Source organism: Niastella populi, assembly GCF_002078015.1.
Lineage (GTDB): Bacteria > Bacteroidota > Bacteroidia > Chitinophagales > Chitinophagaceae > Niastella > Niastella populi.
In genome coordinates this window covers 1-57671 of sequence record NZ_LWBP01000191.1, presented here as the reverse complement: position 1 = coordinate 57671, position 57671 = coordinate 1, and the positions used below count along the sequence as shown (strand labels likewise).

Sequence of the window (57671 nt, the reverse complement as noted above, 5' to 3'; positions counted from 1 at the left end):
CTATCGGTTAAATGGCCCTGGTACCAGAATGGCAGATCGTATTGATGCGGCGCTGCGCTTTTGGCTTTGAACACATCTATCAGCAATGGCATGGCAGCGCCCTGAGGTTTGAACAGAATGGCCGTACGTACCAGTTGCACACCCTCGAAAGCATGATCCTCTTCGGCGCATACTACCTGGTATTGCGATGTTGCATTGAAGTAAACCAGCCGGGGGGCTGATCTGTCACCGGCCTTTTCATTGGCCCTGTACTGCGATTGTTTATCTACCGCTATCGTATTGTGCGCAATGGTTTGTTTACCCCAGGTAGTATTCTCCCTGGTATAGTTACCGCCGTTTTTTGTTTCGATATTTAAAAAACGAACTGCGCCATAATCGCTGAACACTTCGGTATTGTTATCATAGTACAGAATATTCAACCGGTCGAAATGGCCATGGCCCATTCCCTGCGACGCCGCTTTCATCACCACGCATGCCTGGTCGTCATTACTGCCCCATCTTAAAATTCCCAGCCCACCTTCGTTTCCATCGGCGCCATCGCTGATCCACACCGGTTGATAAGCGAACGGTTTTGTTTTTCCCTCGGCAATCGCTTTGGCCACTTTTACCCCGGCATCGCTGACAATCACCCTTTTCTGCTGTTGTGCAATATCGAGCAGGTCATCGGCCGACTGCATATCGCTGTACGCTATATCAACGGCATAAACCAATTCTTCACTTTCATAGGTTTTGTCCTTCATGGCATCGTTTACCGGGAAGAATACTTTATTGGTATAGGTGCATTGCAGGGCGGTGTTCACCGCTTTTTTCAACAAACCGCTGCGATAGTTATAAATGCCCAGTTCGGGCTGATATTGATGTATTGTTTTGGCAAAAAGTATAAAGGGCAGAATTGCATAACGCTGGTAATAGGGTCCTTCGGTATAATACCCATCGGGTGAGAACAACCGGTTCAACTGCGCCAGGAAACCGCTTTTATCATCTTTTTTGCTGCCATGCAAAGCCATATCCACCCATTCCTTTCTGCCACAAACATAACCGGTCATTCCCACTGCGGCAACCGACCATGTGCCATGGTTATGGATCCTGTTGAAAATGTCGCCATTTACCTCCGACAGCTCTTTTACTATGGGTTCAAACAAATTGTCTTCTATTTTTTTTCTTTCATCTGCGTTCAGATAGTCGTAAATACAATCGTATCCCTGTATCACATATACCTGCCATACGCAATCGTTCAGGTTTTGCCAGAACATTTTACCACCCGGCGCGTCCTTGCGCCTGGGATGACGCGGCCAGGTATTATATACAGCTGCATATTGCATCAACAATTCTTTTACATACCGGGCATATCGATCGTCGTTGGTTATTTGCCAGGCTACACCACAGGCCAGTATGTTCTGATAGTTCTTTTTATGTTGTTCATGCGTAACGCCGCCGCCCGCATCATGCGGCATGGGCACATCGATCGTTGCTTTAATTGCTTTGTCTGCATCCTTTTTCAGCTCTTTCCATGACTGCTGCAGCAAAGGATACCTGGCAACCCCATTGCGAACGTTCTCTATGTTCTGCCGGGTAAGCAATATGGAGGGATGCTGTTGCGCCTTTGCGCTTTGCAGCAATCCGGCGATCAACAACCATACTAAACACAATCTCTCTGTTCGTGGCATTCGTTATAATTAGTTTACACCCAATCGTTTTCCATCGGCCGATTTCAGGGTGCCCGCAGCCAGCCTGAAATCGTACAGTGACGGATCGTTAAATACAGGGTTATTGTAATAAATATGTTTACCGGTAACATTATTGAAGAATGAACTTACGCGGCCGCTTTTATAAAAATTGCAATAGTCTACCCTCAGTTTGTCCCAGCTCATTTCCTCAAACCAGATGCAACGGCCGCCGGCGCCGCTTTTGTTGAATACACAATTGGTAACGCTGGCGGTTTGCACACCCGGCAGTTTTACCACACAGCCCTGCATGCGGTTATCCACCTCATTGAAAGTGCAATGGTCTATAACCACGTTGGGGCCGGTGGTACTTTCATCGTTGCCGCCGCGATATACATTGATGGCTGTGCTCAACATATTGGTAAATACACAATTCCTTACCAACAGGTGCGCTACGTTGTAAATACCTTTGTCATCTTTCTCTGCCGAGAAATCGATACCCGTTCCGGAATTATGATGAAACAAACTGTTGGTAATGATCACCGAATCGGCATAAGTGCTTTTGGTTCCACGGATACAACCGGAACTACTTTCATTGAAATTGAAGAATACACAATCATGTACCTGTAAGCGGTAATGACCGTTCATGGGTTTGGTGGTAGTGCTGATGGCGGTTTGCACATCGCCATAACTTTTATACGCGCTGTTGAACTGAACATGTTCCAGCGTTATACCGCCGCCATTTTCGATAATGACAAAAGCCGGCAAACTTTTCGCACCGGTGTTTACCAATTGCGGTTTGAATTCACCATCCCTTCCTTTGATTGTTATAAGGGTACGGATCACCAATGGTTCGTCGAGCTCATACAGGCCGGTATCGGCTAGCTGAATGATATCGCCGGGTCTTGCTTTGGCTACAATACCTGGCAGCTCTTTGCTTTGTGCTGCCGGTACCGTGTATGTTACAGGAGCGGTTAGTGCCGGCCCTGCCGGTTCATACCATCTGGCGCCGGCTTCGTCAGCATCCATCCAGGATACCTGCTTCAAGCCTACCCCGTTTGTATGAACGGGCAACGTATAACACCTTCCCTTATAGGTAACATTTCTTACACCGCTTTTACCGGCAGGAGAAAATCCTTTAGCCAGTGCAGCAGTTCCCTGAACAATAGCCGAGTTGCTTTGGAACAAAATACCGCCATCATTATTGGCGTCTTCATACAAAAGATTACTTTTAGAGGAGATCAAATTGTTGCGAAAGACAACATTCGCCGGAGCCGCGGTTCGCTCGGGATCTTTACCAGCCCCGAAAACTATGCTTTTACAACCTACAAATGTATTGTGATCTATTTCCACATCTTTTACCTGCACATAGCGGTTAGGTAATGAATTCGGAACGCCATTCAATACGCTGAATGCAGCATGAAAGCGCTCGCCTGCCAGTTCTATAAACAGGTTATTGCTAACTTTATGACCGGGATTGATGATGCGCACGCCGCCTGTATGCGGCATTTGATTACCTATAAATACGTTGCCGGTTACAGTATTGCGTTCTCCATGCCGCAGCACCAACCCTCCTTCGCATTCATAAAAAGTATTGTTGTTGATCTGGTTGTCGCAACTTTTTACAGAAATGATCTCCACTTCTCCACTGCAGCGTTCAAAATAATTGTGGTGAATGCTGGTGTGTGAGGAGGTCAAAGCATAGCGGGACACGCCAACCCGAATGGTTTCGCCCCCATTGGAACCCAATGGCAGTCTTCCGTTAAAATAATTGCTGTCTATTTCGTGATAGTTCTGCTGGCTGCGTTCATCATTCAGTTCAACAATGATGGTTGTACCGCCGGTTAATTTACCACCAATGGTACAATGGTCGATGCGGTTATGCCGCCCCCATAATACGATCCAGCTCTCGTTATCAAAACGGCCGGGTTTGTTATAATCATTGATCACACAGTTGGTAAGGCGACAATTATTGGCAGGTTTTTCATTGTTCTTTCTGAACTCTACTACAGCGCCATTTTCTGCAAAACCATCAACAAACTGAATACCTGACACCACCACATGGTTACCGCCAAACCTGATGAACGAGTTGCCGGTAAATTGTACCGTCCCCGGCGCTTCGGCTGCAATTACGACCGGCATTTCTTTGGTACCGCTTGTTTCTATAACCAGGGCTACATTATTCCACCTTCCTTTGTTGAGCAAAATGGTATCGCCCGGCTGCGCTTTTAACAACGCCTCATGCAGTTGTTGTTTATTGCTTACCAGCATTGTAGCGCCACGCGCTTTCCCAACAAGCAGTATGAAAACAAATAACCAGCAATATTTTTTAAAAACAGCTGCAAGCCGCAAGCCGCAGGCTGTACGCAAATACAAAATGCGGTTACAGTTTTTGCTGGTTTTCATTTCAACATTTAGTGATGGACATTCGTTATTCAATATTTCACTTTTTCGGCTGAAAATAATAATTGAGTTTTGGCCAGATGGAACTTACTATGGCAACATTTCATTATCCTGTATGTCTTAACGAAATTTTTCAACAGACGTTCCATTTCTCTATTCCCGATTTTCAAATACTTCATTTCTTCCTGCTTACCACCCTTTCTTCTCCCTGCTTATCCTCAAAATATCATCGAGGTGCGCAGCCATTGCCGCACCGGCCGCATCGGCATCCTGATCGGCAATGGCCTGCAATATTTCATGGTGCTCTGCCATCGCCTGTACACCGCGGTTATCGCCGCAGATCTTTTGATCGATGATGTTTTTGATGATATCGGGCAACAACATCAGTAGCATGCTTTCAAACACCGAGTTCTTTGTGGCATTGGCAATCCGCAGGTGAATGAACATGTCTTCCTGCACCGCATCCTGTTTGCCGTTCACTTTATTATCGTAATCGGCTACAGCAGCCTGCAACAAGGCCAGGTCATCATCGGTGCGCCGCATGGCTGCCAGCCTTGCCGCGTTGATCTCCATATAATAGCGGGCTTCTATCAGGGCCGCAAAATCATCCTTATTGAAGTTGATGATATCGGTCAATACACCTTCGATCATTTTTATATTGTAACCCGATACATATGTTCCGCTTTGCGGCGAAGTTTTCAGCAAGCCAAAGAACTCCAGTTTGCGAATGGCTTCACGCACATAGCTGCGGCCAACGCCCAATCTTTCTGCCAGCACCCGTTCGGCCGGCAGTCGGTCGCCCGGTTTCAATTGCCCTGTGGTGATCAACTGTTTTAGCTGTTGGATGATCTTGTTGGTCGGACTTTCCACCTCGATGCTCTTAATGCTTTGAATTATGTCTGATGTATCCATAATGCTTTTATTTTACAGGTGTAAGGTTAATGATTTTTTTTATTGTTCTTTCATAATGTCGATAGTGAGCGTAGAAGTTCCCTGTGAGGGAACCGCTACCACGTTCACCGCATTAACTTTGATCAATATATTTTTTGTTGCACCGGTACCGCCGGCAGGCGTTACTTTGGCCCAGATCAGCGATGATGTTGTAAAAGTAGTTGAGTTGGGTGCATTTGCCGTTGGTGCGGCCACACCGGTGAAAAAGGCATCGTTCAATTCCGTGATGCTATTGTCATTGAACTTTGTTTTAATATTACTTTCGGCCGATCCTGTTCCCAATACCCTGAATTGGGTTTTCTTCAAAGTAGTTGAGGTGGGTGTTGGCGGCGCCCATGAGGTACCACTACATTTAAAGGTCGACAACGTACCTGATGAAATATTCGCCGGGTTATTGAAAGCGATCAGGGGCGTGCTGTTACAGAAGATGGCAAAATCAACCCGCGTATTATAGCTGGCATCGTTGATCACCTCACATGGACCAACAACCGGCGCTGAAAGTTCCCCGGTAAAAAAACAACTGGTTGAGTTGGTGCCGGTAAGCCCCTGCGCCATCATGGTAAGATTTTTCCAGTGGTAGTATGGAAGAATGGTAACCGGCACCGAAGCTGCATTCTCACTGTTGCCTGCATCTTTTGCCACTACCTTACAGGCGGTAACCGATGCGTTGTAGCCAAACGAGGTATAATTAAAGGTATAATTATACTCATTGGCTGTTGAGCCCGTAAGCACGGGCGTAACCGTTCCCTGCATCGTTTCCACATTGCCTGCAATAGCATATACCGTAACTGCATTAAGGGGAGTATAGGATTTCAGCGTACCGCTGATCTCCGGTGTTCCATCGGGCAAAGCGGCCATAAGGGCATCGGTACTGAAAGTGATCACCGGTTTAAACGGAATGTTTACAAACTGCACCAGCGTCTCTGTTTTCAACCCGTATATATCTACTGCTGTAACCTTTAACTGCCCAGCGCCATCGCCATAGGTATAATTATAGTTGATGGCAACTTCTTTGGCGCCATTCCCGGCAATACTGTCCAATACCTCGAAATTACCGCTCCGGTTATCGGAAATATAGATCTTCGACAACCCGGTTTCTGAAGTAGCTTTTGCAGTGATAGCGGTGTTACCGTTTATCGCAGGTGTCATTTTATCGGGCAAACCGGTGACCACCGGCGCGTTGGGATCGAAATAGCTGATCTTTATGATCTTTTCAAAGGATGCATTATTATCCTGTACGCACAACAGTTTCAGGCCCTGTACCGCCGACAGGTCAATGCCCGCCCAGGAAACTGCTTTTATTTCGAACCGGTAGTCGCGGCTATTTTCCGCCGGCGGAAAATCTACCTGGATAAGCGTATCCTGTTTGCCCTCGCGTTGTAAGTAATAATAGATCACTTCCATATCAATGGTCGCATTTATGTTACCGCTAACGGCGGCTTGCGGCTGAAAACTTTTTAAAGCCACATTGTATACATACTCATCACTGTTCAATGTGCCTTCCGGCTGTACAAAGTCTTTCTTTTGACAGGCAACCATTACCAGCGTTATCAACGCCGCCATGGCCGGCAGATTAAAAATGGATGATTTGAATATTTTTATCATATCGCAGTCATTTGTTATCGGAGACATATTGTGTCTTCCATTATCACATTATCGAATTATCACATTATCACATTAATATCCTTTATTTTGTTCAATCGCAATTTCATTATTGGTGTCCAGCTCACGTTGTGGTATCGGCAAAAGCGGTCGTATATTGATGTTCGCCTGTAACTCAGTTAACAACAAGGCAGGTTTGAACCGTTTGTAATGCGTATCGTATTCCGAAGAATAATATGCCTGCATAGCTGTTACGAACTGCCCGGTGCGTATCAGATCGAACAGGCGGTGGTTCTCGAATGCCAGCTCGAGCCTTCTTTCATCGAGTAATCTGGTAAGGAAGTTTGCATCGGTGATAGCTTCGTCGCCCGATGCGGGGTACTGATAAAAAGCAGCGGAGAAAGTACCTGTGCCCGGGTATATTCCGGCCCCTGCTCTCGCCCTGATACGATTGATGATCTCAACAGATGCCGCATCGAAACCCAATGCTTCAGCTTTCATCAGCAGTACATCGGCAAACCTGAGAACCGGGAAATCGTTCTCGGCATCGTTCTTTATCATCACCGGCGAAAGGAATTTCTTTACATAGTTCAGGTTATTATACCGCGCTATAGTGGCGTCTTTCCGTTTATCGGCAAAACTGCTGGCAGGCATGATATATTTGGCCACCATATTGTCGGTAGGATAATTCAAACCCGACCCGTTGCCATTGACAAGGGCGCTGCCGCTGTTCAATGCGGCAAAGGAATTGGCCATATAATTACCCAAACCCAGTCCACCGGCTTTATACCGCACGGCAAAAACAATTTCCCTGTTCATTTCATTACCGATCGAAAACACATCAGCATAATCGGACAGCAGGTCGTGACCGCTGTTGCTGATCACATCTTCCAGCAATGGCAATGCGTCGGTTCTGCGGTTGATGGTAAGGTATACTTTCGCCAGCAGCGATTTGGCGGCCCAGATGGTTGCCCGGCCGAGGTCTTCCTGCGCCATAGCGCTAAAGGTTTTCCTGGCCATTAATTCCTGTGCTGTTTCCAGGTCGGCAGTGATCAATTTATAACATTCTTCTACCGAAGAGCGGCCGATCGATTTCAATGCAACAGGATCTTCCTTTTCGGTGAGAATAAATACACCGCCATATAACCGCACCAGGTTGAAATAATGATACGCCCTGATGAACAATGCCTCCCCGGCCAACTGTTTCCGTTGTGCATCGCTCATTTGCGCAACAGGTTCACCCAACGCGATCTTTCCGTTGGTATATTCCACGCCCAAACTTCTCAACACGTAATTGGCGCTACGAATATTTTTATAGGTATAATACCAGTAGTCATACACCTTGTCGTGCGATGAGTTCTGTAAATAAGTGTTCAGATCATTCAATTCAATATTTGGCACCGACGTACTGCCCGGTGAACCCTGTTTTGAAATATCAGACCGCAATTCGGTCATCATCCATTCTGTTTCCAGCGGCTTTTGCAACCCATTATAACAACCGGTAAGGGCTACTTTCACCTCTTCATAGGTGCGGTAGTAATTCTCAACCGTCACATTCGACCCGGGCTTCAGGTCAATGATCCGGTTACAGGCCGTGAGGCCGGCAACAAGCAATATGATGGAAGTTTGTTTAAGCAGTTTCATGACGAATATTTTTCTATGGCAGGCGTTAAAAATTAATATCGATCCCCATCGTAACAGTTCTTCCGATCGGAAAACCACCGCGCTGATAACCGTCGATCAGCGGCGAAGCGTAGGCGCCTGAAGTTGTTCTTGCTTCAGGATTGATTCCGCGGTAGTTCTTCGACATAATGTAAAACAGGTTCTCACCCGCAGCATACATTCTGATGCCGTTCAGCTTCATGCGTTTTACCTGTTTGGCCGGTAATGAATACCCCAGCACACAACTGCGCAGGGCGGCATAGGACCCATTCTCTATTACATGATCGGTCAGCATCCAGTCGCTGCCGTTGGAAGCATACGGCGTTTTGCCATCGCCGGGAAAAGCTGCACTCACCCACCGGCCACCGGTATTGTAATTTTTATTGTACCATTTCGATTCGTTGTAATAGGCATCGCCATTCAATACGCTGGCGCCCTGAACTCCCTGGATCACAAACGTGACATCGAACGATTTGTATTTAACGGTATTGGTAATACCCCAGGTAAAATCGGGAAATGGTTTGCCCAGCACGGTGCGGTCGGCTTCATCGATGATCTTGTCGCCGGTAACATCTACAAACTTCAACCCGCCGGCCACAAAGTATTTCGACATGGCGCTGGAATAACCCGCCGCTTTGGCATCGGCAATCGCCTGATCAGATGTCCAAACGCCATCGGTTTTATACCCAAAGAACTGCACCGATGGCCGGCCTACGATCGATGCATAGATCTCGTTTCTTTCACCGTAGTTATATTGAAATGGCTCGCCGCCCATTTGCAACAGCCTGTTGCGGTTACCCGAAACGTTCAGCATTGTTGACCATTGCCAGTTCTTTTTGCGCACATTCACTGACGACAATTCGAGCTCCAAACCCTGGTTGCGCACTTTACCAATATTGTTCCAGTATTGATTGCTGCCAGAGAACGACATCGCCGCCTGTTTATATAATAACCTGTCGGTAACGCCATTGTAATATTCAAGGCTCATGGTAATCCGGTCGCCAAACAAACCCACATCGATACCCGCATCGTACTGGAAGGTACGTTCCCAGGTAAGAATATTGGGCAACACATCATTGTTGGCTGCCAGCCCGCTGCCGAGCGTTCCCGTACCGGCGCCAAAAGCGTAATTTGCGATATTCAGCAGTTCGAGGTAAGAGAACGGTTCTATTTTATTATTACCGGTTGCGCCGTAGCTGCTCCGTACCTTCAGGTTGCTCAACCAACGGATGTCTTCCATAAACGGCTCGCTGCTGATACGCCAGCCGGCCGATACCGCCGGGAACCAGCCGTATTTTTGTCCCTCGGGAAAATAACCGCTGCCATCTGTACGCAAACTGGCCGTGAACAAATACTTCCCTTCATAATCATAGGTAATTCTGCCCAGGTAGGAAAGCAAACCGATCGGCGTTTTTTTAGTATACGTACCCGAGAGGTCGATGGATGAAGCGAGGTTCAGGGTTTGAATGTCGTCGCCGGGCAGGTTCAGTCCTGTGATCTGGCTTTCATCGATGCTGGTCTTTTGCGCCGTAAAACCTAACAACCCGGAAATATTATGTTTGTTGCGGATGCTGGTGGTATAGTTAAGGGTGTTCTCCCATAACAGATCAATAAATTTCTTTGAATAATTAACGCCTCTGTTCACATCGCCGTCGGCCTTTGCATTGCGCTTCGAGAAGCTATTTGTTTCTACATAATTGAAATAAGCGCTGCCCTGTGTTTTCAGTGTTAACCCTTTGTACAGGTCAATGGTGATATCGGCGCCGGTCAATGCGCGATAGTTATCGGTAAAATTACTTTGGCGCTCTGCTACCGATTTCGGCGTGTTATTGCTGCTGCTGAAGGGGATCACTTTTCCATCGTTTACACTGGCATCGGCGCCGCTGTTATAATAAGTACCGTCGGGCATATATCCCTGGTAAACGAGATTGCTGAAATGCCCGGCCTGCGCCCAATCGCCGGGTTGCAGGTTTGCCCATTGCGGATTCTGTTTTACAAAAGCTGCCGTAGCGGCTGTATGATGTACCGGCAGGCCTGAATAAAAACGATAATAATCGGTGAAATTTACCGGTGGCGATTGCGCCCGCGAGTAAGAGGGGTTGAAGTTCACACTGAATTTCACTTTCTTACTTAGCGCTCCATCGAGTTTTGTTTTGAAGTTCATCCGGTTCAACCCGCTGTGGCCCATAATGCCTTCATCGCTCTGGTAATTGCCCGACACATAATACCGCAGGTCTTTGCCGCCCGAAACACCCATTTGTACATTGTAAATAGAAGCGCTTTGCAATGCCTCTTCCTGCCAGTTGGTACCATCGCCACTGCGCAATACGCTTTCGACCAGGTACCGCGCTTTCTCCTGCGGCGTAATGAGGTTTTGTTTATCTGTCGTTACCGTGGGGTCTTTTGCCCGCATGGCCGCTTCATTATACATCTTCTGCGTATACTCACTGGTGCTCATGATGGGATGCAGCTTGTACGGTCCTTTCTGACCATAATAAGCTTTAACCGCATACTTCGGTTTATTGGTTTTACCGCTTTTAGTGGTGATGATAATAACGCCATTGGCCCCGCGCGAACCATAAATGGCGGCCGAGGCGGCATCTTTCAGCACTTCCACCGACTCTACGTCAAATGCATTTACCATCGACAATCCATCGGGCACGGGATGACCATCTACCACCACCAGCGGATCGGCACTGGCGCTGATGGAACTTAATCCGCGTACACGTATACGCGGGTTCGATGCTACCTCCGAACTGGTATTCTGCACGGTAACACCGGCAATTTTTCCGATCAGCGTTTTATCGAGCCCTGAGGTTGGAATTTCATCGAGGTTCTCGTTCTTTACTTTTGAAACGGCGCCCGTAAGGTGCGACTTGCGTTGCTGGCCATAACCGATCACTACAATATCATCGAGTACGGCAGCCATTACTTCAAGCTGAATTGCCAGGCTGGTTTTACCATTCAGCTCTATGATCTGTGATTTATAACCAACCGCACTGATCATCAGTTTGGCTTTTGCGCTGTTGACCTTAATGCTGAAGTTGCCCTTTTCATCGGTACTCACACCCGTACCGCTTTTGGCGCCAACCACCGTCACCGATGCGGCCGCCAGGGGTATGCCCGATTTGGCATCTGTAATTTTGCCCCCGATGGTTTTCTGCGCCAGCGCTACCACGCTCAACAGCAGACACACGATCAGGATTCCCAAATTTTTTTTCATATAAGCAGTTTATCGTTAGCTGTTAAAATCAATTGGCAATGGGGAGGAGGCGGGTGGCAAACCCGGAATCAGGGTGAAAAAAGGGGACGGGTTCAGGGTAAAGGGGCCGGTGGTAAGGCCGGTTTGTGCCGTCAACCTTAAAAGCACCGGGCAAAAAGGCCGAAACCAGGGTAAAAGGCATTGATAAACAGCCTCTTATTGTTCTGTTTAGGGGAAGCATCATTGGCAGTGGTTTATGCAATCGTTTATAATTTGTAACCTTATCAACCAAATTGGTTAACCAATAATTGGTTAACCAAAACTAGGGATTATCTATTCTAATCCAAATTTATTTTAAGAGAAAGCGCCGGAGCAGCAGCGAACGGGCGGGCATCAATATGTTTAAACCACTGGCATTCAAAAAATTAATAAAACAGATTAGGTTGAGATTTAATTTTTACTCCAGAAGTATTTCGTTCAAACAGCCATTTTCAATAATTAACTGATCATTTTATTTATTAAACCCTGTTTTCGTTAAAGGGGATGGACATGTTATTTACAAAAACACTTTTTTTAGAAGAGATGGTCACTTTTATATATAAAAAGTGTTTGGCGTTAAACGAAATGAACTTTTTACAAAAACTTCCTGGCAGCAAACGAACAAACTTTCATTTAACATGCTGTACTTTGGGTTACACGGAATGAAGCCTCCGTTCAATCAGCGTTTTTTTCAATTTAACTTGTGATCTCATTCCGGCTAATGCTACCTGAGTTATGTATGAAACCTGTCTGCATCGCCTTTACGGTCGCCGCGGCGGTTTTCATCAGGTTTGCCTGGAGTATTATTTTGGAAGACAATGAACACCCACTCATGGAACAGGTGAATAGCGAAAAGCTGGCGTACTGATCGCCGTGCGCGCATTGTTTGAGTAATTAGCAATGCGTAATGTTTCCGGTACTTTTACGCCAACCTCCTTTGCCTACTTGGGGTGTACGCTTAGCCCGGAGCATTTTGCGTTCCGCGTTCAGCGTTTGGCGTTTGGCGTTCCGCATTCAGCGTTCCGCATTCTGCGCAAGCTATAACTTCACCACCCTTACAGCAGTACGTTTACCATTATTTATAAAGATCACCAGATAACTCCCGGTTGCCAGGCCATTAGTTGGAATAGTGGTTTGAACGCTGCCTTTGGCAACCGCTTGGGTCAACCACAGCCTTCCATCAATACCCGCTATCTGAATAGTCGCGGGTTGTTCGGCGGCAGCGTAAGTAAGCTTAATCTCACAGTTATTAGTGATCAGTTGCGGTGTTACAGAAAAGCCATTCCCATCACTGTTTATTGTAATGATGCTACTGTTTGTAAATTTTCCATCTTTGTCCACCATTTTAAGTCGATAAAATAATTTACCGGCTAATGGCTGGTTATCAGTTGCTGAATAATTTCCGGTTAATGTACCGGAAGCTTTCACCTGTTGTATAGTGGTAAAATGAACGCCATCGGTACTTCGTTCTACATCAAAATGGCTGGTATTTGCCTCTTCAGCGGTCTTCCATTTAAGTACAATGTTATTGTGCAGGCGATCACCTGTGAAATAGATGAGTTTTAGCGGAAGAACGACCATGCAGTCGTTTACCTGTAAGGCGCCGGATGAATGATCGGTACATCCGTTCACATTACTGGTTACAGAGACCTGATAATTTCCAAGATGGGTTGTTGTTACCGGATCCATTGTTAGCGTATTACCGGCGGTTGTACTTCCATCGGGGTGTTGCCAGTTATATGTATAATATGGATTGGCGGGCAACGTAAGGGTTGTACTGCTGCCAAGGCAGGCGGCGCCGGTAACGCTTACCGCCGGCAGCGCCAGTGTATCAATAGCAACACTGTTTGAAAAACTGTTTCCACAACCATCGGCAATCAAAAAATTATACAAACCGGCCGACAAACCGGAGAATACATTGCCTGTTTGCAAAGGTGAAGTTGTAGCGCCGGTATTGTACCGGTACCTGTAAGGAAATACGCCCGTAGTGCTATCGGGCAACAGGGCAACGAAACGATTGCTTCCACAAACGGCTACAGCCGGGGCCATGACAAATGCAGGTTGTGCGTAAGGCGGCACTACTATCTCATATTGAATGGTATCACAGGCATAGCCGCTCATACCCGTTAAAAACGACCAGGGCGCAATGCGTGCCCTGTATGCATACATGGCCGAATAGGTGCCTGCCGGTATATTCACAGCTGAATCTATGGCAGGATATGAGGACGTATAGAACAGCTGGCCGTTTATATTAATAGTGGCGTCGTATTGGGCTCCATTAGAACCGGCATTAAAGACGATCCTGTTATCATTAATACAACCTTTTATAAGGTTGGCAGTAAATGATGAATGACGTAACTGGGCAGGCGTTATCGTAAACGTAGCCGTATCCCTTTCACCGCAGGTGTCTACGGCATAGATAGTGTAAGTGCCTGCTCCAAAATAATTGATCCTTACGCCTGTTGAGCCGAAGGGCATATTTCGCATGGTATCGGGATAAATATAATTATGTACGGTTCCATCAGGGAACGTAATCGACGGCGGACCACTTGCAACGATGATATCCCCGAGAGTTAAATTGTTAATAAGTATATCTATACCGGCTGCTCCTTCCTTACATACATCGGCGGGGTTAATGGAAACGGAGTATATATTCAGCAGCGGCCTTTCTTCCCAGTTAAAGGTAATACTGTCTTTTCCGCAGCAGTCTTCACGCACCACTTTATAACCAATGCCGGGCGGGTGGCCTGAAAAAGAAGAATTATTGGTTTGTGAAGCCAGCAATATACCGGCCGGGCTGTACAACGAGTATTGAACGGTATTACAACGGTATACGAAAAACGAACCGGGCCCATTGTCAGATGCAGGATCAAACGCATAGCGGAGGTTTCTGTTGCAGGTGCCGGAAGTATACCTGTTAGGCCACATATCCAGTACATTCATATAACCATAACTTATTGCAGAAGCGCCACAGCTATTCACCGCATTGATGGGAATGTTGTCCAACGCCCCATGCTGGTGATGGTACCTGAAATGAAAGGTATCGCGGATAATATACCCGTCAATATATTGCGTATTGGTGATCACATGCGTTTTTGTAGTTCCATCGGGCAAGGTTAAGGTCATGGTATATGGCGCCCTGATGTGGCTGGGATTAACCGCATAAATTCTATAGGGCAAATAAAAAGAATCACAATCTATATAATGCAGGCTACCACGGTCAATCAAAAATGCCCCATCATTTCCATCGGGTAACGTAACCGTTCTTGTTTGAAAATTACCACACGAATCAGTTACCTCATATGTATACGAACCACCGGCTAAACCGGTGAACTGGTTGCTTGTTTGTGAAGGCCTGATTACAGGCGATGGACTTATAAGTGCATAGGTATATGGAGAACGGCCATTTGTAATATTCACAGTAATACTGCCATCACTGGCGCCGGGACACCTGGGCGGCGTTAGTATAGAAAATGGCTGCGGTACGGTATATGAACCGGCAATGGTGAAATTGGCAGTAAACGTTGTATTGCAATTATCAACCACCCGGGCGGTATAGTTACCCGGTGGTAGCGATTGAAACTGATTGGAAGACTGGCCGGGAAACTGAACAGGCCCGGATATAATACTGTAAACAAAAGGCGCGGTACCGCCGCTGAGCTGAACTTCGGCAGTGCCTGAGGCCTGGCACCTGCTTTCTGTAGTGGTTATACCAGTTATGGATAAGGGAGTAACTGAAGGACATTGGGCTAAAACAACATGGGAAATCAGCAGAGACAGCCCCATGTATATAACGGGTACAAAATAGCGCATACAATAGGGTTAGGTGTTACGTTGCCTTTAACGGGCACCCATATGGTTTATTGGTAACATACTTATAGAAATATAATAGTAATATGTACATCATAAAAAAATGACCGTACATGGTAAGATGCCGCACGTCATATCAAATAATTACAACTTATGTACAGTTAACAAGATAAGCCAGTGCACCGGCGCCGGCCAATTGCATTCATCCCGCTCAGTTTTTTTAGCAGCGGAATTAAACTCAAAACTTGTTATCCATATACAGATTACCGCTTTTGCCGGCCAGACCGGGTAAGTTGGGAGGTTTATAAAATAGTGTATTTTTATAATACCGTTTAAATATAATATCGGGATCATGATCTTAAAGCGAATGGTAAAATATAAACAACCGATCCTGTATGGCGCATGTATGGCCATCCTGTTATTTCTATTGAAATGGCTTCAATTCCGATTTGTAATCATCGATCATGCCCTCGAAATTTATGTAGGCGCCATTGCCATTATTTTTACCGGACTGGGGATCTGGCTGGCACTGAAACTGGCCCGCCCCAAAGTTAAGACGGTGGTGGTGGAAAAGGAAGTATATATAACACCCGTTGCTGCCGCAAACGGGAATGGCGTAATCGCCAGTGAAGAAGCGCTGGTTAATCCGGGTTTAAGTAAAAGAGAACTCGAAGTGCTGCAACTGATCGCCGAAGGATTAAGCAACCAGGAGATCGCCGCCCGCCTGTTTGTTTCGCTGAATACCATAAAAACACATTCGAGCCGCATTTTTGAAAAGCTCGACGTCAAACGCCGCACGCAAGCCATCGAAAAAGCTAAACGATTGAACCTCATTCCTTAAAACCAGTCACTCTTTAGTATAAAAATCGGGGTTTACGACAAAATCACCCGAAAGTATGAACGTGATTTCCGTTTTGCCCTCCATTTTTGTGGCGTAGCCGGCTGCCGGTACCAGGCCGGTTATATTACTCATCAAAAGCAAAACAATGAAAAAAAATGTTCTTGTATTCGGACTGTTGTATGGTTTAATCGTAACCGCATTTATGATCTACTCTTCAGTGAACTGTTATTACAACGCCAACTTTAAAAGCAATGAAGTAGTAGGCTATGCGGGCATGCTGATTGCTGCATCCTTTATTTATATAGGTATTAAAAATTATCGCGATAAGTTCAATAATGGCACCATCACCTTCGGCAAAGCGTTTAAGATAGGCTTATTGATCACGCTTGTAGCCTCCACTTTTTATGTGCTGGTATGGGTAATTGAATATTATGTTTTCCTGCCCGACTGGATGGATAAATACTGCACCCATTTGATCACCGAGGCAAAAGGCGCCGGCGATAACCAGGTAAAAATGGAAAAGACCAATGAACTGGTCGATACCTATAAAAAGATCTATAGCAACCCATTCTATGTAGTGCTGGCCACATATGTGGAAGTATTACCAATTGGCCTTATCGTTTCCCTGATTTGTGCGCTGATACTAAAACGGAAATCAAAAACCGGAAGACTGGCAACCGCTATGGCTTCCTGAAAAAATCAGATGGTATGAAAATCAGACTAACGAGTATTTACGTAGAAGACACCTTCAAGGCATTTAAGTTTTACACGGAAGTATTGGGTTTTGTGCAACGGTATTATTTACCGGAAGGTTACCTGGCTATTGTAGCCTCTCCTGAAGAGCCCAATGGAACCGGCCTGTTGCTGGAACCAAACGAAAACCCCATCGCTTCCAACTACCAGAAAGCACTGTACGAGGCAAACATCCCGGTGATCATTTTTAGCGTGGAGAATATGGAGGAAGAGTATGAAAGGCTGAAAGGAAAAGGCCTCGTGTTCAAAAAAGAACCTACGCAAACAGACTGGGGAATTGAAGCAACTTTTGATGACACCTGCGGCAACCTGATACAATTACTACAGTTAGCGTAAAGCCAGGAAAAAATAGTTGGGGCCGCTGCCTGCCGGCAGCGGCCCCAATATAATTGTATTCTACTATCCATGCCGCCGACCACAACGGGCAGGCCGCTGTTATTAACGGTACCCAACCCACGAACAAGCAAGCGGCGCTATTTCTTCCGGCTATACCTTGAGCTTTGTCAGCGGCAAGGCCGGGCACCAGACCACTTAAACCGGCGGATACCTTCGGCACCGAACGGGTGGCGATCTTTTCATCAACATTCACGGTGCCCGCAACGCCAGCCAGGTTCACTTTTTTCTGCCGGCCATACCCAACTACCACCCCATCGGCCATGTAAGAAACTTTAAGCTTCGGGAAAACACTTTATTCAGTACGGTCGTAAACCCGTACTTCTTTACTGCTCATTGCCCCCGCTGTTGTAACAAATGAAAACTTTAAGGCATTAGCTATAAGCGCATTGCATATGCTGTTTTGCAATTTGCGTTTTGCGTCAGGCGTTTTGCATGCAGCGTTTCGTAACTTTAAGTACAGTCAGGAGATTAATGGTTAAAAAGGATGCATATGTTGAAAGTTTTATCACTACAAATAGCCGACAGCATTGATATTAAAGAGTTTAAAACTGTATTCAAGGCCGAGTTGCTGCATGGGGATTCTGATGAATTGTTTTACCGGGTTAAATCGCACACACAAAAGTTTGCTTACATCTTCAAGTATGGCATTGTTAGCTTGTTAGGATACAATGAGGTGGAGACCATGGCATTTATCCAGGCTATTACACCGTATTGCAAAAACCCGCTCGATCAGCACATCAGCGATGAGTTTGATATTGGAATAAACGCAGGCCGCAATAGATTAGGCTATAATAAGATCGAAATTGAAGGGGCTACCACCGATAGCCTGCGACTCATTATGCTCAATGTTTCGCAATCGGTTGCATTGGATCATTACAGCCAGCAAACCAACCTGCTGCTGGAAGAAACCACGCACCATACCCTGCAACTGGAACGCAAAGGAAGGCTCGATCTTTCGGGCACCAATCTGAAAAAATATATCGGCCGTACGCTGAACCTCAAAAACCGCATCGAGGCTAATCTGTATATTTTCGATTCGCCTGAAGAAACCTGGGAAGATGAAGAATTGAACCGGCTCGATATCGGCCTGAAAAAAACTTTCGACCTTCAGGCCCGCTTCAGAACCATTCGTGAAGGCCTGGAGATCGTTAAAGAAAATCTCGACCTGTTTAAAGACCTGCTTCAATACCGGAACAGCATTGTGCTGGAATGGATCATTATCATCCTGATCCTTGTGGAGGTAGTGAACCTGTTTATTGAGAAGCTTATGAAGTAGAGTGTTTGTTTGAAATATGGCTGCGTTACAGGTTACAGGTTGTGCCGTGTACCATTTGCCGCTTACCGGGTATCCAAAAAAGGAATGTCACGCTATGAAAGCGTGACACTCTATATAATTACTTAAAGCTGTATTTCATTCGCTCATTAGCACATCAGCATATTGACCTATGCTGCCACTTTCTTATTCCTGACCTGCTTTTTTACAACTTTCCCGTTTACTTTCTTGCCGTTGGCGGCTTTGCCGTTAACCTTGCTGCCATTGGTAACTTTGCCATTTACCTTTTTCCCATTGGCAGCTTTGCCATTCACTTTTTTGCCATTGGCGACTGCTCCGTTTACTTTTTCGCCGTTCGCCAGCAGTTTCTTTTTCTCTCTTTCATCGATCCGCATATTATGACGGATCACCTGCCAGTATTCAGGGCCGTAGCCTACGAAGATCTCACCACCGGCCGGAATATCTTTGGTGGCTTCAATAAACACACGCACGCCTTCTTCTACATACTCGGCATTGTTGTTTAACTCTTTTACCCTGAATAAGCCTCTCGCATCGTTGGCATAGCGGGCCAGGGCCTTTTTATCGTTCAATGCATCGATAACAAAATTGCGCTTAACGTAATAAATATAAGGGCTTTCATCTTCGTCTTTCTGCACTTCTTTCCAGGTCCTTGTTTTGCCTTTATACTCTACAATGCGGGTTCCTTTAGGGATGAATTTTTTGGTAAATAATCCTTTTCCAGCGTTGGGTAAGGTAGAAGTTTTAACGTACAACTGTTTCTCCAGGAATGCCATTCAATAAATAAATAAGTAGTTTAAAAAGATACTTTTACAATATATCAAAACCAACAGGCCATTAACCGTACTCTTTATTAGTTTATTGTGCCAAGTACGATAATAATATTCCGTTCGCCAATAACCGAAATCTATGGTTAAACAGGCGTCGAAGATAAGAACTAAAGTTATATTTTTTACATGCCACTCTAGCCGAACAGGTATATTACCACCAATCCCATGCAAAAGTTCAGCCGCATGCACTAGATTTTTTTTCACGCCAACGATAAAAAACGGCCGCATTTTTTCCGGCAACGTTCCCGGAATGGATTTTCGCGGCTTACATGTAAATTCGAATCACCTTATTATCCGGCAGACCATAAACGATGGAAAGCCGGTCTTTACCCCATCAGTTACGGTACAAATTTACACTTACCGTTCCTTACACACTTCTCCTATCACCCGTTTTCCCGCACAAACAATCAGGGAATAAAATCCCATGCCGGGAAAACGCTCATTTGGCACAACGCTATAATATATTAATTGTAAACCACTTACATTTTGGCACCTGGATGGTTTTGTGTAGTATATGAAACAAAACAGTACCCTTGCAACCGTCGCTTTAATTATAACGAGCATCCTCCTGTCACTTTACTCGCCGGCTCAAAACCTCATCACCAACTCTAATTTCAGCAATGGCGCTACGGGCTGGAACGGTGGTTGTATAGTTGAAATTCATCCCGAACCGGTATATGGCGGCCCCAATGCGTCGAACTACGTTACTGAAATAGATGGAGAAACATGTCTCGATCAAAATGTATGCATCATGCCCGGCTTTACTTACCAGTTAACTTTCAGGGCAACAAGAAGGGCTGATGCCAACACACCCTCTACAGCCAGCATCTCAATAAAAGTAAGAGGCAACAATTCGAATACAAACTATTTAAACCAGGCGAAGGGCTTTAATAATACAACCTTTAACTGGACCACCCAGTCATATACATTCACCGTACCGGCCAACAGCAGCGATAAAACCATAAACATTCATATAAAGGATAACAACAACAGCGGCACTTTTGGGGTTCTGCTCGATGATATAGAACTGCATCCTCAAACCGATATGGCTATCAATGGTGCTTCAAGCGCAGTTTTAAACGCTACCTATAATTATTCTGTAAGCAACGGTCCTTCATCAGGCATCACCTACAACTGGAGCATGGGCGCCGATGCCAGCACAGCCACCTCAACTTCGGCAACTCCTTCTACAAAATGGACTTCCGCGGGAAACAAAATAATGTCGGTTGTTATCAGTAATTCAAGCTGCGTGGTTGCCACATTAACGAAGAACATTTCAGTTGCCGGTGCGTTACCGGTAACGTTTACCAGCTTCACCGGTGTAATAAAAGATAACAAAGCGGCGCTTAGCTGGTCTACCACTAATGAAGTGAACAATAGCTATTTTATAATAGAGCGTTCGATAAATGGCCGCAATTTCGATTCAGTTGGCCGTGTACAGGCTGGCAGCAACAGTGCAAACAATTATTCCTTCAGTGAGATCAATAACAACTCCTCCAGCTACTATCGGCTGAAACAGGTTGACCTTAACGGAACATTTATTTATTCAGCAGTTATTACGCTGAAAAACGCAGGCAGCAGCAGGGAAATGACCATATACCCGGCACAGGCTGTCACAACCATTCAGTATGTGATTGCGAATGAAGTGCAGGCCACCGCTACCGTACAGGTATTTAATATGGCCGGCCAGCCGGTTATCAGCCAGAAGGAAGTGTTATCAACCGGTTTGAATAACAGGTCGCTGAATGTATCGCACCTGGCAGCCGGCGCTTACATTCTAAAATTACAGATCGCTGGTACCGGGGTTACTGCGGTAAAAAAATTCCAGAAAATTTAATTAAAACGTCAGTTATTCAGTTTGAAAATAATAAAGTCCGGAAACAAAGTAGCGGCGGCCCTTGTTTCCGGACTTTCATTTCAACCCATAAACTCACTAACTGAATAACTGAATAACTGAACAACTTACTCTCTCCTCATCACACGCACTTCGCCATATAAAGGCCCTGCCATATTATTTGCGGCGGGCATAAAGGTCACCTTCACTTTGTCTTTTCCCCTGGTAATACCGGCAGGAATGGGATATGATATTTCATAGAATTTACTGGCCTTGTATTTATTCAGGTCTTCCGTGGCGATCTTTACATCGTTCACGAGGATGTCGAACGTTCTGCCGCGGTTATCCATGCCCCAGTAGGTACATAACAAACTATTGGCTTTTTCCGCATCCACCTTCATGTTGAACGAGAAATAACCACCCGGGTATGCTATCCTGAATTTTTTGGTATGCTCTTCCCCGGTATTCACTTTCTCCCCGGCAAAATCATGATCGCGCTCCGGCTGCATTTCACCCAGCCGTAACAGGTCAACCGTTTTTACTTCTATTTCGTGCCGTCTTTTGCGTTCCGCTTCATACACTTTTTGTTGTTCGGCCCAGCCCTGCGGCGTAAACAGGTCCCAGTACACGCTATAAAATTCTTTTTGCACCTGGTTGAAGGGGATCAGCGTCACCTCCTGCGGTTGCCCGGTATTTACAGAATGAAAAACCAGCGGCTGTTTGCTATCAGCCTTTAACCATTTGGCCGGTGCTGTTTCCGATGACACCAGTACCGGAATACCGGTAACCGGGTCGGGTTCCCTGTTGCCGAATACCCCGGCCAGCACCAGCGGACCGTAAAACACCGCCACGCGGTTGGGATTATCGGGCATCGGCTGCGTATATAATTGCAGATCTGGTTTAAATATTACCGCATCACCGGTTTTCCAGGTACGGGTAATGGTGAAATACCCATTGGCCCCGGGTTGTATATTCGTTTGCTCTTTTCCGTTCACAGTTACCAGCACTTTTTGTTTTGCCCAGTATGGGTTTCTGATACGTAAAGGAAACGAAACCGGTCTTGCCGCTTTAATTGCAAACCGTACCCAGTTACTTTCCGGCAATTGTGTTTGCTGTTCTATCACTACGCCTTTTTCTTTCCAGTTCAATTTCGAAGCAATGAACAGGTTTACATACAGGCTGCCATCCGCCCCCTGAAAATAAATGCTTTCGCCATACTTTACATGGTTCTCCATTCCCGAACCCACACAACAGGTAAACGTATTGAACGAGTCGCTGAATTCTTTTTGCGTTCCCATCCGTAGCGGTACAAAGTAGCACATCATGCCATTGCCATGGTTTTGGGAAGAAAGGATATGATTGTACAGGGCGCGCTCGTAATAATCCATCAGGTTGGCGGAAGGCTGCAAAGCGAACATATGCCGTGTCAGCTTTAGCATATTATAGGTATTGCAGGTTTCCATGGTGTTATCGGTGAGCGTTTCATTCAGTTTGCGGGCCGGACCCAGGTATTCATAATTGCTGTTGCCGCCCGGGGCGTAGGTATGATCTTCAACCACCGTTTTCCAGAAGAAATCGGCAATGGTTTTGTCTTTCCCGGCTGCGGTGAGCTGGTAACGGCGAATGCAGCCGATAACCTTGGGAATTTGGGTATTGGAATGTTTGCCGGGCAAAATATCTTTTTGCATGGCAAGCGAATCGAGGATGCGTGTATCGTGGAATTTATAAGAGAGATCGAGGTATTTCTTCTCGCCGGTCAGCGCAAAAGTGTTCACCAGCACATCGTTCATTCCGCCGTATTCGCAAAACAGCATGCGTTGCAAAGAGCTGTCGGGCAGGTTGCGAATGATGTGGGCCGTCCAGTCGGCCATACCTTTTTCTACCGCCAATGCCTGTTTGTTATCGCAGTACAGATAGGCATCGAGCAATCCCGCCATAATTTTGTGCACTGTGTACCAGGGCGACCAGGCGCCGTTGAGGTCGAACCCGCGGGAGCGGATGTTTCCTTTCTCCACTTCGGCCCAAACACTGTCTTCTTTGGGAATAGCGCCTACATACCCATTGCGTTTGGGTTGTACTTCGGCCAGTTCGGTGACTATATAATTTACTTTATCGAGAAATGTTTTATCCTTTGTAACGGCATAGTGCATGGCGCAGGCCGATAAATAGTGGCCAAGGCTATGGCCTGCAAGCCCCGAGTTTTCCCAACCGCCATAGCGGGCGCCTTTTGCCTTTACACCCGCGTGCTCGCGAAAATCGGCCAGCAGGCGATCGGGCTCAATCAACCGCAGGTACCGCACATCGGCTTCCATCGCTGTTTTAAACGGGCCATCGAGCAGCTGCACATCCTGCAGGTGAAAACTATACGCCTTCACCGGCACCACCGGCTTCACTTTCATTTTGGGCTGATGCTTTTCGGGCACATATGACTGTCCCAAAATGCTATCACTTAGCAATAAAAGCAGTGTCGATATAAATAGATACTTTCTCATTATTTAAAGGAAAGGTTTTGGTTATTCAGTTTTTAAGTTATTGAGTTATCGGGGTCATTGAGTTAATCTTCCAACTGAATAACTCAATAACTGAACAACTCGTCTCACCTGTAAAACTTCCATTCCGCTTTATAATCTTTTGCAATCCGCTGGTTCGTAATGATGGCCCTTACCATTGAAACAGGCATTGAATTTTCGTGCAGTACTGCATCATGGTATTGTGCATACGTCATTTTACCGCTATCTACCAGTTCTTTTTTCATTGTATAGAATTGCAGACCGCCGATCATGTACGCCAGTTGGTAAAGCGGACTGTACCCACCCACAAATGAACGGCGCACTTCTCCTTCGGCATTGGCGCGTTCATGGCCCACCCGGTCAACCAGAAAATCGATGCATTGTTGCGGCGTCCATTTTCCCAGGTGATAATTCAGTGAAAAAATGATCCGCGCACAACGGTGCATACGCCAGAACAACATCCCCACCCTGTCTTCAGGAGATTGGGGGAATTTCAGGTCCCACAATAACATTTCCCAGTACAGCGCCCAGCCTTCTATCCAGAAAGGCGTATCGAAATTGCGATATACTTTATACCGGTTGTTCATGAACCCCTGCAAATGGTGGCCTGCAATTAATTCATGATGTACGGTTGCGCGGGAGAAATGCGGGTTGTTTCCACGCATGCTCATCATTTTATCATCTTCTTCCATCGTATTGGTGGGATACGAGATGCTTAACACTTCGCCACCGGTGAAGAAAGGATTTACCAGCTGCCGCTCGGGCGTCATCATGATCATGCGCCAGGTTTCTTCGGCCATGGGCGGAATCGTGAGCAGGTTATTCTTTTTTAAAAATGCAACAGACTCGTCGTATAACTTCATGATAGCCCCCGGTTGTTTTCCCGGCGCCACATAGGTATTCTTTACTTTCTCGAGGGCTGCTTTCCAGTCTTTTCCCAATCCCATTTCCTGTGTTGCCTTCAGCATTTCCGCATCGCACCAGGCAAACTCTTTGTTGGCGATATCTATCAGTTCTTCGGGTGTATAGGGAATGAACTCCAGTTGCAGTTGGCGAATGATCTCTTCTTTCCCGATGGGGTAACCAATAATACCGCTGCCATCGTCTTTACCACCCGGCGCCGATTTTGCTTTTTGCTGCCAGAGTTGTGCATAGGCGGCAATGGCGGTATCGAGTTTCTTAAAAGGGTCGGGCAGCCACCAGGTATAGGCGGGATCATACCCTGAATAAAAATCGTTCACACTTTTCAGTGCCGTCTGAAACCCCTTTACAACACCCTGCGCCCGGCGGATAAGGTTTATGGTTATGGCAGAATCTTTTTCCAGCGATTTGGACAACTTTCCAATGGAGATCGTGATCTCTTTCATTTGGGCCGCCCACTGCTGCGCATCTGGCTGGGGACCGCGGCGGCGGTATTTTTCCATTTCATAAATGGTAGCTGCAAACGGGAACCAGGTATTGAGTTGTTCGTATTCTTTTTTCTCCACGTTCAGTACCCGCTGTTGCTCATCGAGGTTTCTTTTGAACAGCACATAATCGACCCTGCTTCCGGCGGGAAGATCTTCATACTTCAACTGCTGCACCTGTTTCAGGTAATCCGAAACAAGGGTCATCAGCCTGTTGCGCCGCTCCGGGCTATTCTCTACAAAATAGAACCGGTGTATGCTGCCGCGGTCGGCTTCATACCGGGCCATCAGGTTATTTACCTCGCTTGTTTGCTGGTAGAGCGGCGATTGAGCGTTGGACCGCATGGCCTCAAGAACCATGCAAAGGATAAGTATTGGTATTTTTCTCATAATAATTTTGTTTTGGAACGTGAAACGGCAATCGTGAAACGTGAAACGGCAATCGTGATACGTGAAAAGATTCCCGAATATCGAACCAACTACTACCTCCACTTGCTTTTCCATTCATTAACCCGTCAACTCGTCAACCCGTTAACTCGTCAACTCGTCAACCCGTCAACCCGTTAACTCGTCAACCCGTTAACCCGTCAACTCGTCAACCCGTTAACTCGTCAACTCGTCAACCCGTCAACTAACCTCCATCTTCATGTATTCAGGCAGCTCAGGTCTGGACGAAATTCCATCATTAATAATCTTCAGCACCCGCTCTCTCTCTTCGCCTATCAGCGTTAACCGGGGTGCGCGTACATATTCCGACCCCAGTCCCACCTGCGCTTCGGCCAGTTTTATATATTGTACCAGTTTGGGATGAATATCCAGTTCAAGCAACGGCAGGAACCAGCGGTATATAGCGCGGGCATCGTCGATGAGCCCGGCTTTGATCAACCGGTAAACGGCTACTGTTTCCCGTGGGAATGCAGTTACCAGGCCGCCCACCCAGCCATCGGCGCCCATCAGCAATTCTTCCATGGCCAGCGTGTCAACCCCGCAAAGGATCTTATAGCGATCGCCAAAGTAGTTGATCATCCGCGTTACGTTCGATACATCGCGGGTTGATTCCTTTACGGCCTGAATGTTATCAAACTCCTGCAGCTGCTCAAAAATATCGAGCGTAACTTCTATTTTATAGTCTACGGGATTGTTATAGATCATGATCGGCAGATCGGTCGACTGCGCTACCGCCCTGAAGAAGGTGAGCGTTTCGCGGTCATCTGTTTTGTATCGCATAGGCGGCAATAACATCAACCCTTTTACCCCCCAGCTTTTACCCAGGGCGGCCTGTTTAATGGCTTCCTTCGTGGCGCCTTCCGCAATGTTCAATACTACCGGAACAGGGCCGGCAATATCGATGGCAAGCTTTACCAGCGTTTCTTTTTCTTCAGTAGTGAGGGTGCTGGCTTCCCCGAGGCTGCCTCCGAGTACAATCCCATCTACACCCGCATCCAGTTGAGCCTGCAATCCTTTTTCAAACAGGGCCAGATCGAGGGTATCATCGGCTGTAAACTTGGTTGTGAAGGCAGGAAAAATACCTTTCCATGATATACTCATTCGTATTAATTTTTAATAAAGGTATTATGAAGCAGTTACTGGTGCGTAGCCTGTTTTAATCAGTTTGTTACCAAAATTAACAAGGTCAATGGTCAAGGGTGAATGAACTCAAAATATTCTTGCCTTCCGCCTTGTGCCTTGTGCCTTCTGCCTTCCGCCTTCTGCCTTCCGCCTTGCGCCTTCTGCCTTCCGCCTTCTGCCTTGTGCCTTGTGCCTTGTGCCTTGTGCCTTTTTAATCATTTCTTTACCAATATTAACCTCTTGCACCGGCTTATGGGAAAAAATTGGTAATATTGGTAAAACCAACCAAACCACTGCACATGAAAGTCGTTCAATTCACCATACCGGTTTCCCAGGAACATTCGATCATGGTACAGGAGGATAAGTTACCACATTTCTACAATCACCTGCACCGTCATAACGAAACACAAATTACCTGGATAATCAAAGGAGAAGGCACGCTGATCGCCGGCACCTGCATGCAGCGTTTTCAATCGGGTGATATTTATATCCTCGGCGCCAACCAGCCGCACCTGTTCAAAAGCGATCCTGATTATTTTGAAAAGAACAGCGAGAAAGACATTCATGCGCTTACCTTATTCGTTGACCTGCGCGGCCCGTTTGGGAAGATCATGGAACTGCCGGAAATGAATAACGTCAAAAAGTTCATGGAGCTTACCCGCAAAGGATTACAGGTTCCCGCCTCGCACCAGAAAGATATCATGAAAAAGATGGTCCTGATCAAAGAAGCCAGGAACGGTATCAGGCTGGCATTCTTTATTCAGCTACTGCAAACCCTCAGCAGGCTTAAACAATACAAATCGCTTTCCAATACACATACAGAAAGTTCTATTACCGAATCGGAAGGATTGCGCATGAATGATATTTATCAATATACCATGGCGCATTATACCGAGAACATTACCCTGAAACAAATTGCCGATGTGGCGCACCTGACCCCACAGGCTTTCTGCCGGTATTTTAAAAAGCATACTTTAAAAACGTATGTGGCTTTTCTAAACGAGGTGCGCATCAATGAAGCATGTAAAAAAATCGTTGGCGAAAATTTCGACAGCCTGGCCGCCGTCGCCTATCAAAGCGGTTTTAACAATGCCGTTACCTTTAACCGGGTGTTCAAAAAAATAACCGGACAACCGCCCAAGAAGTTCCTTACCGAATACATGCAGAAAGTGAATTGAAGCATAACAATTCCCATTTTATAAGAGCCCAACCATACATTCGTCACTACTGGTCAGAAAGTCTTATTATGCACAACACATATATAAAGGCTTTCTGATCTCATTTAAAACACAATACAATTTCTTTCATCTTGTATTTAATTGTAACCTATCAAAGACTGATTGGCACCACCTAAAGGATAAGTTGAAAATAAATGTGAATTCCCGAAAACTTTGTTATTAATTTGACCGCCTGTAACCACCTGCATATAAGTCAGCACTAAACCCTTTTACCTTTTCCTACGTGCTCGTATATTAATAATAAGCCCTCATTATTCGCCATAACCAGGCAGCACATATGGCCCCCCATTAACATAACCTGGTGACAATAGTTTTTCCTGCCTTACAGGCAGGAACAGCCATGCCATGCTCTTGATCGTATAAACGAACAAATACCCTATATATGCAAAAACGAATACCTAAACCGTTCTCTCTTTTGTTGTTCTTTTTTTTCCTTAGCAATTACCTGTCTGCCAGCCCGGATTGTCCGATCGTAAACGCGCGTTTTCCCCTGGCAAATGGTACTACGTCAGATCCTTCAGCAACAGGCTGGTACCTCAACAGTTCGAATGTTGCCTCTACCGGTTACTTTGCCGTAAAATCGAACCGCCTGCACGCCCAGGAACTGGGTGGCGAAGGCATCTGGTATTCCCGGGTTTTCAGTAACCCCGGTTACTCCGAATTTCAGGTGGCTGTTAAGGTTTCCTCCGAAGGTGACATGAACAGCTCGGAGTATGTGCGGATCTATTATAAGATCAATGGCGGGGCTGAAATCCTGCTCGATCAACGCACCGGCAATTTCGGCACAATTGATTTCATTTCACCGGTGCTTACCGGCAATAATGTACAGCTGGTAGTAAGGCTTTACAACTATAATAACGGCGGTTCGCAAACATCGAAGTACTATATAGAAGAGTACAGGATGTTCAAGGAAAAAGGCCCCTGTACGGTTACTTCGGGCATTACCGTAACTGCCGCTGCCGCCAATGGCGGCATATTAACCTGCGCCAGCCCATCGCTGGGTTTATCGGCAACCGCCACCGGTTCAGGTACTACCACCTGGAGCTGGACCGGTCCGAACGGGTATACTTCTACGGCGCAAAACCCCGTTATAACCGCCGCCGGCACCTACACCGTAGTAGCTACCAACAGCACCGGTACCGGTTCGGCAAGCGTTACCGTAACCGAAAATAAAACAGCCCCTGTGATCACAGCTACAGGCGGCGGACTCGCCTGCGGATCGTGTGTAACCATCAGCGCCACCTCGAATGTAAGCGGCGCTACCTATAGCTGGAGCGGTCCCAATAGCTTTACCTCCACTTCCCAAAACCCCACGGTTTGTGCGGCAGGCACCTATACGGTCACTGTTACCAATCCGGCCAATGGCTGCAGCGCCCAGCAATCGGTAACCGTTTCTGCAAGCGCCGTTACTACCTTCTGGCTGGAAGACTTTACCGGTTTAAGCAACGGCACTACTTCCGATGCAGGCACTACCGCCTGGACCACATCAGCCCCCGGTTCCGGCACTTATTCGATACAGAACAGCGAGTATAAGGCTTCCTTTAGCGGCGGCCAGGGCGTTGGCACCTGGACCTCGCAGGTTATTGATATTTCATCAAAAACCAATGTCAGCTTTTCGGTTGACCTGCGCAGTGAAGTAGCTACATCCAGCGACGCATTTGAAACCGGTGATTACATACGGGTGTATTACAAATTAAATGGCGGCGCAGAAACGCTGGCGTTTGAAGATCTGGCAGGCCTCGGTTCTACCACCAATACCACCAGTTCCACCACCTTCAACTCATCCACATTTAATGGAAGCACGCTGCAGGTGATCATCAAAACCAGCAATTCCGACCCTTCAGAACGCTATTTCTTCGACAACATAAAATTAACGGGAAGCAACGCCGGCACTACCACCATTACGCCAGCTGTTACCGGCATCGTAACCTGTACGGCAGCGGCGCAATTGTCGGCAACCGCAACGGGTACAGTAACCGCCTGGTCATGGACCGGCCCCAACGGTTTCACCTCTCCAGTACAAAACCCTGCTGTTAACGTGGGCGGACAATACATTGTGACCGCAACGTTCTCCTCGGGCTGCACCGCATCCGGCACCATTAGCGTTCCGGAAAATAAAACTCCGCCCGACATAGCTGCTACCGGCGGCAACCTGGCCTGTTTATCGGTCATCACCCTGAATGTAAATTCAACCGTTCCCAATGCTACCTATAGCTGGACCGGACCGAATAATTTCACAAGCAACTCAAAAAATCCAACGGTAAGCACAGCCGGTACGTACGTTGCCACCGTAACCAACCCGGCCAACGGCTGTACGACTCAGCAATCCGTATCTGTAACCTCGGGCACAAGTTCTACCCCTGCCATCTTCTGGCTCGAAGATTTTTCCGGACTCAGCAACGGCACTACTTCCAGGGCCGGCGCTGTAGCATGGACAGCCACTACCAGTGGAAGCGGAACGTACTCGGTTCAAAACAATGAGTTCAAGACCACATTCAGCGGTCAGGCAGAAGGAGTATGGAGCTCGCAGGAGATCAATATCGCCGGTAAAACAGGCGTAACGTTCTCGGTTAACCTGCGCAGTGAAACAGCAAGCACTAACGATGCGTTCGAAAATGGCGATTACATTCGCGTTTATTATAAGCTGAACGGCGGTGCAGAAACCCTGGTATTTGAAGACGTTGCCGGCTTAGGTACTACAACCAATGGCACGGCTTCCGTTACCGTAACCTCTGCAGCGCTCAATGGCAGCACCCTGCAGGTGATCATCAAAACAAGCAACAGCGACCCTACCGAACGCTATTATTTCGATAATATAAAACTGGAGGGAAGCGACATCACCGGCGAGAGCGTTACAGCAAACGGCGGCGTCATTACCTGCACCAGCTCATCGGTGACATTGTCAGGGAATGCCGCATCGGGTGGCGTAAGTTATAGCTGGACAGGGCCGAACAACTTTACTTCTACAGCCCAAAACCCCGTTGTAACCGCAAGCGGTATTTATACATTAACGGTTCACAACCCGGCTACAGGCTGCAGCGGCATCGATACGGCTATCGTTGTACTGAACACAACAGCGCCCGGCGCCACCGCCAGCGCAAGCGGATCGCTTAGCTGTAGCGGCGGCTCTTCGGTTACCCTTTCAGGAAGTTCTTCCACCAGCAATGTTACTTACAGCTGGACAGGCCCGAACAACTTTACGGCTACAACGCAAAATCCCGTTGTTACTGTTGCAGGTACTTACAACCTTACTGTAACCAATCCGGCGAATGGCTGCACCAGCAATACCAGTGCGGTCGTTACCTTCAGCAACACCATTACCGGCACCGCCTGGCTGGAAGACTTCACCCTGGCGAATGGCACGTCATCCGATGCCGGCGCCACACCATGGACAACCGCCATCAACCCGTCAACTACCCTGTTCTCGGTTTTGAACAATGAGTTCAGGATCAGCAACAGCACCACAACCGGTGAAGGGGTTTGGACTTCCGGCGCTATCGATATCAGCGGCAAAACAAATATCTCCATTTCAACCCAGGTGAGAAGTTCCATTATCAACGATGCCGTAATGAACACCACCGGTGAATATGCCGATTACATCAGGTTCTATTATAAGCTCAATAACGGCACAGAAGTATTGTTTGCCGAAAAACTGGGCACCATCAATAACCACAGTACCACACCTACGCCAGTTTCGATCAGCGGTTTAAGCGGTAACAGCTTACAGATCGTTGTACGGGCAAGGGCTACGGGCAATGATGAGTTCTATTACTTCGACAACATGCAGGTTGTAGCAACAAGCGCTGCCAATGTAACTGCAAACGCAACAGGCGGCGCCATTAACTGTATTAACAATTCGGTCACGCTTCAGGGAAGCTCTGCGGCATCAGGCGCATCTTATACCTGGAGCGGGCCGAACGGTTATTCGTCAACCGTACAAAACCCGGTAGTCAATGCACCAGGCAGCTATACATTGACGGTGACACTGGGTGGTTGTTCAGCAACGGCTACAGCCACAGTAACCCGGGATACTACAAAACCAGCCGTAACGGCATCTGCTGATCCATTACAGTTAACCTGTATCGCCACCAGTTCAACGCTGGCAGGCAGTTCAACCACACCTGGCGTCAGCTATAGCTGGAGCAATGCTGGCGGTGTTATTGCCAGCACGCCCAGTACTTCGGTAACTATACCCGGCAATTATACATTGACCGTTACCAACCCGGCCAATGGCTGCTCATCAACAAGCCAGGTTAGCGTATCACAGGACACGATAGCGCCAACTGCCGTTTCAGCTACGCACAATGGAACTATAACCTGTATAACCCCCGGCATTACAATTGAGGCAACGGTTTCTTCGGGTAATCTCAACTACAGCTGGAGTGGCCCGAACGGGTTCAGCGCCTCTACATTAAGTGCATCGATCACAAGAGGCGGCACGTATGTTTTCACGGCAACCAGCCCAACCAATGGCTGTACTGCCACAGCCAGCACCATCGTAGAAGAGAATACCACTCCGCCCGGCGAGATCTCAATCAACAACTCGGGAATAATAAACTGTTTAACCAGCAGCGTTACCATTTCAGGCAGTTCGTCATCATCGGGTGTAGATTACAGATGGGAAGGGCCGAATGGCTACATTGCGTCATCTGCACTGGCAACTGTTACGCATGGTGGTCAGTATACACTCACAGCTACCAACCCTGTCAATGGCTGTACCTCCAGCAAATCGACCATCGTAACTGAAAATACGGCGCCGCCGGAAATAACTTTCAGCAACAGCGGCCCTATAACCTGTGCCAATCCCGAAGTTACTTTAACAGTTACTTCCAATTCGGCCAACGCCAGTTACCTGTGGTTAGGCGATGATTTCATTTCAGATCAGCCAACCACCATTACAGGCATACCCGGTTTGTATATCATTACGGTTACCGACCTGGTTACCGGCTGTAGTGTTACCGACTTTATGGAAGTAGCGGCAGATTACTCCGATTGCGGTGCACGTAAAGCAACACCCCTTGCCACAGCAAAAACCAATGAACCAACCGTAACCGGTACAAACGTTACCAGCTTTACCTATAAAGCATATCCCAACCCGGTTATCACAAATGGTATCATTGAATTTACCTCACCGCAAAGCGCCAATGCCACTGTAAGTATTTACAATGCGCTGGGTGCCTGCGAAAAGGTATTGTTCAAAGGAAATGTAATGGCCAACCGGTTGAACCGGGTAGCCGTTCCTGCTTCGCAGTTAGCCGCAGGTAATTATTATTACATTATCAACTCCGGCAGCAGATCGTTTACCGGCAAACTGGTGATCGTAAAATAAATAAACGTGTCGTTTATACATTTTAAAAAAGCCCTCCCCTACCGGGAGGGTTTTTTCATTCACAAAATTCTATACTAGCTGGCGGGATACCACTATGCATTCATAGTAGATCAACTAAATAATATTCATCATTCACTACACACATACAATTTATTTAACAGGCAACATCATTACAACGACAAAATAATTGATTCTAAAAAACGCTGTAACCGGCCACCAGCAAGCGTTTCATAAAACATCACTTTTTGAGTGTTTAAATAACAGGGGCTTTTAACGTATAAGAACATATCCCGAATATGTATACGTATTTCAAAAAGAATAGTGTGTTTTTATTATACAATTACCGTACTTTGTTTCAGGGATCACCTAAACCACCCAATAAAATCCGAACCGATGAAACAAATCTACCGTTTATACGGAATACCCCTCCGTATTGGGAACTCAGCATTTCTAATTGCCCTTTTCATTTCATTATTATTGTCAGCAAGCGCCCAGGCACAGGTAAATTCCTATGCGCGCGTTACGGGAATCAATACTGCCAAAACCCGGTTAACGATCGATAACCGCAATGAAATGTATCATTCCTTCACCGTAGGTGAGGAAGTGATCGTAATTCAAATGCAGGACAATGTCATAGGCGCCAATACCTCGAACAATTCGGGTTTTGGAAATTTATCGGCTATCAGCAATGCAGGCTTTTATGAAGTGGCCGTTATCAGCGCTATCAATACCGACAGAACACGCATTACCCTTACAGAAGCGTTGAATCAAAACTTTACGGTGGGAAACAACAGCCGGATACAGGTTGTGAGCTTTACCAAACTTGGCACAACCAACTATTCTACCACCGCCAACATTACTGCGGTAAGCTGGAATGGAGGTCTCGGCACCGGTGGTGTAGTTGCCTTCCAGGTTGCCGGTACACTTACCCTGCGTCATTCTGTAACAGCAAATGGGCAGGGCTTTGCCGGCGGCGTTATTTCCAACGATCACGAAGACGAATGCACACCCGGTGTGTACCGTACCAACTCTGCCGATCATGCCGGCAAAGGAGAAAGTATTTACCTGGTTTCCAGTAATACGTATGCCCGTGGCCGTGGCCGTATATTGAACGGCGGCGGTGGCGGAAACGATGACAATGGCGGCGGTGGCGGCGGCGGCAACTTTACCGCCGGCGGCGAAGGCGGCGCCGGCTGGGGCTGCAGTGCCTCTCCATCAGGCGGGTTAGGCGGAATTGAGTTGAACACCTATTTAATGACAGGCACCCGTTTGTTCATGGGCGGCGGCGGCGGCGGCGGCCAGGGTAATAATGGAACCCAAACACCCGGATCAGCCGGTGGCGGCATAATAATCATCAAAGCAAATACGCTTACTACCAGTTGCACGTCCTCAACAGTAAGGATAACTGCCAACGGTAATGCGGCATCGGGCACAACAGACGGCGGCAATGACGGGGCCGGTGGCGCAGGCGCAGGCGGTACCATCCTCTTCCAGGTAAACACCTTCAATGTACCTGCCGGTTGTCCGTTACAAATACAGGCCAATGGCGGTAATGGCGGGGATGTAAACAACGGCACGGCGCATGGCGGCGGTGGCGGCGGCGGACAGGGCGCAGTCCTTTTCGCAAACGCTATGCCTACCTCCAATATAACAACTACTACCCGGCCCGGTATCGGCGGTTTAAACAGCTCTGACAACGGCGCCACACGTGCAGGCAGTGGTAGCGGCAGTAACAATGCCGGTATCATTTCAGGAATTGGAACGGTGTTACCGGTTAAACTGATCAGTTTTTCGGCCGAGCGGGTTAACAAAAAAGTAGCCCTTGCCTTTACGGCCACCGGAGATGCCAGTACGCTGTTTACCATTCAGCATGCAACCGATGGCATTCATTTCAATACTATAGGCACCGTAAAGGGAAAAGGTAATAACCCCTTTAACGCTTATTCTTTTACAGATCCCCGGCCGGTTGCCGGAAAGAACTTTTATCAGCTGAAACTGACAGACGACCAAACCGGCAGCACCAGCTCTTCAGGGATCGTATCGGTGAATATACCGGAGGTAGAAAGTCTGCCTGTGGCCTACCCCAACCCGGCGCATGACCATTTCAGTATACGGGTAAACAATGAATACAATAACAAAACCCACCAGGTAACCATTACCGATCTTACGGGTAAAATAATGTATTCAAATAATTATAAACCGGTTAACGGAAGCATTACCGTAACACCGGCAACGCAATTAAAACCCGGCTTATATATCTTTAAACTAACCAGTGAAGGATACGAGCAGGCGGGTAAGTTAATGATCAGATAAGAGAGGAGCATAGTTATTATAGAAAGGGCTGCACCGGTTACTGGTGCAGCCCTTTTTTTATTGCAAAGACGTAAAGGCACGCGGCAGCGGCACTGTAAGTAACAAAAGAATTACATAAAAAGAGTCCCGCAACTGCGGGACTCCCTGTATATAGAACATTCAACACTATGTAATCTTAAATAACAGCGAACCAACATTCACCATTGACCATTCACCACTACCATTTCACCATCGTAAGCACATTGACATTGCCGTTCCCATCTTTCACATGCACATAATACACGCCCTTGCCAAGGTTGCCGATAAATACGGGTAGTTGTTGTTCGCCTTTATTCAGCCTGATCGACCGACGGTGATACATTCTTCCGGCAATATCCGTTATGTACAGGCTCGCTACCGATTCCTTCAACGCATGCACATACACATTGGTTATTGCACCGGCAGTTGCTGAAGGCCGCAATTGCACCTGGTTGGCGCTGTTCAATACAACCGATTGAATACCGCTGTACGCCATCTCATTTTGCTGACCGGTGACCAACAGGCGATAATATACCATACCGGCGCCGGGCAGGTTATCGGTATAACTATATAAATATTTGCCAGCTTCTCCTTTCACTTTACCAATGTTCACAAAATGAACGCCATCAACCGATCTTTGCACATCGAAATATTTTGGCTCGGTTGATCCTGTGGTATTCCAGGTTAAACCTACCGATGCGTTCGTTGCTTTTTTAGCCGTAAAGGTTTTTAATTCTACCGGCAACACCGCCGAACTGCTCGATACGCTGAATTGAGAAAGAATATTAAATGAGCCGTCTGCGCGTGCATATGGGTTGGAACCGCTGGCCGGCGCCTGGCTGGTCATTTCAACGATCTGTGTTCCGTTCGATCTGATGATGCTCGTTTCGGTTCTGTCAAAAGCCGATTGCTCTTCACCTTCCTGCCATTTCAGCGATAGCATTACGTTGCTGCCGCCATTCACCGCTTCCGAAACCAGCCATGTTCTGTTAACGCCCGAAGCATGAATGCCACCGGGAATCATCTGGTCGTTCACCGCCACTGTGAAATTGTCGACCGTACCGGCATTGGTTAATTGAATAGGGTTGTAAGCCGCAGGAGTTGGCCCAATCGGGAACAACACAGCCCCATCGGCCGCGTCTACCTGTTCAATACGTAATCCGCCCAAACCGGTATTTCCGGCGCCGGCATTTCCATTACCGGTAACTATCCAGCTGGTAGCAGGAGCGGTAAAAGGCGCTGCCACAATGGTATTGCTTCCGGTTTTCATGGTAATTACATGTGTACCTGTAACAAGTTTGGCCGACCCGCCCAATACCAGGTTATGATTCACATCAACTGCACTGCCTAAGAACTTATTGCCGCTGCCATTGATCTCCAGTGAGCCATGGTTGGCGGGGAATATGTTTTGATTGACTGTTGCAGTGTAAGCTACCGTTCCCTGCAGATTGTACAAATTTGACGCACGGCTTGCTATGCCGTCAACCGCACCGCCGCTGATAGTAAGCCGCGCCGCATTTTCAATTTCAATACTTCTAAAAAAGGCGGTACCGGTACCGTTGCTGATATCGGGCATATTTGGCGGAAAGAAGTTCGGCACCAGCACATCGATGGTATTATCGGGTACGCCGCCACACCAGTTCATTGGTTCTTCCCATTTCGTATCAACAGTTCCCAGCCAGGTGCCCGATCTGCGAACGGTTAACACCCGCTCTGCCGACGTTGCGGGCGGAGCACAAAGATTATGACTTACAATTACCCGGTACCGAAAGCCGTTCATGGCAGTGGTAACCGCTCCCAGGTTCAACGTAGCCGCCGCCGGGGAAGGCGAAGCCACTCCTATATTTGACCATGTAACGCCCCCGGTGCCATTATCGGTTTGCCACAGATAATTTAAAGTGGCGCTGCCGGTGGCAGTTACCCTAAAACCCGCTGTACTGTTGGCGCAAACTGTTGTATCAACTGGTTGCGAAGTAACAGAAGGCAGCGTACGCACGTTGATAGTGCCCAGGTTGGTAACCGAAGCGCATCCTAACGTAGAGGGATAACTTGCAATGAGTCGCACATTATACAAATTGGTGCCCGCCGTTGCGGTAAAACCGGTAATCTGTAAAGAATTGCTTTGTGTACCGCTGAAAACCGCATCGTCGGTAAGATCGGTAAAACCGGCCGAAGTAACCGGTTTAAACTGCCATTGATAAGCCATGGCAGCAGCGCCTGTTGCGTTTGCCGTAAAAAAAGCGTTACCGCCCGGGCAAATGGTAGCTATCGACGAGGGAGTGAGGTTACTGGTTCCACCTGCAAATGCCGGTTTCGATAATACCCTTAACGTATCGAGTGCAATACTCGTGGCAGAACAGCCCGTAGCAGTAATGGTAGCGATATAGCGGTACAAATTGCCATTCATACCCAGGTTGGCCGCCGGGTAAGTTATATCGTGCGTGGTAGCGCCGGTATAGCCATCGCCCGCAGTTGCATTTTGCCATGAAGCGCCGTTATTGGTGCTTACCTGCCATTGATAGCTTAAAACTGCATCGTTTGTAACCTGTAAACCCGCGCCGGTAGCTCCATCACATACCGTGGTTGCCCCTGCAGCAGATGAAACGGCCGGTGTGGCATTTACCGTCAGCAATGCGCCATCGGAAGTTGTTGTGCCTGTAATATCCGTTACTACACAGCGGAATAAATTGCCGTTGAGTGCAGTCGATACATTCAACACCGTCAATGTTGAAGTGCCTGTACCACTAAAAACGGCGCCATCGCTTATGTTGCTATAGCTACCGCCTCCGTTCACACTCACCTGCCATTGCAGGGAAGTGGTTCCGGTACTGCCAACTGTTCCAATTGTAAAGGTAGGGTTCGAACTGGCGCAAACGGTTTGAGCGGCTGGCTGCTGTCCCAATACAGGCGCGCGTTTATCGCGCGAAAAAGCAGCCGATGCAATACATAACAACCATAATGTGCAGATAATGATTTGAAGCAATAGCCTCAGAAATGACCGCGAGGCCGAAAGTGTAAAGTTATTCATACGTACGGATTTGTTTTAAAGGGTTGGTATTTGATTTTTACCGGGTTATTGATCAGGGCTGGAAGGAAGGAATATACATCAAATGCCCGCCTGCACTGATCTTCAGCGGGCGAAACAATCTGCATGAGGGGCTACCGGTACAATTGCAATCACCTGTCACCGGTAGGTAACAATAGGGCTTACTTCAATCCAGGGTTATCATTAATGATGCAACGTTAAATGTAGTAAGAATTCCATTTTTCGCATATTGATTGCATGTATATAAGGTGTCGATATATGAATATGAACTACTCTCATCCTTAAGCATCTAGTAATGGCAGATATATAATATGTAAAATAATTCCCATCGCTTATCTGAAAAATACGGATAAACAAGGGTTGTTCGCCCTGATTTTGCCCCGCGAATCAAATGGGTCACAGCAACAGGGCCACCTATCCGCCAAAACATCATAATCCTTTACAAAACAGCCGTTAATTTAATTTGTGTCATATATAATTGATTCCTTTTCACTATATATATAATTTAATTTACCTTGCGGCGTTTTGATGTTTAAAAATTACGTCTTATTTTAACCGCTTAACCCTAGCAAACCCCAAGTCATGAAAAAAAGCCTTGTATTAGGCCTCATAGGTAGCGTACCCTTGTTTGGCTTATCTCAACAGTTTACAGGATTTACTTACGACAATTATGCAGGTGTTCACGGCATGGTACAAAACCCGGCGTATGTAGCTGGCAGCAAGTACAAAGTGAATGTGAACTTTTTCTCTATGAGCATGCTGGCTGGTAATAACGCCTACGAGCTCAAGAATTCCAAGTTCAGGAAATTCAACTTCTCTGATCTCGAAGAGAATACCGATTACTTTAAATCGGGCAACACCGACAAAAAGAACCTGTGGTTCAATACAGATATCCTGGGCCCTTCTTTTATGTTCACATCGGGCAAAAAAAGCGGTATTGGCCTTTATACACGTATGCGAACCGTGGTGAACGAATTCAACCTCAGCGACCGCACTTTCCGCTACATGGGTCATTCAGACGCCATTTACAACACCGATATAGAGGAAGAAAATTTACAGTTAAAGGCCCACGCCTTTGCCGAAGCCGGTTTAACTTATGGCCGTGTTATTTACAATAACCCACAACACCTGGTGAAAATGGGTATTACCGGTAAATATGTAATAGGGATGGGCGCCGCCTCCGTGTATTCAAAAAAACTAGCGGTGAACATCGACAAGAACGACTTCATCAATAAACTGGAAGGCGACCTGAACGTTCGTTATTCCGGCAACCTCGATGCGGTGGACGACGATTTCTCAGACATCCTCGATAAATCATCAGGCAACCATGGTCTCGGCTTCGACCTCGGTTTCACTTATGAATGGAGACCCGAAAGCAGCGGCTGGCTCGTTACCGATCCTACGCCATATAAATTGCGGGTGAACGCTTCAATAAATGATATCGGTTCGGTAAAATATAATAACTCGGAACATGGCGGCAGTTATATTATGAATGCCTCCGGACGTACTACCGAAGACCTCGACAAACAGGACGGTGAAACCTTCGATGAGTATTTTACCAGGCTTGAAAACCAGGGCATCCTTTCTTCCCACACTCAGGCCGGCGACTTAAAGGTTAAACTGCCCACTACCTTCCGTTTCGATGCAGATTACCATATCTACCGTCGCCTTTTCATAAACGCAGGTACCGTTGTAAACCTCCTTGGCCGCGATAAAAATGAGCTGAGCGCCCACTATGCCACTTCATTTACCATCACACCGCGCCTCGAGAAAAAATGGTTCAGCATTTATACGCCATTCTATTATAATACGCTGAATAAAAAAATGGCCATCGGGGCGGGACTGAGAGCCGGTTTTCTTTTCCTCGGTTCCGGATCAGTACTGTCGAACATGTTCTCGAGCAAGAACGTGAACTCGGCCGATTTTCACTTAGGCTTCACCCTTCCTATTTACCAGCGTGTAAAAACGAAACGGCATAGAACGAGGGTTGAAAAAACCGTAAAAGAAGAGCCGGCAGAAACACCCAAACCGCAACCGGTTGAAGTAAAACCGCAAACCGTTGTTGAAACCGTAGTTGATACCGTTGTTAAAAGTGTAGAGGTGATCAAAGAAGTAAATGTTACCCGCGATAAAGACAACGACGGCATTATTGATGAAAAAGATGAATGCCCCGAAGAGGCCGGGGAAATAGCCCTGGCAGGCTGTCCCGATCAGGATAAAGACGGCATTGCCGACAAAAACGACAAATGCGTTGATGTTGCCGGTACTGCCAAATACAATGGCTGCCCCGTACCCGATACCGACGGCGATGGCATCAACGATGAAGAAGATAAATGTGCGCAGGTAGCTGGTACCGCCAAATACAATGGTTGCCCAATACCTGATACCGATGGCGATGGCATTAACGACGAAGAAGATAAATGTCCTGCCACACCGGGCCTGCCCGCCAACAATGGCTGCCCTGAAATAAAACAGGAGATTGCGAAGAAAGTAGCTATTGCTGCCAAAAGCATCTACTTTATGCCGGGTAAAGAAGTTATTCAAAACGTATCGTACGCCAAGCTGGATGTTGTGGTTAATGTATTGAAATCCGATTCGTCGCTTATTATCAGCGTTGAAGGACATACCGACAATACCGGAAATGCCGTGTCGAACCTGAAATTATCGGCCAAACGTGCCGATGCGGTTAAGAACTACCTTATCAAAAAAGGTATTGCAGCTACGCGCATAACCGCACAGGGTTTTGGCGATTCAAAACCGGTTGCCCCCAATACCACACCCGCAGGCCGTACAAAAAACAGACGGGTAGAATTACACCTGAACTATCAATAAACAAACAGGCAATTGATAATACTAAACGTGCCACACTTAAAAGGTGTGGCACGTTTTCTTTTCACCCGGTTCTATAATTATCTTTTTACAACATAGAACTTGCGAAAAATAGAGTTGACGCTGCTTTGGATTTCCTTTCTGGTAAGGTTGCGGCTGTTCACATCATCGGTGGTCCAGCCCTGCCAGATGGTTTTATCGGTCTTTGCATCAACCATCGTTACGGTCAACGTTCCTTCCCTGACCTCAGCGGTTCCATAATCATATCCCATAAACGACGATGGATAATAAATGGTACCCCAGCGGCGATAGAACGGATTATAGAATACACGCCGGAAAGGGGCCGAGTACACGGGATTCGATTGTTCCCGGGTAGTTTTCTCAACCAGGATGTCATAGCTGATCAATACATCGGGGCGGGTCTTGTCTTCGCGCCACCCTTCTTTTTGCAACCTGGCATTTACCGATTCATGCACATTCCTTTTCATAAAATCATTGTTGTGCCTGTTCTTGCCTTCTTTTTTATCGGTATCTATCCAGGCATAGGTCTTATACCGGCTAAAGTCGGTTGTTTCATCTTTTTCGACATAGGCCGGGGTTGCACAACCAACCGCCAGTACGATGGGTAACATCAGAACCGGGATCGCTTTTAAAACGTTCATATAACTCCTCCTTTTTGGGTTTATATCACCACTATAATTTACGTTGAAAAGAAGGTGCCGGTGTGTAAGGCTTTGTGAAAGTATACTTAAGGAAATGTTAGAGTTAGCGTTGCGGAAACAAGGTTTAAATGGGCCTGATAAGAACCATAAACAACAAACCACAAACTAAAAAAAAGGCAGCCCCTAAGAATAGGGGCTGCGAGTCACATGAGAAAATTATGCAGCAACCGTTGTTGTTCCCGGGCTGATTGCTGCGGCTATGTTTTACCCGGAAAAGATGTATGATAATTTTGAATTATCGTCGTAATAACGTTCAGGAAAGGTTAAATGGTATAGTTCAGGATTGCGCAAAGCCTTCGGCTCAATACTGGTTCTACCCGGTACAACATTTGGAAATTAGCGCAATAAAAAAAGGATTAATAGGTGACCAGCGTGTTAAATGCTGAAAATCTGTGCATTCGCTGGTTAATGGCTTTGCCTGGTGCGGCAATAAATGATAACTGTTTGAAGAAACATTCAATGGAATCTTTCTCATGGCTTTGTTTTTTCGGCTAATACTGAACTATGCTATACAATTGAACAGGTATGCAAGATACAAAGCTCTGCGGATAAAACATTAACGAATGCCAATACATTCAAAATTTACCTGGAAAATAATGAGGTGCATGACAATTTTGACACATAAAGGGGTAATTATGCCTTAAATTCATCAGGGCATTTGGGGATATTGGCCTTCTCTTCTGTTGCTAAAAAATTAAGCACGCAGTGCAGACACCAGGTAACTGATCTTCGAGTGCAGTTCTTCCGGCCTGAATGGCTTATGAATAAAATCGGTAAACCCTTTTTGAAGCAGGTCATCCTGCATATTATCATATACCGCAGCTGTAAAGGCCACGGCAGGAATGGAAGCGTTGATCTTACGTATTTCTTTCAGGGCGGTTGCGCCATCCATTTCAGGCATTTCAAGATCTATCAGCAACAGATCGAACGATCCTTTTTTAAATTGGGCCAGCGCATCGCGGCCATTGGTAGCTTCGCTCACCTTTATACCCCATTTGGTAAGAAACCGTTTGGCTATCGACAGGTTCACCGGATTGTCCTCTGCGATCAGCAACCGTATCCCTTCCAGCGAATCGAGGTGTTTGCCGTTCTCTTCGTTGATGTATTGTTTGCGATTCTCACAGATCTTCAGCTCAACCGTAAAATGAAATGCGCTGCCTTTTCCTTCCTCGCTTTCGAGCAGCAGATCGCTGTTGAACATATTCACGATCCGTTTGGTAATGGCCAGTCCCAATCCCGTGCCGCCGTATTTACGTGTAGTATTTACATCGGCCTGGGTAAAACTGTCGAAGATCTCTTTGTGTTTGTTCTTCGGTATGCCGATACCCGTATCCATTACGATAAACTGCAGGGTAGATTTGGCGCTCGATGAAAACAACCGGCGCACCGCCATCGTTATGCTGCCCTGGTGGGTAAATTTAAGCGAGTTGGCCAGCAGGTTACTGAGCACCTGGTTCAGCCTGGTTTCATCGGTATAAAATTCAAGATCGAGACGATCGTCGATATCAACTTTGAACTCGAGCCCTTTTGATTTTATCTGCGGCGCAAACTGGGTGGCCAGCTTTTGCATGAACTCTTTAATATTTACCGGCACATCGGCCAATTCAACCTTGCCGGCCTCCATTTTATTATAATCCAGAATGTCGTTAATGAGCATCATCATATGCTCTGAAGAGAACTTGAGGATATCGAGGTGTTGGTCCTGCGTTGGCAAATGCTCTTCCTGCAGCAATAGATTCGAGGCCCCAATGATGCCATTCAGCGGCGTACGCAGCTCATGGCTCATGTTACTGAGGAAGCGTGATTTGGTTCTGGCGGCAGATTCGGCTTTTTCCTTGGCCTTCATCAGTTCAAACTCGGCCATTTTCACGTTCGAAACATCGAGGATACTGATCTTTGTGTAACCGGTATCCTTATAAGTAAAAGGAACAACACTTACAAACCCATAAAACGTTCTGCCGGTTTTGGCCGTAAGGGTTAACTCACCCTGCCAGGGCCGCGACTCACCCGACAACTGCTCCTTAATAGAATTGAATTGTTTTACCTGGTGCTCTTCGAACCAGTTCTCGATGTTTGTACCCTCGATCTCCCTTTTCTCATTTACCTCGAATAACTCAAGCGCACGTTTATTACAACTGGCAATGATGTTCGTTTGATGGTAAATAATGAATACCCCGTCGAGCGAGGTATTGAAGATGGTATCACCAAATGTTTTTTCCTGCAGAATGGCCACCTCATTGTCTTTATTCACCCGTAGAATTGAATAGGAGAAAATGATGGTCATAGCCAGCGAGATCACCAGGTTACCGCTGTACAACTGGGCGTATAATGTTTCATTGATGGTTTGTATGTTATTTACATACGGACATATCTTTACACACGCCAGGGATGCTATAACAGTGATGGAGTAAACAGAGATCAGTTCTTTGAAGTTGCGGCGGATACTAACCACGAACGTTAGCACCACGAAGTAAGGAAAGTACAGCAGGTACTCCCCTGCCCGCAGCCCTTCGATATAACATATTACAATTAAGTACAGGTTTATATTTACCACCGCAATGATGCGTCCTGTTTCCAGTCTTCGCCGGGAACCAAAATAAAATGCAAGCAGAAAGAAATAAGCGGAGGTGATATTTACTAACGCACTTATATAAAGTTTGTGGTAGAAGTAGGAGAATACCTGAAAAAAATTGAGCAACAGGGCGAGCAGGATAAACTGGTTGAAGCGGATGATCCTTTTTCGTAGTTCCTTAGAAACACCCTCATGTAAACCAGAATGAACTATCTCCCTGTAAATAGAGTAGATCAGATATAATATTTTCTCCTTCATAGAGTTATTGGATTAGAACGAAAGGTTCTATTCTACGGACAACTAATTTAACGAAAAAATGGATAAACTATTTTCCTATGAGCGGATCAAATTTCTCTAAAAAATTCATTTTCAACGAAAAAATTGATAGCGAATATCTTTATAGCCTGTATGAAGATGATTACCAGTACATAGAAGAAATATATCAAACCACCCTCACGCATTTTGACGAGGACTTCAACGCAATACAACGGGCATACGAAACTAATAATATATCTGACCTCAAAAAGGCAATACACAAAATGAAACCAACGTTTGGGTTTGTTGGTTTGACGTTAGTACAACATATTTGTAAAGTTTTTGAAGATTTTTGTCAAAAAGCAACTTCTTCAAATGAATTAACGTCAGAATATCAGCAAATTGTGGTTACATTAGCGGAGAGTAAGGAGCTGATCGCATCGGAGTACAACAAGTTGAAAGAATTCAATTCCAATTTTTTATGAAATGGACCTGTGTCATTGTTGAAGATTTACAGGTAGCTGCCGACTATTTGGTGAAATGCTGCGAAAAGAGTGCGCTGTTACAAGTGAAAGGTCACTTCACAAATGTTGAGCAGGCACTTGAATATCTGAATAAAAACTCTGTTGACGTTTTGTTCCTGGATGTTGAAATGCCCGGCGCTACCGGGTTCGACCTGCTCGACCAGCTTGCCTACTATCCCAAAGTAATTCTTACCACCTCCAAATCAGAATACGCTTATAACGCTTTTGAGTACAATGTAACCGACTTTCTTAAAAAGCCGTTTACCTATCAACGTTTCCAGGAAGCGCTGAATAAACTCACCACACCGGCCGGCGATAACAATATCAGCAGCACGGCCACCGACCATATTTTTATTAAATGCGACGGCAAACTGGTTCGGTTAAACAACGATGATATACTCTTTATTGAAAGCATGGGCGATTATGTAAAGTTCGTAACCTTCGACAAAAAGTATATTACTCACAATACCATCAAGAACCTCGAAGAAAAAGTGAACCGCCAGACCTTCATCAAAGTGCATCGCTCTTACATAATAAACATCAACAAGATAGACGATATCCGCGAAAACGATCTGTTTATCAAAGGGAACGAAATACCAGTAAGTAAAGCCCACAAGGCCGACGTATTAAAGCGTTTAAACATCATTTGAACTTCATCGAAACTTTCTTTCTGTTTACCGGCATAATACCCCCAAAGAGCTAATATTTTTCTCTTTGCCGGTTTGCGTAACCATCTTTGTTATAACAAAATAGCCCCTAAACGCAGAACCATATATACTGTGTAACTTATTAATTGTGACGGTTATCAATTATAAACCCTATCCTTAAAACGGAAGAACAAACAAAGTGGAATCCATACGCTATAAAAATAGTGTTAACTAAATCTCCAGCCTGCTCATGATACGGATTTCATTAAAAAGACGCCCCGGCTCAAAAGCCGGGGTTTCTTTTTATAAACAGGTGAATAACAGGCGATCTCCCAACTGGCCGTTTTAAGTGTAAAAAACACATGCTATATTTTTTTACACATTAGCACAGAGTTTTCCACCTAAAAATCGAAGGTTTCCCCTTATTTGTCGAATAAAGTTGATATAAGCATAAAGATTAATCATCTTTGTTAAAGATCAGAATATCCTGTTAAAAACCAAAGCCCTGTTAAAAGGGAAAATCCGGTAAAAGGCGTCACGGAGCCTGAATATCTTAGTAAAACCAACCCGTTTTGTATCCAACAATCCATGAAAACCAACAAAAAAATCTCCTCGAGAAAAAACCCTAAACATCCGATCCGATGAAAAGACCAAACAGTTAAGATCCATTTATCTGAAAGGAGAACCTAAAGAAAATCTGAGCCTATAGATGAATTAAATTTTACTTAGAGACTACCCAAAGATTATTGAATTTAAAAACCGCCCCGTGAGGCGGTTTTTGTTTTACCCCAGCCCTGGCCGGGTTTTTCAGTTAATAGCGTAGTTGAAGGTAAAGATCCCTCCTTCCTCGTCAACTCGTCAACTGCCAACTATGTCAACCCAATCTCATAATGCAACTCCGGTATCTCTACATCGGTAAATCCTTTCTTAATTAACCGCTGCCTGAACTGCTGCTGCACATTGTATTCGCCATGCACCAGGAACAAACGTTTTACATCACGGGGTTCCTGACAGGCCAGGAACTGGCTCAGGTCTTCATAATCACCATGCGCGCTCATACTGTGAATGGCAGCTACTTCGGCATGCACTTCATGCATCACGCCAAAAATATGCACCTCCTTTCTGCCCGATAACAGCCGGCCGCCCAATGAGTCGGGCTCGCAATAACCGGTCATTAAAATCGTATTGCGGCTATTCTCGATGTTGTTACTGATATGGTGTTTTACTCTTCCGGCTTCGGCCATTCCGCTGGCAGAAATGATAACGCAGGGCTCGTTGCGGAAATTCAGCAGCTTCGACTCCTGCACGGTTTTTACAAACTTCATTCCTTTGAATGCAAAGGGATCTGAATCGGACTCCAGCACCTTTTGAATACTTTTGTTGAAATACCGCGGATACCGTTTAACCAGCTCCGTTGTTTTTACGCTCAGCGGGCTATCTACAAAATAATCCAGATCGGGCAGGCGGCGTTCCAGCTCCAGCTGATTTAAATGATACAGCAACTCCTGCGTACGGCCCACGCTGAATGCGGGGATGATCAGTTTTCCTTTCTTCTGCAAACAGGTTTTCTCTATCCACTGCAACAACTGGTCGGGTGTCGTTTGGTTCAACTCGTGCAGGCTGTTGCCGTACGTTGATTCAATTATAATATAGTCGGCTTGCGGGAACACCGCCGGCGACCGCAGGATCACATCGCGGTAACGGCCTACATCGCCACTGAATGTTATTTGGGTTACTTTGCCATCCTCTTTCACTTTCAGGTTCACTACTGCGCTGCCGATGATATGGCCGGCATCGGTATACATCAGTTCAACAAACTCATCTATTGCATGCCATTGTCCGTAATCAACCGCTTTAAAGAACTGAAATGACTCTTCTGCATCTTTTACGGTATACAATGGCTGCAGGTACGGCTGGCGCTCCGCCGCTCTTTTCTTGTTCAGGTACTTTACATCGTCTTCCTGTATTTCGGCAGAATCTACCAACAGGATCTGTGTAAGATCTTTGGTTGCCGGCGTACAGTAAATATTACCGGTAAACCCATCGGCCGTAAGTTTGGGTATGAGGCCGCTGTGATCGATGTGTGCATGCGATAATATAAGATGATCCACCTCCGACGGATTAAAACCCCAATGCCGGTTCAAATTACTGGTAGCCTTGCCCAACCCCTGGAACATTCCACAATCGAGTAAATACTTTCTGCCGTTATTCAGCATTAGCAAATGCTTTGATCCGGTAACGGTACGCGCGGCACCGTGAAATGCGATCTTCATTATAGTAAAAAGTTTTAAGTTCTAAGTTTTAAGTCCTTTTCTATCGGAACTCAAAAGTATTTGCCAACCTTGCTTTCGGCGTCAGGCTTGCTGCCGCTTTTTTGCCTTGTTGCTTCTATGCCTTTGCCCTGAACGACCATGTTATCAAACACTCCGCTACTTTTTCTCCCTGCGCATTGATGCCCGCAGATGTTGTGACGCAGGTTTGCGGTTCACCGGTTGCAATGGCTTTTTCAACAACGCTTAACAACAGATCGCCGTCCCTACACTCAAACCGGGTGCGGCCGGTAGCCTTTTTAAAATAGGCCGCTTCAAACTTCACCACCAGCATCGATACGGCCGGTTTGCGGTTGCTGACATGCGCCATGGCCAGGGAACCCGTGCTCATTTCTGCGGCCATGGCCAGGCAGGCAAAATAGGTAGATCGAAAGGGATTTTGCGAGAACCATTTATAGGGAACCGTTACCACGCAATGCTTTTCATCGATCTCCCTGATGCGAACACCCGAAAAGAAAGCCGCCGGCAATTTCCACAGCAGGAACAACCTGAACAATACCGGGTTATTAAGTCGTTGTATGAATTTATTTGCAGGCATAAAAAAGTTATTGAGTTATTCAGTTATTGAGTTATTTAGTTATTCAGTTTTAACTGGCTGCTATTTGCAAAAGCATAAACCCAACAACACATGAACTTAACTTACTAACTGAACAACTCAATAACTTTTTCTCAGTGAATGTAAATAAAAATCCCGACGGAAACCGTCGGGACAATTTATAAAACTTCAATCTGATTTTTGAGCAGGTCTTCAAACTCATCGCGTTTGCGAATAAGATGGGGCTTGCCATCCTTTACCATCACTTCTGCAGGTTTCAGGCGGGAGTTGAAGTTCGACGACATTTCAAACCCATAGGCGCCGGCATTGTAAAACACCAGGTAATCGCCTTCCCGCACCTCGTGCAGTTTGCGGTCCCAAGCAAACGTATCGGTTTCGCAAATATTTCCAACCACGGTATAGATCCTTTCCGGACCGTTGGGGTTGGTGATATTTTCAATATGGTGGTACGCCTCATAGAACATGGGGCGGATAAGGTGATTGAACCCGCTGTTAACACCGGCAAACACGGTGGCCGGGGTTTGTTTTACCACATTTGTTTTTACTATAAAGTAACCACACTGGCTTACCAGGTATTTGCCCGGTTCAAACCATACCTGCAGTTTCCTGCCGGTCTCCTTCTCAAAGTTTTTGAACGCCACTGCCATCTTCTGGCCAAGGGTGGCCACATCCGTTTCGGGATCATCGGGCTGATACGGCACTTTAAATCCGCTGCCGAGGTCAATGAACTCGAGGTCGGGGAAATGGCTGGTGATCTCGAACATCACTTCCAGCCCTTCGAGAAAAACGCCAATGTCTTTGATCTCACTACCGGTATGCATGTGCACGCCGGTCACTTTGATTTTGGTGCTTTTTACAATGCGCTCGATATGCCTGATCTGGTGAATGGAAATACCGAACTTGCTATCTACGTGACCGGTAGAAATTTTAAAGTTACCGCCGGCCATGATATGCGGATTGAGCCGGATGCAAACCGGATAACTGCTGCCAAACTTATTGCCAAACTGCTCTAAAATAGAAATGTTGTCGATATTGAGATTTACACCCAGTTCCTTCGCTGCCACTATCTCCTGAAAGTCGACACAATTGGGGGTGTACAAAATATTCTTTGGGTCGAAGCCTGCCTTCAGGGCCAGCTTCACTTCATAAATGCTCACACAATCAACACCTGCGCCAAGGCTGTTTACATACTTTAAAACATTAATATTGGTAAGGGCCTTGCAGGCATAGTAAAAACGGGCATTGATCTTTTCAAAACCCTTCTTCAGCTTTTCGTATTGTTCTTTTATTTTTTCGGCATGGTACACATACAACGGGGTACCGTATTCATTCGCTAACTGAATTAAAAACTCTCTTGATAATTGCTGTGACATAGTATGCGAATATAAGAACAAAAATGCTGAACGCAGAACGCAAAAGGCAGAACGCCCTTCCCGGATATCGGGCAATCTGTAACCTTTCGGGAATCATCCACTGCGGGATGTAGCGTTTAGCGTTAAGCCTTAAGCGTTCCGCAAAAAAAATGCGCATTCGCCGGTAGCAAATGCGCATAATCTATAAAAATGTACTTTTTACTTTTTTTCTTCGTCCTTATCCTCACCGGCCGAATCGCCTTCTTCATCCTCATCGTCAGTAGCTTCCTCTTCGCCGTCCACCTCTTCTTCTTCCTCGTCGTCGCCCTCCTCTTCTTCGTCCTCATCCATTTCATCCTCTTCCTCTTCAGCGTCATCCGCTTCCTCGTCCTCATCGGCTTCTTCCTCTTCCGGTTCGTCGTTGTGCTCTTCTATCAGTTCGCCGTCTTCGTCAACTTTAAAGGATACTGAGCCGTCTTCATTAAGTACTTCTTCCTCTTCTTCTTCCGGTGTAATGTATGCTTCCTCTTCTTCAAACCCTTCATCTTCCGACGCTTCTTCTTCATCGTAGCCTTCTTCAGCAATTTCATCCAGCACGTCATCAGCTTCCTCATCGAGGGCATCCGCTTCTCCGGCTATTTCCGATTCATCGGTTTCCTGTTCGTACGTACCTTCAGCGCCTTCTGCATCTTCCGATCCCTCTTCACTAAATGTGATCTCTGTACCATTCAGGTAAGTGCCATTGGCCGATGGAGCGGCTTCCTCTTCGGCAGCTTCGTTTTCAGCAGCGGTTTCAATAGCAGCTTCACTAACTGCGGTGGGCGCTACTATTGTGTCGTCGAAAACCTCTTTCAGTTTTGGAAGGTCATCGGTCGAATTCAAACCGAAGTAATCCATGAAGTTTTTCGAAGTACCGTATACCAGGGGATGACCGGGCATATTTTCATTCCGGCCTGTTATTACGATAAGATCTTTTTCAAGTAATTTCTGAATGGCATAATCGCTGCTTACCCCCCTGATGGCCTCTATTTCAGATTTGGTCACCGGTTGTTTATAAGCCACGATACTCAAAGTTTCCAGGGCCGCTGTAGATAAGCGTTTCAGGAATTTTTCACCGTTCAACTGGGCAACGGTCTTATGATAATCTTTTTTGGTGAGGAACTGCCAACCACCGCCACTCTCACGCACTTCAAAGGGATAGAACTCGGCCTTATATTTCTCGAGGATCCCTTCAATGGCAGATTCAATCTGATCGAGCATGATCTTATCCTCCATAAAGCCAAAGGCATTATTGATGAGGTCAGTGATCTCCAGTGTTGTCAATGGCTTTTCACTGGCAAAGATCAACGCTTCAATATGAGGTATCAGGTTGGAAATTTCCATCATTAAAGTTTATGGTAATGACCTGCAGCCAATAGCTATAGCACCACTGCAGATCATAACTGTCTTAACCCTGTAATGCCGCAGCGCCGCTCACAATTTCTGTAAGCTCGGTAGTGATGGCTGCCTGGCGGGCCCGGTTGTATGATATTTTATAGTGCTTTAATAATTCGTTGGCATTTTCGCTGGCTTTATCCATTGCGGTCATCCGGGCGCCATGCTCTGAAGCATTGGCATCGAGCACCGCTTTGTACAACTGAGTGTTCAGGATCTTTGGCATCAGCTCGGCGATCAGCTCTTCTTTGGCGGGTTCGTAAATGAAGTCGCTTTTTTTAGCGCCGTCTTTCTTTTCAACTTTAGGAATGGGCAGGAAGCGTTCTACCGCAAACCGTTGAACGGCAGCATTACGGAATTCGCTATATACTAATTCAATTACATCATATTCCTTTGCCTCGAAAGCTTTTACAGCGGCCTGGGCGGCAGCCTGTACATTTTCGAATTTCAGGTTCAGGAAAAGATCTTTATAGGTATCTGTAACCTTGAATTTGTTCTTCTGGAAAAACTCATAGCCTTTTTTACCAATGGCCCATACGTGTAAGGTGCCTTTGGCATTCTGGGCAGCATATTTTTCATGGATCACGTTACGGGCAGCTTTAATAACGTTGGCATTATACGCGCCGCACAACCCACGATCGCTGGTAATAACGATCAGCAATACTTTTTCAACAGGGCGTTCTACAGCAAGCGTCATGCTTGTATCGCCATCGGTACTACTTACGATATTGCTAAGTACCTCCTGCAGCTTACGTGCATATGGACGCATCTGGATAATGGCATCCTGGGCTTTTCTCAATTTGGCAGCGCTTACCATTTTCATTGCCTTGGTAATCTGCTGCATATTCTGTGTAGCCTTGATCTTATTACGAACTTCTTTTAACTGACCTGCCATATTGCAAAGTTGATGAGTTGTTCACTACCAGGCAAATTGCTTCATAATTCATTAATTTTCAACACTCTATATTCAACAAACCTACCTGTAGTTTTAATCGGCTGCAAAGGTAGCGGAAAGCGGCCAAAATTCCACGTGCAGTTTAAAATTCCCTTCCCCCAACCCCTGCAGGAGAGTTTAGGCCCCTTGCGGGTTCCAGGCGACAGGTTCGGGGTTTCAGGGTCGGGGTTTCAGATCCCCGGTTTCAGGGCAGGCCTGGCCGGCCAGCTACCCAAAAACCATAACAAAGCCGGAAACCAGGGTAAGGTGCCATCACGCGCGCAAACGATCTTACCCCATACTTCCTAACCGGCCATGTACCAGAAAATGAGGTGTGTATTTATAATGTTCAAAGATTAAAAACGTTCTAGAAAACCAACAGGCAGTAAACAACAGGCAAATAATGCAGAATGCCCGGTAATGGGCCGGTTTTGTCAATAGCCAATGGCCCGTTGCCAATTGTATTTCATGTAATTCATGTATTTGACAGATTTTTTCAGCATTTTTGTTATAAGATATGGCAAAAAAGAAGAAAGCAGCTAAGGCAGCAAAGTCGGCAAAACCCGTTATTCTGATAACCAATGACGATGGTATAACAGCACCAGGCATACATAACCTGGTAGAAGCAGTGAAAGACCTCGGAAAGATAGTTGTTGTAGCGCCCGATAAACCCCAATCGGGCATGGGACATGCCATTACCATCGGCCAACCCTTACGCCTGAGTGCGGTTAGCACATTTTTCGATGGCGTGGAAGCATACCAGTGCTCCGGCACCCCGGTCGATTGTGTGAAACTGGCTGTAGACAAGATCCTGCGCCGCAAACCGGATCTTTGCCTGAGCGGCATCAACCACGGCGCCAACCACTCTATCAACGTAATATACTCAGGCACCATGTCGGCCGCAGTGGAAGCGGCTATTGAAAGCATTCCCTCGGTAGGTTTTTCTTTACTCGATTATAGCATTGAAGCCGATTTTACCGCTGCACGCCAATACGCCCGTGTTATTGTAGAACAAATGCTGAAGACAACACTCGATAAACATACGGTGCTTAATGTGAACTTTCCCCCCGTTGCACCCGATCTTATAAAAGGGATTCGCATTTGCCGCCAGGCCTATGCGAAATATGAAGAGGACTTTATTGAACGCAACGACCCTAACGGCCGCAAATATTACTGGCTTACCGGTGAATTTGTGAACTTCGACAAAGGAAAAGACACCGATGTGTGGGCCCTCAAAAACAATTACGTGAGCGTTGTACCGGTGCAGTTCGACCTAACCCATTATCAATTGAAAGAAAAGCTAGAAAAAACCTGGAAACTGTAATGTTCAAAAAAGACAACCTCCGCTTTGGCATGTTGCTGGGCTTTATTGCGCCCCTGTTAAGCCTTATCGCCTATTATTTTATCAAGTTCTATCCCTTATTCAGTGTTAGAGACTGTTTAAATTTTATCAGCGAGAATAAAAACCAGATCACCGCCATTTCGGTGCCCTGCCTGATCTTAAATATAGCGTTGTTCACCTTTTACATCAATACTCATCGCGACAAAACCGCCAAAGGCATATTCGCCATTACGATAATATATGCCATAGCAGCGCTGTTGTTGAAGTTCACTCTTTAACTGTAAGGTTTTACCTTAAAAGAAAGAACGGGGATATAACTGCCACAAGCTGCATGCGTTCCGCGAAATGCCGCGATAAGGTATTGGCTTGCAGCCTGAAGCTTGCAGCGTGAAGCTATTTTCTCTTATCTTTACCTCATGCGTTATTATATCATCGCCGGTGAAGCTTCAGGGGATTTGCACGGCAGTAATCTTATCAAAGAGATCAGGAAATCAGATACCGCAGCCAATATCCGGTGCTGGGGGGGCGACAGAATGCAACAGGCAGGTGGCGAACTGGTGAAACATTACCGCAAACTGGCGTTCATGGGTTTCTGGGAAGTGGCCAAAAACATCGGCACCATTCTCAAGAACCTGCAATTCTGCAAAGACGATATCACCAAATACAAACCCGACGCACTTATACTTATCGATTACCCGGGTTTCAACTTACGAATAGCCGAATGGGCCAAACAACAGGGCTACAAGGTCATTTATTATATTTCACCTCAGGTATGGGCCTGGAAAGCAAACCGCGTGCACAAAATGAAAAAGTGCATCGATAAAATGCTGGTGATCCTCCCATTCGAAAAAGATTATTACAAAGACAAATGGAACTGGGATGTTGAATATGTAGGCCATCCCCTGATAGAGGTGGTGGAAGAAGCGCAACTGCAGTCGGGCAGCCTGCCGCTGGCAACCAAACCCATCATTGCTTTATTGCCTGGCAGCCGCAGACAGGAGATCCTGAAAAAGCTGCCCATTATGCTGGAAGTAAGCCGCATCTATCCCGCCTGCCAGTTCATAGTAGCCAAAGCGCCGGGCCAGGAAGACAGCTTTTACGAATCACTGCTTTCCATGTATCCGAATGTATCATCCGTTCGCGACGCCACCTACAACCTGTTATTACAATCAAGGGCTGCCCTGGTAACCTCGGGCACCGCCACGCTGGAAACCGCACTTTTCGGCGTTCCTGAAGTGGTTTGTTACAAAGGCAGCAATATTTCTTACCAGATAGCCAAACGCCTCATCAAGGTAAAATACATTTCGCTGGTAAACCTCATAATGGATAAACCGGTGGTAAAAGAATTGATCCAGAACGAACTAACGCCGGGCAATCTGCGCAGGGAGCTGGATTCCCTGCTTTCCGATACAGCCACGCAGCAACGGTTAAAGGAAGATTACACCAGCCTGCGGCAATTGCTGGGCCAGGGCGGACGTGCTTCAGCCAGGGCGGCAGCCAGCATAGTTGAATATTTGCAGAAAAAATAATAACCGGTTCGTATCCGATCAGCCTGTTGCAGGTTCCATGTCTCATGCGCGGCATGCTCACCGGACTTTAAATTTCCGGCTTTCCTGCAACTGTAACCCTGTACCTGCTTCTCCCAGGTGCGGAACCTACCTTGTTATCAATTTGATAATAATAACAATTATCGCAACCAGGAACATGAACAGCGAGATCCTGTTAATGCCATGCATGTAGCGCATCCAGGGCGTATGTGGTGCGCCGGGGTCGCGTTTTTTTACATAAAAATATTCCTGTAATTGTCTCCAGAATCCCATAATGCAAATTTAATGTGATAATTTGATAATGTGATAATGAAATACAGCTTCCAGCGCAGGCAGTAAATAAAAGCATTTCCACATAATCAAATTATCACATTATCCAATTATCAAACTGGCATCTCTTCCATCCCAAAACACACCGGCTTACCTGAAAGCATTAGTAAATTGACAGACCTAAAAACACATGTATGAAAAAACTCCTGATGGTCCCGATCTTTACGCCAGGTCGTCGACCAGGCACATGACAACCCTGCTCTGTACAACAGCGGCACAACTGACATTACCGATGAACGTCATGTACGGGTTCGTATGCAGCACAGCCTGATCGCCATGCCCCAGAACAATGTGCGCGCCCGCCGCGACGATCCGCGGGTGGGCTATTTCTCCCAGTTCATACACGACCAAACCAGCTGATGATGTATCAAAAGCTTCTGCGCTGTATACGCTGAAGAAGATAAAAACACAACTGGCAACAGCCGTTTCAACCAACGGGGAAACAAAGGCAAACCGCGCCAACCTGTTGTTCCTGATACAAAATGCGCTGGAGACTAAATAATTCATCAAGCGTGGCACACCTTGAAGGTGTGCCATCTCCGGTTTCATCTGGAAGAACCATCCGCCAGGTCTGCCGGCTGGTTCTTTAAAAAACAATAAGGGTGGGTCCGTCCCGGCTTAAGTCGGGACAGCCCACCCTTTTATTTGCTACTAACATCAAAACAACACAAGCAGAACTTACCTGAAAAATCTTGCCAGGGGAAGTGACTTTTTATTACGGCTCATCACTGCTCTCAAACCTTTTTCAATTATATAAACTTTGTCGCGGGGTTCTTCTTCATTCAATGCCAGCGACAGATCGCAATAACCGGTCTGCAGATCGAAGGTCACGATCAGCACAATGACCTTCTGCCCCCAGAAATTGAATGCATTGTTATGCACCAGTTCGAGTGACACTTCTTCAATGTTCTCGTCAAACAGTTCAAAGCCATACTCATCGATAGTGCGCAATTTCTCTTTCCCCTGTTGCTTTTGAATGGTGACGGAAATAAACGGGCTGAGCGGGTTATCCTTTCCCTTCTCGAGGTTTAATAACAGAATACGGGGAATATTCCGGTTAATCCAGGTTTCAATACGTTGAATCAATGCTTTGTCGATTGTGAAAGGGCCCAAATGCTTTTGCAGGCTGAAACGTTGCATAGCTCAATGGTTTTGAGTAAGTGTGTGTGGAATAAATGCTATGCTAATAATCAGAGGCGTTTGCAGGTTAAATATAACCATTAGTTGCCATGTGACAAAATTTTTAACCCTGCCCAAAAGCCCCTTAGGGCAACCGGTCACTGCCTACTGCCTGTTGTCTATTGTCAAATGCCTATTGCTACGTACTATCCCCTATCGTCATTTAAACAATGCAGGCATTCTACACAAAGAGCGCATCCGAAACTTGCAAAGCGCCCTGCTACCGTGCTATTTTTACATCAGAAAGCAGGCAACTGAAACGCATAACGCCAAACGCGAAACGCCAAACGCGGAACATTAAATGCCAAACACGGAACGCAGAAAAAACAGAGAGCAGCATACAGCAGGCGAATTACAAAATTAGTAAGGTAGCGTTAAGCCTTAAGTGTCGTATAGCATAACATAGGATAC

General features: G+C 46.4%; 37 protein-coding genes (1 of these 37 running past the window's edge). 16 read left to right on the top strand and 21 right to left on the bottom strand.

Annotated elements, in window-relative coordinates; all coding sequences use genetic code 11:
• The 6 genes from A4R26_RS19760 to A4R26_RS19735 form a co-directional block, all read right to left on the bottom strand.
• Window positions 1–1667 carry the 5' portion of a heparinase II/III domain-containing protein gene (locus A4R26_RS19760; protein WP_081167083.1) on the bottom strand. 469 nt of this gene lie to the left of the window's left edge, so the window shows 1667 of its 2136 coding nt (coding positions 1–1667); it begins with the start codon at window positions 1665–1667; its stop codon lies beyond the left edge, outside the window.
• 9 nt (window positions 1668–1676) lie between these two features.
• Window positions 1677–4070 (bottom strand): chondroitinase-B domain-containing protein, encoded by a 2394-nt coding sequence (locus A4R26_RS19755; protein ID WP_081167079.1) that lies wholly within the window; start codon window positions 4068–4070, stop codon window positions 1677–1679.
• Window positions 4071–4256: 186 nt separating this feature from the next.
• On the bottom strand, window positions 4257–4979 hold the full coding sequence (locus A4R26_RS19750; RefSeq protein ID WP_081167076.1) for a FadR/GntR family transcriptional regulator: 723 nt from the start codon (window positions 4977–4979) through the stop codon (window positions 4257–4259).
• 39 nt (window positions 4980–5018) lie between these two features.
• Window positions 5019–6623: a hypothetical protein gene (locus tag A4R26_RS19745; RefSeq protein WP_081167072.1), complete on the bottom strand. Its 1605-nt coding sequence runs from the start codon at window positions 6621–6623 to the stop codon at window positions 5019–5021.
• A gap of 72 nt (window positions 6624–6695) precedes the next feature.
• The gene (locus A4R26_RS19740) at window positions 6696–8264 is read right to left on the bottom strand and encodes a RagB/SusD family nutrient uptake outer membrane protein (RefSeq protein WP_081167067.1); all 1569 of its coding nucleotides are present in this window, start codon (window positions 8262–8264) and stop codon (window positions 6696–6698) included.
• A 25-nt stretch (window positions 8265–8289) separates the two neighbouring features.
• Window positions 8290–11505 (bottom strand): SusC/RagA family TonB-linked outer membrane protein, encoded by a 3216-nt coding sequence (locus A4R26_RS19735; protein WP_081167062.1) that lies wholly within the window; start codon window positions 11503–11505, stop codon window positions 8290–8292.
• 757 nt (window positions 11506–12262) lie between these two features.
• Here A4R26_RS19735 and A4R26_RS35875 point away from each other — a divergent pair.
• Window positions 12263–12391, top strand: coding sequence for a hypothetical protein (locus A4R26_RS35875; protein ID WP_278248435.1), 129 nt, complete (start codon window positions 12263–12265; stop codon window positions 12389–12391).
• A 170-nt stretch (window positions 12392–12561) separates the two neighbouring features.
• On the opposite strand, the gene A4R26_RS19730 is transcribed toward A4R26_RS35875, so the two are convergent.
• Entirely contained in the window at window positions 12562–15336 is a 2775-nt protein-coding gene (locus A4R26_RS19730; RefSeq protein WP_081167058.1) for a T9SS type A sorting domain-containing protein, read from the bottom strand.
• 349 nt (window positions 15337–15685) lie between these two features.
• Between A4R26_RS19730 and A4R26_RS19720 the strand changes: the two genes are divergently transcribed.
• The 4 genes from A4R26_RS19720 to A4R26_RS19700 all read left to right on the top strand — a co-directional run bounded on the left by A4R26_RS19720 (window position 15686) and on the right by A4R26_RS19700 (window position 18599).
• The gene (locus A4R26_RS19720) at window positions 15686–16174 is read left to right on the top strand and encodes a helix-turn-helix transcriptional regulator (protein ID WP_081167051.1); all 489 of its coding nucleotides are present in this window, start codon (window positions 15686–15688) and stop codon (window positions 16172–16174) included.
• A 145-nt stretch (window positions 16175–16319) separates the two neighbouring features.
• The gene (locus tag A4R26_RS19715) at window positions 16320–16868 is read left to right on the top strand and encodes a DUF4199 domain-containing protein (RefSeq protein WP_081167048.1); all 549 of its coding nucleotides are present in this window, start codon (window positions 16320–16322) and stop codon (window positions 16866–16868) included.
• Between the two features lie 14 nt (window positions 16869–16882).
• A complete protein-coding gene (locus A4R26_RS19710; protein ID WP_081167043.1) occupies window positions 16883–17263 on the top strand; it encodes a VOC family protein in 381 nt (126 codons plus the stop codon).
• Between the two features lie 550 nt (window positions 17264–17813).
• On the top strand, window positions 17814–18599 hold the full coding sequence (locus tag A4R26_RS19700; RefSeq protein WP_081167035.1) for an RMD1 family protein: 786 nt from the start codon (window positions 17814–17816) through the stop codon (window positions 18597–18599).
• Between the two features lie 167 nt (window positions 18600–18766).
• On the opposite strand, the gene A4R26_RS19695 is transcribed toward A4R26_RS19700, so the two are convergent.
• The gene (locus A4R26_RS19695; protein ID WP_081167032.1) at window positions 18767–19390 is read right to left on the bottom strand and encodes an SET domain-containing protein; all 624 of its coding nucleotides are present in this window, start codon (window positions 19388–19390) and stop codon (window positions 18767–18769) included.
• A gap of 568 nt (window positions 19391–19958) precedes the next feature.
• On the opposite strand from A4R26_RS19695, the gene A4R26_RS19685 reads away from it, so the two are divergent.
• Window positions 19959–21281, top strand: coding sequence for a carbohydrate binding domain-containing protein (locus A4R26_RS19685; protein WP_081167026.1), 1323 nt, complete (start codon window positions 19959–19961; stop codon window positions 21279–21281).
• A gap of 125 nt (window positions 21282–21406) precedes the next feature.
• Here the strand turns inward: A4R26_RS19685 and A4R26_RS19680 are convergent, their stop codons facing one another.
• From A4R26_RS19680 to A4R26_RS19670, 3 genes are all read right to left on the bottom strand, one after another.
• Window positions 21407–23770, bottom strand: a complete 2364-nt coding sequence (locus A4R26_RS19680; protein WP_081167022.1) for a glycoside hydrolase family 127 protein — start codon at window positions 23768–23770, stop codon at window positions 21407–21409.
• A gap of 104 nt (window positions 23771–23874) precedes the next feature.
• On the bottom strand, window positions 23875–25584 hold the full coding sequence (locus A4R26_RS19675) for a DUF885 family protein (RefSeq protein ID WP_081167019.1): 1710 nt from the start codon (window positions 25582–25584) through the stop codon (window positions 23875–23877).
• A gap of 237 nt (window positions 25585–25821) precedes the next feature.
• Window positions 25822–26742 (bottom strand): dihydrodipicolinate synthase family protein, encoded by a 921-nt coding sequence (locus A4R26_RS19670; protein WP_081167016.1) that lies wholly within the window; start codon window positions 26740–26742, stop codon window positions 25822–25824.
• A gap of 320 nt (window positions 26743–27062) precedes the next feature.
• Between A4R26_RS19670 and A4R26_RS19665 the strand changes: the two genes are divergently transcribed.
• The 3 genes from A4R26_RS19665 (at window position 27063) to A4R26_RS19655 (ending at window position 35643) form a co-directional block, all read left to right on the top strand.
• The gene (locus A4R26_RS19665; protein ID WP_081167013.1) at window positions 27063–27941 is read left to right on the top strand and encodes an AraC family transcriptional regulator; all 879 of its coding nucleotides are present in this window, start codon (window positions 27063–27065) and stop codon (window positions 27939–27941) included.
• Between the two features lie 442 nt (window positions 27942–28383).
• Entirely contained in the window at window positions 28384–33330 is a 4947-nt protein-coding gene (locus A4R26_RS19660; protein ID WP_081167008.1) for a T9SS type A sorting domain-containing protein, read from the top strand.
• A 393-nt stretch (window positions 33331–33723) separates the two neighbouring features.
• Complete coding sequence (locus tag A4R26_RS19655) at window positions 33724–35643, top strand: T9SS type A sorting domain-containing protein (protein WP_081167003.1); 1920 nt, start codon at window positions 33724–33726, stop codon at window positions 35641–35643.
• A 217-nt stretch (window positions 35644–35860) separates the two neighbouring features.
• On the opposite strand, the gene A4R26_RS19650 is transcribed toward A4R26_RS19655, so the two are convergent.
• The gene (locus A4R26_RS19650; protein ID WP_081167000.1) at window positions 35861–38689 is read right to left on the bottom strand and encodes a T9SS type A sorting domain-containing protein; all 2829 of its coding nucleotides are present in this window, start codon (window positions 38687–38689) and stop codon (window positions 35861–35863) included.
• A 600-nt stretch (window positions 38690–39289) separates the two neighbouring features.
• Here A4R26_RS19650 and A4R26_RS19645 point away from each other — a divergent pair.
• Window positions 39290–41539 (top strand): DUF5723 family protein, encoded by a 2250-nt coding sequence (locus A4R26_RS19645; protein WP_081166996.1) that lies wholly within the window; start codon window positions 39290–39292, stop codon window positions 41537–41539.
• 77 nt (window positions 41540–41616) lie between these two features.
• On the opposite strand, the gene A4R26_RS19640 is transcribed toward A4R26_RS19645, so the two are convergent.
• Both A4R26_RS19640 and A4R26_RS19635 read right to left on the bottom strand, forming a co-directional pair.
• Window positions 41617–42198: a DUF4136 domain-containing protein gene (locus A4R26_RS19640; protein WP_081166993.1), complete on the bottom strand. Its 582-nt coding sequence runs from the start codon at window positions 42196–42198 to the stop codon at window positions 41617–41619.
• Window positions 42199–42952: 754 nt separating this feature from the next.
• On the bottom strand, window positions 42953–45088 hold the full coding sequence (locus tag A4R26_RS19635) for a hybrid sensor histidine kinase/response regulator (RefSeq protein ID WP_081166989.1): 2136 nt from the start codon (window positions 45086–45088) through the stop codon (window positions 42953–42955).
• A 77-nt stretch (window positions 45089–45165) separates the two neighbouring features.
• Between A4R26_RS19635 and A4R26_RS19630 the strand changes: the two genes are divergently transcribed.
• Complete coding sequence (locus A4R26_RS19630) at window positions 45166–45570, top strand: Hpt domain-containing protein (RefSeq protein ID WP_081166985.1); 405 nt, start codon at window positions 45166–45168, stop codon at window positions 45568–45570.
• A complete protein-coding gene (locus A4R26_RS19625) occupies window positions 45567–46259 on the top strand; it encodes a LytR/AlgR family response regulator transcription factor (protein WP_081166982.1) in 693 nt (230 codons plus the stop codon). Before A4R26_RS19630 ends, A4R26_RS19625 begins: the two co-directional genes overlap by 4 nt.
• Before the next feature lie 866 nt (window positions 46260–47125).
• On the opposite strand, the gene A4R26_RS19620 is transcribed toward A4R26_RS19625, so the two are convergent.
• The 5 genes from A4R26_RS19620 to atpG all read right to left on the bottom strand — a co-directional run bounded on the left by A4R26_RS19620 (window position 47126) and on the right by atpG (window position 52823).
• Window positions 47126–48529, bottom strand: coding sequence for an MBL fold metallo-hydrolase RNA specificity domain-containing protein (locus tag A4R26_RS19620; protein WP_081166979.1), 1404 nt, complete (start codon window positions 48527–48529; stop codon window positions 47126–47128).
• Between the two features lie 115 nt (window positions 48530–48644).
• Entirely contained in the window at window positions 48645–49124 is a 480-nt protein-coding gene (locus A4R26_RS19615) for a DUF4442 domain-containing protein (protein WP_081166976.1), read from the bottom strand.
• Window positions 49125–49300: 176 nt separating this feature from the next.
• Window positions 49301–50515 (bottom strand): diaminopimelate decarboxylase, encoded by a 1215-nt coding sequence (gene lysA, locus A4R26_RS19610; RefSeq protein ID WP_081166973.1) that lies wholly within the window; start codon window positions 50513–50515, stop codon window positions 49301–49303.
• Window positions 50516–50713: 198 nt separating this feature from the next.
• Window positions 50714–51880 (bottom strand): SMC-Scp complex subunit ScpB, encoded by a 1167-nt coding sequence (gene scpB / locus A4R26_RS19605; RefSeq protein WP_242674963.1) that lies wholly within the window; start codon window positions 51878–51880, stop codon window positions 50714–50716.
• A gap of 61 nt (window positions 51881–51941) precedes the next feature.
• The gene (gene atpG, locus A4R26_RS19600) at window positions 51942–52823 is read right to left on the bottom strand and encodes an ATP synthase F1 subunit gamma (protein ID WP_081166968.1); all 882 of its coding nucleotides are present in this window, start codon (window positions 52821–52823) and stop codon (window positions 51942–51944) included.
• 556 nt (window positions 52824–53379) lie between these two features.
• Between atpG and surE the strand changes: the two genes are divergently transcribed.
• The 3 genes from surE to lpxB all read left to right on the top strand — a co-directional run bounded on the left by surE (window position 53380) and on the right by lpxB (window position 55733).
• On the top strand, window positions 53380–54186 hold the full coding sequence (gene surE / locus A4R26_RS19590; RefSeq protein ID WP_081166951.1) for a 5'/3'-nucleotidase SurE: 807 nt from the start codon (window positions 53380–53382) through the stop codon (window positions 54184–54186).
• Complete coding sequence (locus tag A4R26_RS19585; RefSeq protein ID WP_081166949.1) at window positions 54186–54482, top strand: hypothetical protein; 297 nt, start codon at window positions 54186–54188, stop codon at window positions 54480–54482. Before surE ends, A4R26_RS19585 begins: the two co-directional genes overlap by 1 nt.
• Before the next feature lie 138 nt (window positions 54483–54620).
• On the top strand, window positions 54621–55733 hold the full coding sequence (lpxB, locus tag A4R26_RS19580) for a lipid-A-disaccharide synthase (protein ID WP_081167212.1): 1113 nt from the start codon (window positions 54621–54623) through the stop codon (window positions 55731–55733).
• A gap of 126 nt (window positions 55734–55859) precedes the next feature.
• On the opposite strand, the gene A4R26_RS35060 is transcribed toward lpxB, so the two are convergent.
• Window positions 55860–56024 (bottom strand): DUF6728 family protein, encoded by a 165-nt coding sequence (locus A4R26_RS35060; protein ID WP_165760343.1) that lies wholly within the window; start codon window positions 56022–56024, stop codon window positions 55860–55862.
• A gap of 312 nt (window positions 56025–56336) precedes the next feature.
• On the opposite strand from A4R26_RS35060, the gene A4R26_RS36110 reads away from it, so the two are divergent.
• Window positions 56337–56441: a DUF5117 domain-containing protein gene (locus A4R26_RS36110; RefSeq protein WP_081166946.1), complete on the top strand. Its 105-nt coding sequence runs from the start codon at window positions 56337–56339 to the stop codon at window positions 56439–56441.
• Between the two features lie 318 nt (window positions 56442–56759).
• Here the strand turns inward: A4R26_RS36110 and A4R26_RS19570 are convergent, their stop codons facing one another.
• Window positions 56760–57221 (bottom strand): hypothetical protein, encoded by a 462-nt coding sequence (locus A4R26_RS19570; protein ID WP_081166944.1) that lies wholly within the window; start codon window positions 57219–57221, stop codon window positions 56760–56762.
• Window positions 57222–57671: the final 450 nt, after the last annotated feature.

Bases quoted from the DNA above. Each gene is read 5' to 3' on its own strand.
- A4R26_RS19755 (WP_081167079.1), bottom strand. From the start codon at position 4,070: ATGAAAACCAGCAAAAACTGTAACCGCATTTTGTATTTGCGTACAGCC.
- A4R26_RS19750 (WP_081167076.1), bottom strand. From the start codon at position 4,979: ATGGATACATCAGACATAATTCAAAGCATTAAGAGCATCGAGGTGGAA.
- A4R26_RS19745 (WP_081167072.1), bottom strand. From the start codon at position 6,623: ATGATAAAAATATTCAAATCATCCATTTTTAATCTGCCGGCCATGGCG.
- A4R26_RS19740 (WP_081167067.1), bottom strand. From the start codon at position 8,264: ATGAAACTGCTTAAACAAACTTCCATCATATTGCTTGTTGCCGGCCTC.
- A4R26_RS19735 (WP_081167062.1), bottom strand. From the start codon at position 11,505: ATGAAAAAAAATTTGGGAATCCTGATCGTGTGTCTGCTGTTGAGCGTG.
- A4R26_RS35875 (WP_278248435.1), top strand. From the start codon at position 12,263: ATGAAACCTGTCTGCATCGCCTTTACGGTCGCCGCGGCGGTTTTCATC.
- A4R26_RS19730 (WP_081167058.1), bottom strand. From the start codon at position 15,336: ATGCGCTATTTTGTACCCGTTATATACATGGGGCTGTCTCTGCTGATT.
- A4R26_RS19720 (WP_081167051.1), top strand. From the start codon at position 15,686: ATGATCTTAAAGCGAATGGTAAAATATAAACAACCGATCCTGTATGGC.
- A4R26_RS19715 (WP_081167048.1), top strand. From the start codon at position 16,320: ATGAAAAAAAATGTTCTTGTATTCGGACTGTTGTATGGTTTAATCGTA.
- A4R26_RS19710 (WP_081167043.1), top strand. From the start codon at position 16,883: ATGAAAATCAGACTAACGAGTATTTACGTAGAAGACACCTTCAAGGCA.
- A4R26_RS19700 (WP_081167035.1), top strand. From the start codon at position 17,814: ATGTTGAAAGTTTTATCACTACAAATAGCCGACAGCATTGATATTAAA.
- A4R26_RS19695 (WP_081167032.1), bottom strand. From the start codon at position 19,390: ATGGCATTCCTGGAGAAACAGTTGTACGTTAAAACTTCTACCTTACCC.
- A4R26_RS19685 (WP_081167026.1), top strand. From the start codon at position 19,959: ATGAAACAAAACAGTACCCTTGCAACCGTCGCTTTAATTATAACGAGC.
- A4R26_RS19680 (WP_081167022.1), bottom strand. From the start codon at position 23,770: ATGAGAAAGTATCTATTTATATCGACACTGCTTTTATTGCTAAGTGAT.
- A4R26_RS19675 (WP_081167019.1), bottom strand. From the start codon at position 25,584: ATGAGAAAAATACCAATACTTATCCTTTGCATGGTTCTTGAGGCCATG.
- A4R26_RS19670 (WP_081167016.1), bottom strand. From the start codon at position 26,742: ATGAGTATATCATGGAAAGGTATTTTTCCTGCCTTCACAACCAAGTTT.
- A4R26_RS19665 (WP_081167013.1), top strand. From the start codon at position 27,063: ATGAAAGTCGTTCAATTCACCATACCGGTTTCCCAGGAACATTCGATC.
- A4R26_RS19660 (WP_081167008.1), top strand. From the start codon at position 28,384: ATGCAAAAACGAATACCTAAACCGTTCTCTCTTTTGTTGTTCTTTTTT.
- A4R26_RS19655 (WP_081167003.1), top strand. From the start codon at position 33,724: ATGAAACAAATCTACCGTTTATACGGAATACCCCTCCGTATTGGGAAC.
- A4R26_RS19650 (WP_081167000.1), bottom strand. From the start codon at position 38,689: ATGAATAACTTTACACTTTCGGCCTCGCGGTCATTTCTGAGGCTATTG.
- A4R26_RS19645 (WP_081166996.1), top strand. From the start codon at position 39,290: ATGAAAAAAAGCCTTGTATTAGGCCTCATAGGTAGCGTACCCTTGTTT.
- A4R26_RS19640 (WP_081166993.1), bottom strand. From the start codon at position 42,198: ATGAACGTTTTAAAAGCGATCCCGGTTCTGATGTTACCCATCGTACTG.
- A4R26_RS19635 (WP_081166989.1), bottom strand. From the start codon at position 45,088: ATGAAGGAGAAAATATTATATCTGATCTACTCTATTTACAGGGAGATA.
- A4R26_RS19630 (WP_081166985.1), top strand. From the start codon at position 45,166: ATGAGCGGATCAAATTTCTCTAAAAAATTCATTTTCAACGAAAAAATT.
- A4R26_RS19625 (WP_081166982.1), top strand. From the start codon at position 45,567: ATGAAATGGACCTGTGTCATTGTTGAAGATTTACAGGTAGCTGCCGAC.
- A4R26_RS19620 (WP_081166979.1), bottom strand. From the start codon at position 48,529: ATGAAGATCGCATTTCACGGTGCCGCGCGTACCGTTACCGGATCAAAG.
- A4R26_RS19615 (WP_081166976.1), bottom strand. From the start codon at position 49,124: ATGCCTGCAAATAAATTCATACAACGACTTAATAACCCGGTATTGTTC.
- lysA (WP_081166973.1), bottom strand. From the start codon at position 50,515: ATGTCACAGCAATTATCAAGAGAGTTTTTAATTCAGTTAGCGAATGAA.
- scpB (WP_242674963.1), bottom strand. From the start codon at position 51,880: ATGATGGAAATTTCCAACCTGATACCTCATATTGAAGCGTTGATCTTT.
- atpG (WP_081166968.1), bottom strand. From the start codon at position 52,823: ATGGCAGGTCAGTTAAAAGAAGTTCGTAATAAGATCAAGGCTACACAG.
- surE (WP_081166951.1), top strand. From the start codon at position 53,380: ATGGCAAAAAAGAAGAAAGCAGCTAAGGCAGCAAAGTCGGCAAAACCC.
- A4R26_RS19585 (WP_081166949.1), top strand. From the start codon at position 54,186: ATGTTCAAAAAAGACAACCTCCGCTTTGGCATGTTGCTGGGCTTTATT.
- lpxB (WP_081167212.1), top strand. From the start codon at position 54,621: ATGCGTTATTATATCATCGCCGGTGAAGCTTCAGGGGATTTGCACGGC.
- A4R26_RS35060 (WP_165760343.1), bottom strand. From the start codon at position 56,024: ATGGGATTCTGGAGACAATTACAGGAATATTTTTATGTAAAAAAACGC.
- A4R26_RS36110 (WP_081166946.1), top strand. From the start codon at position 56,337: ATGCAGCACAGCCTGATCGCCATGCCCCAGAACAATGTGCGCGCCCGC.
- A4R26_RS19570 (WP_081166944.1), bottom strand. From the start codon at position 57,221: ATGCAACGTTTCAGCCTGCAAAAGCATTTGGGCCCTTTCACAATCGAC.